This window comes from Polaribacter sp. 2405UD43-2 (genome assembly GCF_058147125.1).
This window is the reverse complement of sequence record NZ_JBYVJX010000003.1, coordinates 173014-230684: the sequence shown is the minus strand read 5'-3', so window position 1 is coordinate 230684 and position 57671 is coordinate 173014. Positions and strand designations below refer to the sequence as shown.

The 57671-nt window shown below is 28.9% G+C and carries 46 protein-coding genes, 4 tRNA genes and 1 pseudogene (2 of these 51 only partly in view); 22 read left to right on the top strand and 29 right to left on the bottom strand.

Annotation, left to right across the window (positions count from 1 at the left end; translation table 11 throughout):
- The 4 genes in view from ACY2RX_RS06250 to ACY2RX_RS06235 are tightly spaced (at most 3 nt apart) and all read left to right on the top strand, a layout consistent with a single transcriptional unit that may run on beyond the window.
- A protein-coding gene (locus tag ACY2RX_RS06250; protein ID WP_490103111.1) for a DUF262 domain-containing protein crosses the window boundary here: on the top strand, positions 1-1228 show its 3' portion. 638 nt of this gene lie to the left of the window's left edge; only the last 1228 of its 1866 coding nucleotides appear in the window; its start codon lies off the left edge, out of view; its stop codon occupies positions 1226-1228.
- A 3-nt stretch (positions 1229-1231) separates the two neighbouring features.
- Positions 1232-3118 carry a site-specific DNA-methyltransferase gene (locus tag ACY2RX_RS06245; RefSeq protein ID WP_490103110.1) on the top strand — a complete coding sequence of 629 codons (1887 nt, stop codon included), beginning with the start codon at positions 1232-1234 and terminating at the stop codon, positions 3116-3118.
- A gap of 3 nt (positions 3119-3121) precedes the next feature.
- Positions 3122-6151, top strand: a complete 3030-nt coding sequence (locus ACY2RX_RS06240) for a restriction endonuclease (RefSeq protein WP_490103109.1) — start codon at positions 3122-3124, stop codon at positions 6149-6151.
- On the top strand, positions 6152-8119 hold the full coding sequence (locus ACY2RX_RS06235) for an AAA family ATPase (protein WP_490103108.1): 1968 nt from the start codon (positions 6152-6154) through the stop codon (positions 8117-8119).
- An 81-nt stretch (positions 8120-8200) separates the two neighbouring features.
- On the opposite strand, the gene ACY2RX_RS06230 is transcribed toward ACY2RX_RS06235, so the two are convergent.
- The 8 genes from ACY2RX_RS06230 to ACY2RX_RS06195 form a co-directional block, all read right to left on the bottom strand.
- Positions 8201-9229 (bottom strand): DUF3871 family protein, encoded by a 1029-nt coding sequence (locus ACY2RX_RS06230; RefSeq protein WP_490103107.1) that lies wholly within the window; start codon positions 9227-9229, stop codon positions 8201-8203.
- Entirely contained in the window at positions 9210-10073 is an 864-nt protein-coding gene (locus ACY2RX_RS06225) for an AAA family ATPase (protein WP_490103106.1), read from the bottom strand. Before ACY2RX_RS06225 ends, ACY2RX_RS06230 begins: the two co-directional genes overlap by 20 nt.
- A 229-nt stretch (positions 10074-10302) precedes the next feature.
- Complete coding sequence (locus ACY2RX_RS06220) at positions 10303-12753, bottom strand: DEAD/DEAH box helicase family protein (protein WP_490103105.1); 2451 nt, start codon at positions 12751-12753, stop codon at positions 10303-10305.
- A 46-nt stretch (positions 12754-12799) separates the two neighbouring features.
- Positions 12800-14014 carry a site-specific integrase gene (locus ACY2RX_RS06215; RefSeq protein WP_490103104.1) on the bottom strand — a complete coding sequence of 405 codons (1215 nt, stop codon included), beginning with the start codon at positions 14012-14014 and terminating at the stop codon, positions 12800-12802.
- A 176-nt stretch (positions 14015-14190) separates the two neighbouring features.
- A tRNA-Arg gene (locus ACY2RX_RS06210) sits at positions 14191-14264 on the bottom strand.
- A 30-nt stretch (positions 14265-14294) separates the two neighbouring features.
- A tRNA-Pro gene (locus ACY2RX_RS06205) sits at positions 14295-14369 on the bottom strand.
- A gap of 16 nt (positions 14370-14385) precedes the next feature.
- Positions 14386-14468: transfer RNA gene (locus tag ACY2RX_RS06200), tRNA-Ser, on the bottom strand.
- Positions 14469-14572: 104 nt separating this feature from the next.
- Complete coding sequence (locus tag ACY2RX_RS06195; protein ID WP_490103103.1) at positions 14573-16636, bottom strand: HD family phosphohydrolase; 2064 nt, start codon at positions 16634-16636, stop codon at positions 14573-14575.
- Positions 16637-16767: 131 nt separating this feature from the next.
- Between ACY2RX_RS06195 and ACY2RX_RS06190 the strand changes: the two genes are divergently transcribed.
- Positions 16768-17946: an acetyl-CoA C-acyltransferase gene (locus ACY2RX_RS06190; RefSeq protein ID WP_490103102.1), complete on the top strand. Its 1179-nt coding sequence runs from the start codon at positions 16768-16770 to the stop codon at positions 17944-17946.
- 36 nt (positions 17947-17982) lie between these two features.
- Positions 17983-18753, top strand: coding sequence for a C40 family peptidase (locus ACY2RX_RS06185; protein WP_490103101.1), 771 nt, complete (start codon positions 17983-17985; stop codon positions 18751-18753).
- A 155-nt stretch (positions 18754-18908) separates the two neighbouring features.
- On the opposite strand, the gene ACY2RX_RS06180 is transcribed toward ACY2RX_RS06185, so the two are convergent.
- Together ACY2RX_RS06180 and gyrA are read right to left on the bottom strand one after the other, a co-directional pair.
- The gene (locus tag ACY2RX_RS06180) at positions 18909-20162 is read right to left on the bottom strand and encodes a tetratricopeptide repeat protein (RefSeq protein ID WP_490103100.1); all 1254 of its coding nucleotides are present in this window, start codon (positions 20160-20162) and stop codon (positions 18909-18911) included.
- Positions 20163-20184: 22 nt separating this feature from the next.
- Complete coding sequence (gyrA, locus tag ACY2RX_RS06175) at positions 20185-22689, bottom strand: DNA gyrase subunit A (RefSeq protein WP_490103099.1); 2505 nt, start codon at positions 22687-22689, stop codon at positions 20185-20187.
- Between the two features lie 274 nt (positions 22690-22963).
- Here gyrA and ACY2RX_RS06170 point away from each other — a divergent pair, with 274 nt between their 5' ends.
- The 9 genes from ACY2RX_RS06170 to ACY2RX_RS06130 all read left to right on the top strand — a co-directional run bounded on the left by ACY2RX_RS06170 (position 22964) and on the right by ACY2RX_RS06130 (position 32257).
- On the top strand, positions 22964-25534 hold the full coding sequence (locus ACY2RX_RS06170) for an ATP-dependent Clp protease ATP-binding subunit (RefSeq protein ID WP_490103098.1): 2571 nt from the start codon (positions 22964-22966) through the stop codon (positions 25532-25534).
- A gap of 295 nt (positions 25535-25829) precedes the next feature.
- Positions 25830-27212: a hypothetical protein gene (locus tag ACY2RX_RS06165; protein ID WP_490103097.1), complete on the top strand. Its 1383-nt coding sequence runs from the start codon at positions 25830-25832 to the stop codon at positions 27210-27212.
- Entirely contained in the window at positions 27212-27667 is a 456-nt protein-coding gene (locus ACY2RX_RS06160) for a hypothetical protein (RefSeq protein ID WP_490103096.1), read from the top strand. Before ACY2RX_RS06165 ends, ACY2RX_RS06160 begins: the two co-directional genes overlap by 1 nt.
- A gap of 200 nt (positions 27668-27867) precedes the next feature.
- Complete coding sequence (locus ACY2RX_RS06155; protein ID WP_490103095.1) at positions 27868-28542, top strand: hypothetical protein; 675 nt, start codon at positions 27868-27870, stop codon at positions 28540-28542.
- 282 nt (positions 28543-28824) lie between these two features.
- Entirely contained in the window at positions 28825-29304 is a 480-nt protein-coding gene (locus ACY2RX_RS06150; protein ID WP_490103094.1) for a hypothetical protein, read from the top strand.
- Positions 29305-29504: 200 nt separating this feature from the next.
- Positions 29505-30173, top strand: a complete 669-nt coding sequence (locus ACY2RX_RS06145; RefSeq protein WP_490103093.1) for a hypothetical protein — start codon at positions 29505-29507, stop codon at positions 30171-30173.
- A 191-nt stretch (positions 30174-30364) separates the two neighbouring features.
- Complete coding sequence (locus tag ACY2RX_RS06140) at positions 30365-30604, top strand: hypothetical protein (protein WP_490103092.1); 240 nt, start codon at positions 30365-30367, stop codon at positions 30602-30604.
- 629 nt (positions 30605-31233) lie between these two features.
- Complete coding sequence (locus ACY2RX_RS06135) at positions 31234-31383, top strand: hypothetical protein (RefSeq protein ID WP_490103091.1); 150 nt, start codon at positions 31234-31236, stop codon at positions 31381-31383.
- 199 nt (positions 31384-31582) lie between these two features.
- Complete coding sequence (locus ACY2RX_RS06130) at positions 31583-32257, top strand: hypothetical protein (protein ID WP_490103090.1); 675 nt, start codon at positions 31583-31585, stop codon at positions 32255-32257.
- 626 nt (positions 32258-32883) lie between these two features.
- Here the strand turns inward: ACY2RX_RS06130 and hutH are convergent.
- Positions 32884-34392 carry a histidine ammonia-lyase gene (hutH, locus tag ACY2RX_RS06125; RefSeq protein ID WP_490103089.1) on the bottom strand — a complete coding sequence of 503 codons (1509 nt, stop codon included), beginning with the start codon at positions 34390-34392 and terminating at the stop codon, positions 32884-32886.
- A 115-nt stretch (positions 34393-34507) separates the two neighbouring features.
- Here hutH and ACY2RX_RS06120 point away from each other — a divergent pair, with 115 nt between their 5' ends.
- Positions 34508-35533 carry a TlpA family protein disulfide reductase gene (locus tag ACY2RX_RS06120; RefSeq protein ID WP_490103088.1) on the top strand — a complete coding sequence of 342 codons (1026 nt, stop codon included), beginning with the start codon at positions 34508-34510 and terminating at the stop codon, positions 35531-35533.
- 73 nt (positions 35534-35606) lie between these two features.
- On the opposite strand, the gene ACY2RX_RS06115 is transcribed toward ACY2RX_RS06120, so the two are convergent.
- The 10 genes and pseudogenes from ACY2RX_RS06115 to ACY2RX_RS06070 all read right to left on the bottom strand — a co-directional run bounded on the left by ACY2RX_RS06115 (position 35607) and on the right by ACY2RX_RS06070 (position 48342).
- On the bottom strand, positions 35607-36560 hold the full coding sequence (locus ACY2RX_RS06115) for an acetyl-CoA carboxylase carboxyltransferase subunit alpha (RefSeq protein ID WP_490103087.1): 954 nt from the start codon (positions 36558-36560) through the stop codon (positions 35607-35609).
- A 75-nt stretch (positions 36561-36635) separates the two neighbouring features.
- The gene (locus tag ACY2RX_RS06110) at positions 36636-37550 is read right to left on the bottom strand and encodes a DMT family transporter (RefSeq protein ID WP_490103086.1); all 915 of its coding nucleotides are present in this window, start codon (positions 37548-37550) and stop codon (positions 36636-36638) included.
- Positions 37537-38628: an LptF/LptG family permease gene (locus ACY2RX_RS06105; protein WP_490103085.1), complete on the bottom strand. Its 1092-nt coding sequence runs from the start codon at positions 38626-38628 to the stop codon at positions 37537-37539. The genes ACY2RX_RS06110 and ACY2RX_RS06105 overlap by 14 nt, the downstream gene beginning before the upstream one ends.
- Before the next feature lie 62 nt (positions 38629-38690).
- The gene (tgt, locus tag ACY2RX_RS06100) at positions 38691-39821 is read right to left on the bottom strand and encodes a tRNA guanosine(34) transglycosylase Tgt (protein WP_490103084.1); all 1131 of its coding nucleotides are present in this window, start codon (positions 39819-39821) and stop codon (positions 38691-38693) included.
- Positions 39822-39881: 60 nt separating this feature from the next.
- Entirely contained in the window at positions 39882-40772 is an 891-nt protein-coding gene (rluF, locus tag ACY2RX_RS06095; RefSeq protein WP_490103083.1) for a 23S rRNA pseudouridine(2604) synthase RluF, read from the bottom strand.
- A 33-nt stretch (positions 40773-40805) separates the two neighbouring features.
- Positions 40806-40935: pseudogene (locus ACY2RX_RS06090) on the bottom strand (alpha-ketoglutarate-dependent dioxygenase AlkB); the annotation flags it as partial.
- A gap of 87 nt (positions 40936-41022) precedes the next feature.
- Positions 41023-43572, bottom strand: coding sequence for an adenosylcobalamin-dependent ribonucleoside-diphosphate reductase (locus ACY2RX_RS06085; protein ID WP_490103082.1), 2550 nt, complete (start codon positions 43570-43572; stop codon positions 41023-41025).
- Between the two features lie 176 nt (positions 43573-43748).
- Entirely contained in the window at positions 43749-44903 is a 1155-nt protein-coding gene (locus tag ACY2RX_RS06080) for an FAD synthase family protein (protein WP_490103081.1), read from the bottom strand.
- 8 nt (positions 44904-44911) lie between these two features.
- A complete protein-coding gene (locus ACY2RX_RS06075) occupies positions 44912-46090 on the bottom strand; it encodes an AIR synthase related protein (RefSeq protein ID WP_490103080.1) in 1179 nt (392 codons plus the stop codon).
- A gap of 68 nt (positions 46091-46158) precedes the next feature.
- Entirely contained in the window at positions 46159-48342 is a 2184-nt protein-coding gene (locus ACY2RX_RS06070) for a glutamine synthetase III family protein (protein ID WP_490103079.1), read from the bottom strand.
- Positions 48343-48510: 168 nt separating this feature from the next.
- Here ACY2RX_RS06070 and ACY2RX_RS06065 point away from each other — a divergent pair, with 168 nt between their 5' ends.
- A complete protein-coding gene (locus tag ACY2RX_RS06065; RefSeq protein WP_490103078.1) occupies positions 48511-49527 on the top strand; it encodes a glutamine synthetase beta-grasp domain-containing protein in 1017 nt (338 codons plus the stop codon).
- A 211-nt stretch (positions 49528-49738) separates the two neighbouring features.
- Here the strand turns inward: ACY2RX_RS06065 and ACY2RX_RS06060 are convergent, their stop codons facing one another.
- Positions 49739-50671 carry a calcium/sodium antiporter gene (locus ACY2RX_RS06060; RefSeq protein ID WP_490103077.1) on the bottom strand — a complete coding sequence of 311 codons (933 nt, stop codon included), beginning with the start codon at positions 50669-50671 and terminating at the stop codon, positions 49739-49741.
- 540 nt (positions 50672-51211) lie between these two features.
- Here ACY2RX_RS06060 and ACY2RX_RS06055 point away from each other — a divergent pair.
- The 3 genes from ACY2RX_RS06055 (at position 51212) to ACY2RX_RS06045 (ending at position 51739) form a co-directional block, all read left to right on the top strand.
- Positions 51212-51364 carry an SsrA-binding protein gene (locus tag ACY2RX_RS06055; RefSeq protein WP_490103076.1) on the top strand — a complete coding sequence of 51 codons (153 nt, stop codon included), beginning with the start codon at positions 51212-51214 and terminating at the stop codon, positions 51362-51364.
- 12 nt (positions 51365-51376) lie between these two features.
- Positions 51377-51607 carry a putative signal transducing protein gene (locus ACY2RX_RS06050; protein ID WP_490103075.1) on the top strand — a complete coding sequence of 77 codons (231 nt, stop codon included), beginning with the start codon at positions 51377-51379 and terminating at the stop codon, positions 51605-51607.
- 58 nt (positions 51608-51665) lie between these two features.
- Positions 51666-51739: transfer RNA gene (locus tag ACY2RX_RS06045), tRNA-Arg, on the top strand.
- 122 nt (positions 51740-51861) lie between these two features.
- Here the strand turns inward: ACY2RX_RS06045 and ACY2RX_RS06040 are convergent.
- From ACY2RX_RS06040 to ACY2RX_RS06015, 6 genes are all read right to left on the bottom strand, one after another.
- Positions 51862-52014, bottom strand: a complete 153-nt coding sequence (locus ACY2RX_RS06040) for a PID-CTERM protein-sorting domain-containing protein (RefSeq protein ID WP_490103074.1) — start codon at positions 52012-52014, stop codon at positions 51862-51864.
- 139 nt (positions 52015-52153) lie between these two features.
- Entirely contained in the window at positions 52154-52426 is a 273-nt protein-coding gene (locus ACY2RX_RS06035) for a hypothetical protein (RefSeq protein WP_490103073.1), read from the bottom strand.
- Positions 52427-52429: 3 nt separating this feature from the next.
- A complete protein-coding gene (locus ACY2RX_RS06030; RefSeq protein ID WP_490103072.1) occupies positions 52430-52705 on the bottom strand; it encodes an ATP-dependent Clp protease adaptor ClpS in 276 nt (91 codons plus the stop codon).
- A gap of 23 nt (positions 52706-52728) precedes the next feature.
- Positions 52729-53565: a 50S ribosomal protein L11 methyltransferase gene (gene prmA, locus ACY2RX_RS06025; protein WP_490103071.1), complete on the bottom strand. Its 837-nt coding sequence runs from the start codon at positions 53563-53565 to the stop codon at positions 52729-52731.
- A 78-nt stretch (positions 53566-53643) separates the two neighbouring features.
- Positions 53644-54402 (bottom strand): triose-phosphate isomerase, encoded by a 759-nt coding sequence (tpiA, locus tag ACY2RX_RS06020; RefSeq protein ID WP_490103070.1) that lies wholly within the window; start codon positions 54400-54402, stop codon positions 53644-53646.
- 115 nt (positions 54403-54517) lie between these two features.
- Entirely contained in the window at positions 54518-55015 is a 498-nt protein-coding gene (locus tag ACY2RX_RS06015) for a TlpA family protein disulfide reductase (protein ID WP_490103069.1), read from the bottom strand.
- 99 nt (positions 55016-55114) lie between these two features.
- Here ACY2RX_RS06015 and pyrF point away from each other — a divergent pair, with 99 nt between their 5' ends.
- On the top strand, positions 55115-55930 hold the full coding sequence (gene pyrF / locus ACY2RX_RS06010) for an orotidine-5'-phosphate decarboxylase (protein ID WP_490103068.1): 816 nt from the start codon (positions 55115-55117) through the stop codon (positions 55928-55930).
- 1 nt (position 55931) lies between these two features.
- On the top strand, positions 55932-56717 hold the full coding sequence (locus ACY2RX_RS06005; protein WP_490103067.1) for an ABC transporter substrate-binding protein: 786 nt from the start codon (positions 55932-55934) through the stop codon (positions 56715-56717).
- 9 nt (positions 56718-56726) lie between these two features.
- On the opposite strand, the gene ACY2RX_RS06000 is transcribed toward ACY2RX_RS06005, so the two are convergent.
- Positions 56727-57671 carry the 3' portion of a family 16 glycosylhydrolase gene (locus ACY2RX_RS06000; protein WP_490103066.1) on the bottom strand. The gene runs 669 nt beyond the window's last position, so 945 of the gene's 1614 nt are visible here — the last part of the coding sequence; its start codon lies off the right edge, out of view; the stop codon is at positions 56727-56729.

Genomic DNA, 57671 nt, shown 5'->3' with positions numbered 1-57671 from the left:
TTTTGAGACTATGAATGATAGAGGTTTAAGTCTATCTGCAACAGAAATGCTTAAAGGTTTTATATTGTCTAAAATAACAGATATTAAAGATAGAACAAAAGTAAATGACCTTTGGAAAATTCAAATCCAAAAGCTAAATAATGAGATTGGTAAAGATGAAGATTTAAGATTTTTTCAATCTTGGTTGAGAGGTAAATATGCAGAAACCATTAGACAAGGTAAAGTTGGTTCAACCAATGAGGATTTTGAAAAAATTGGTACAAGATTCCATACTTGGGTAAAAGATTCACAAAGAAAAATAAGAATAAGCACATCAAAAGAGTTTTATAATTTTGTAAATATAGATTTTAAGTTCTACTCAGACCTATATCATAAAATTTACAATGCAAAATGGCACTTTAAAGCAGAGTTACCATATCTATTTTATGTGCATAGATACCCAATTGCAAACTCATTATTAGACCCTTTATTATTTGCTCCTATACAAAAAGAAGACACTCCAGAAGTCATCAATCAAAAATTAAATATGGTTGCCAGATATATAGAAACTTTTGTGGTAAGTAGATTAATTAATTTCAAAAGTGTTTCTCAAAGTGGTATCAGGTATACTATGTATGTTTTGGTAAAAGAAATAAGAAACAAAACAGTTTCTGAGCTTGGAGAAATACTAAAATCTAAAATTGAAGCTTTTGATTATACTTTAGAAAGTGGTATTACTAATTTTAGGTTACATGGTATGAATTACAAATTTGTAAAATACTTATTGTGCAGAATCACAGGATATATTGAGCAACAAGTAGGTTTAGATTCTTCTTTCAGAAAATTCTTTCACCCAACTGGTAAAAGATATGAGGTTGAGCATATTTGGGCAGATAAATTTGAACAACACCAAGATGAATTTACACAATTACATGAGTTTAACGAAATAAGAAATAGATTAGGAGATTTAGTATTACTGCCAAATGGCACAAATCAATCTTATAATGATATGCCTTATGAACAAAAATACCAGCATTACATTAAAGAAAATGCTTTAGTACAATCTTTACACCCAAAGTTCTATGAAAACAATCCTAATTTCTTAAATAATGAGATTTTAAAACAAATGGATTTTAAATCTTATACAAATTTCAAAAAAGCTGATATTGCAGAAAGACAAAATTTGTATCTTAAAATTTGTCAAGAAATTTGGAGTACAGATTATTTTACAAATACACAAGAATTATAAGCTATGCCACAAGAATTTAAACCACAATACAACTTTACAGATGATAGACTTAATGAACTCAAACAACTCTTTCCTGAAGCTTGGGAAGATGGAGTTTTTAATGTAGATACTCTCAAAACACTTATTGGGGATTTTAGCACAGACAACACTGTTAAAGAACATTTTGGCTTGAACTGGGTTGGTAAAAAAGATGCCAGAAAAATTGCTGCAAAACCACCTACAGGCACTTTAAAGCCTTGTTTGGGTGAAGGTATAAATGAAGATAACACAGAAAACATTTTTATTGAGGGAGAAAACTTAGAAGTATTAAAAATTTTAAGAAAATCTTATATGGGTAAAATAAAGATGATTTATATTGACCCACCATACAACACAGGTAAAGATTTTATTTATAAAGATAATTTTGCAGATAGTACAGAAGATTATTTAAGAAAAACAGGAGAAAAAAGTGATGAAGGACTTTTAGTTTCTAACCCAAAATCTTCAGGTAAATACCATGCTAATTGGCTCTCTTTTATGTACCCAAGATTGAGGTTAGCAAAAGATTTACTTAAAGATGATGGTGTGATTTTTATATCTATTGATGATAATGAAATTGAAAATTTAAAATCTCTTTGTAATGAAGTATTAGGAGAAGAAAATCATATAATAGATTTAATTTGGAATTTAAAATCAGGAACTCAAGCCGGACATTTTACTAGGTCTCATGAATATGTATTAGCTTATTCTAAAGATAAAAGTAAAATATCTTATTTTAAAGATAGAACTGGAGGTTCAATTATTCATGGTGCATTGAAAAAAATTGGAGTAAAAAACCCATCATCTGAAATAACATTTCCAATAGGATTTGAATGTGAGGGAGATGATAGAATAATAGAAGGTGAAGTTGGTGGCAGTGAAAAACAATTTTTAAAAGATAAAATGATTATTGAAAAGAATGCTTTAAAAGAAGAAGTTACTATTGAAGCAGGTTGGGCAATGAAAAATCAAGTTTTATCTTATATTCAAGGAAAACCTACTTTTGATTCTAAAGGACAGAAAATTATACGATTTTATTTTAATAGTTCTGGTATATTATTTTATGAAAAAGAGAGGGGAACATATCATCCTAAATCTATAACCTCTGAACTTATTGGAAACACTAAAACTGGAGGAACCGAAATAATTGACTTATTTGGAAGTAAAGTATTTGATTATCCTAAACCAACTTCTCTTCTACAATTCATTTCAGATTTAATTATTGAGGAAAATGATATTGTAATGGATTTCTTTGCAGGTAGTGGGTCAATGGGGCAATCTTTAATGGGATTGGAAAGAAGTAGTAAATTTATTTTAGTTCAATTACCTGAAGATATTTTTCCTACTAATGAAATTAATCAAAATGCAATTTCATATTTAGATAAAATTAATAAACCATTAAAAATATCAGAACTTTCTAAAGAAAGATTAAGATTGACAATTAAAAAATATTTTCCAAAAAACGGATTTAAAATATATAAACAAGATAATTCAACTATCTACAAATGGCAGGATTTTAAGTCAGAACAAGATGGAGCTTTACCAGATTTGTTTAGTAAAATGGAGTTGGCATATAAGAATCCTTTACAAGATGGAGTTACCACACAAGATTTTATAACAGAAGTAATATTGCAAGAAGGCTTTCCTTTAACTGCAAAACAAGAAGAAGTAGCAAGTGGTGTTTTTAAAATAACTCATGAATGGTTGCCATATACTTTATATGCTACAATGCTATACAATTTTAGTAATACAGATTTTAGCAAACTTAAATTAAATGACACAGACCATTTTGTATGCTTAGATAAAGCTTTTGAAGGTAATGATGCCTTAAAACAAACTTTAGACAATCAATGTAAACTTTTTACCATTTAAACTATGAAGTTAAAGTTTAATCCAAATCAAGAGTTTCAACTCAATGCCATTAAAAATGTAGTAGATTTATTTGATGGTTTAGGAGAATACCACGTAAAATGGGATTTTAGTAGTGAAATAGCTCCAAACTTACCTGAAGATGAAGATTTAGATGATGATTTCTTGTTAGAAAATTTACAGTTTGTACAAGAAGAGTTTGACATGCAAATGGATACCAGAGATACACCAACAATGAAAATTGGTTCAAGTCCTTCTTTAGGAAAAGAAAGAGGTTTAATGTTAGATGGTGTAAGTAATGATTTTCATGAATACCCAAGTTTTTCAGTAGAAATGGAAACAGGTACAGGTAAAACCTATGTATATCTAAGAACCATTTATGAACTCAACAAAAAGTATGGATTCAGTAAATTTATAATTATTGTGCCTTCTGTAGCAATTTATCAAGGAGTTAAAAAGAGTTGGGAAATAACTAAAAATCACTTTAAAACCATCTATGGAAATAATTTTTTTGCACTAAGACCTTATGATAGTAGTAGAATTCAAGAAGTAAAAACCTTTGCTACTGCAAAAAATGTAGAAATAATGTTAATGACTTTAGCTTCATTTAATTCTGTGGGTAACAACTTGTATAAACCTACAGACAAATTGCCTGGAGAGTTTTTACCTTATGAGTATATTCAAAAAACAAGACCTATTGTTATTATGGATGAACCACAGAACATGAATTCTGCAAAATCTAAGGATGCTATAAGAACTCTTAAACCATTATTCTCATTAAGATATTCTGCTACACATAAAGAAACACCTAACTTAGTTTATAGATTAACACCTGTAGAAGCTTTTAGAAGAAATTTAGTAAAAAGAATACAAGTAGTAGGTGTAGAACAGAGAGAATTAGGTGGTAAAGTACCACTATCATTAAAAAAAGTAAGTGGTAAAGGAAAAACAGCAAAAGCCACTTTAGCAACCTACACAGAAAAAAATGGGGTTCAAAAAATAGAAGAAGTCATTTTAAAAACTGGTCAAAATTTATTCACTAAAACCAACTTAGAAGAACATCAAGGATTAATTGTAGAAAATATTGGTTCTGCCAAAGAAGAAGAGTTTGTCACTTTTCTAGATGGTACAACTTTAACTATGTCTGGTGGTGATGGCATTTCAAGACCTGAAATTTTTAGATACCAAATAAAAGAAACCATTGCTCAACACATTGCACACCAAAAAAGAGTACAAAAGCAAGGTGTTAAAGTAGTATCACTTTTCTTTATAGATAAAGTAGTTAATTTTGTTGGAGATGGAGAAAAAGAAGGCATCATTAAAAAAATATTTAATGAGGAGTTTAGAATCAATAGAGATAAATTAGATTTATTTAAAGATAAAGCACCAGAAGAAGTTCAAGCTTCCTATTTTGCAAGCTATAAGAAAAAAGGAGTAACACAATTTGTAGATGTTGATGAAGCTACAAATAATGACCAAAGAAAAGCACAAAAAGAACAGTTTGAACTGATAATGAAAAAGAAAGAAGAGCTACTTTCTTTTGACAATGATGTTTGCTTCATTTTTGCACATTCTGCCTTAAAAGAAGGTTGGGATAATCCAAATGTCTTTCAAATATGTACACTAAATCAAACAGTTTCTGTTACTAAAAAAAGACAAGAAATTGGTAGAGGTTTAAGATTAGCAGTAAACCAAAAAGGAGAGAGAATACATGATGACCAGGTAAATATCTTAACAGTTGTTGCCAATGAAAGTTATGAATCTTTTGCAAATACTTTACAACAAGAATATATAGAGAATGAAGGTGATGCACCTCCAAAACCTAAACCTAAAAGAACACCTGCTAAAAGGCAAGATAAATATTATACAAGTACAGAATTTAAAGACTTTTGGACTAAACTTACTATGAAGTCTGAATACACTATAAATGTAGACAGTAAAAAGCTTTTAGAAGAAATAAAAGAAAAATTTAGAGATAAAAAAAACAATACTTTTCCAGAACCAAAAGTAGTTATTAGTAAAGGTAATTTTGTTATAACAACTTTTACCTTTAAGATAAAATCTTTCATAGAAGACAATAAAGCTCTTATTAGTATAGTAAAAGAAGATACAAGGGGTAATAAAAATAATTTAGGTGGTAATCTGTTTGATGGAAGTTTAGAAGTTTCTGAAGGAGATGATTTAGAAAGAATACTTAAAGAACCAAAATTAAGAGGTTTTAAAGTAAACTCTATTGAGCCTAACAAATCTAACCCAGATATAGAGTTTAAAAATGGATTTAAAGTATCAAAGTTTAGAACAGAGACTCATACTGTTAGTGATAACAGAGATGTAAAACACAAAGATTCACAAACTGGCTTACAAACCTTTCCTGTATTCAATATTATTGATAAATTAGAAAAAGCAACTTCCTTAACAAAAGACACTTGTTTTAAAATCTTAAAGGCAGTGCCACATAATGAGCAAGGTAAACTGTTTAGAAACCCTGAAGGTTTTACAAATAAACTTATAGAGATAACTAAAAATGCACTTGCAATACATGTAGCAGAAAACATTGAATTTGAAACATCAAAAGAAAATATGCAGCTTGATGTTGAAGAATTGTTTCCTAAAAAAATAAACTATGTACAAACAGAAATTGTAGATTCAGAGAAACATGGTTTGTATAATAAATCTCAAAAAGATTCAGAAATAGAAGACCATTTTGTGACTGCTAAATTAGAGGGAGATAATAATGTTAATTTCTTTTTTAAGTTCCCTTCAAAATATAAAATTGACTTCCCTAAAATTATAGGTAATTATAATCCAGATTGGGGAGTTATAAGAGATAATAAAGAAGGTTTAAAAATACAATTAGTAAGAGAAACCAAAGGTACAGCAGATGTTGAGAAACTTAGATTTGTTCATGAAATAAACAAGGTAAAGGTAGCTCACAAACACTTTACTGCTCTTGGCATTGATTATGATGTAATTAAAGGAGATGAGCCTACTTGGTATCTTAAAAAAAGCACTAAACCTGTAGATAAAATATTATAAATGAGAAAGGATGAGAATTTTAAACTTGACATTGATAATATTGATTTTAATAATGCAGTAGAATTTGTTCAACAAACAGATAAGTTAATATATTTAACTGGTAAAGCTGGTACAGGTAAGACTACTTTTTTAAAATATATTAAGACCATAACAGACAAAAACACAGTTATTTTAGCACCAACAGGAGTAGCTGCAATTAATGCTGGTGGTGTTACTATTAATTCTTTTTTTCAAATTCCTTTTGGTCCTTTTTTGCCAAATGATTTACGTTTAAGGAGAAGTTCCTACAATACAGAGAATAAGGAAACTATTTATACTACATTTAAATATCAAGATGAAAAGAAAAAAATAATTGATGGTTTAGAACTATTAATCATTGATGAAATTTCAATGGTAAGATGTGATGTTTTAGACATTATAGATCAAATTCTAAGGGTATTTCGAAAAAAAGCACACTTACCTTTTGGAGGGGTTCAAGTAATGTTAATTGGAGATACATTTCAATTACCACCAATTACCAAAAGTAATGAATGGAATATACTTGCACAGTTTTACAAAACACCATTTTTTTTTAGCTCTAAAGTAATTGAACAAAACAAACCTTTATTCATTGAGTTAAAAAAGATTTATAGACAAAATGAACAAGAGTTTATTGGATTATTAAACAGAGTAAGAGTAAACAAAGTCAATCAAAATGATTTTGAAATTTTAAATAAAAAATATAATCCTGAATTTTCTTCAAATGATGAAGATTATATAATTTTAGCAACTCATAATGAAAAAGTAAAACAAACCAACCTAACTAAACTAAATGAACTAAATACAGAGATTTATACATTTCAAGCTAATGTTAATAAAGTTTTCCCCGAAAATATAATGCCAACTGATGAATTATTGAAATTAAAGGTTGGTTCACAAATAATGTTTATAAAAAATGATTCAGGAGAAACTAAAAGGTTTTTTAATGGTAAAATTGGTAAAATTAAATTTTTAGAAGATGATAAGATTATAGTAGCATTTGATGATGGACAAGAAGTTATAGTTGAAAGAGCTGAGTGGGAAAATATAAAATACACATATAACAAGAAAGAAAAAAGAATAGAAGAAGAAGTCATTGGAACTTTTGAGCAATACCCCATAAAATTAGCATGGGCAATAACAGTTCATAAAAGTCAAGGATTAACTTTTGAAAAAGTAATTGCAGATTTGAGTAGCGCATTTGCTTCAGGTCAAGTTTATGTTGCATTGAGTAGATGTACTTCTTTAAATGGCTTGGTATTAAATACTAAAATACATCAGGGAGCAATCAAAACAGATTTAAGAGTATTAGAATTTGCTAAAAATGAAACACCAAGCACTTTAATAGCTGAAGAATTAAGCACTGGTAAAGCAGATTTTAATTATAAAAAAGCAAGAGAATATTTTTATAATGGAAAAATTTCTAGTGCTTTTATTCATTTTAAAAAAGCAATAAAGTTTAGAAATGATATAGAAACAGATATTTTTGAAAAATTTATTGTGAATAATGGAAGAAAAATGTTCCACTACAAAAAAGAGTTTATTAAATTAAATGATAAATTAATAACTCAGACCAAAGAACTAAAAAAAAGAGATGATTTAATAAATAGTCAAGTTGATATAATCGAAAAAAATAATAAATCAGTTAGAAATTTAGAACAAAAAATTGATAGTTCTAACCTTGAATTATTAGACCTTAAAAAATCAATAATTGAAAAAGAAAATATAAATAAAGAAATTGTAAAAGGTTTTGAAAATAAAATTAAATTAAAAAAATCAGAAATTAGACAAATAAGTAGTAGAAATAAAGAGTTAAAAAATCTTTTAACTAAAGAAAAAGAATTTAATAAGAATGCAATTGATTCCATATCTAAAGACAATAATAAGTTGAGAGCTGAAATTGTTAGACTCAGTAAATTAAAATGGTATGAAAGAATTTTCAGTAAATAATTTTCTCATATAATCAAATTTAATAAGAGAACAACTAAGATTTTAAAAACCTAACCTCTACTAAAAGAGGTTAGGCAACACTCAACTCAAAAACCAATGGTAGTTAGAATCTCCATTGATGGCATTTGACAAACCTTTTGTAAAATCAAAAGCATTCACATTTCTTGATAGAAAAGAGTCTATATAAGAACTCTTATTAGCACCTGTAAAAAGATTGTAAACATTCCATAAGTTAATATCTCCATTATCGTTTCTACAAAAGCTATCATCTAAATAATAGTCTTTAGCAACTGTAGAAATTTGTCCATCATTAAATAATAATTCTGGAATTAGAGATTTCTCTTGCTTAGGTAAATAATTATATAATTTGGTTCTTCCAATAAGTTGAGCAAATTGTTTTTCAGATAAGTTTTGCTCAGATAAACTTTTCATTTCTTGTAAATGATTTTGAGCATTATAACCTTGAATCAACTCTAATATTTTAGACTGTAATTCTTGGTAATTACCAACTCTCATTTCATCTTGATAGCCATCTGTAGAAACACATAAATTACAACAAACCATATTTTGAAAACCTATAAAAAACTTAAATTTCTCAAAGGATTTTCTATTATAAAGATTTTCTTGATTATAGGCTCTTACACCTCCAACTGTTAAAGCAACTTGATTTCCATTAATATTTTCTGTAATAGAAGGTATTCTAATAATGAAAGCCATTCTCTCAAAATATTGAGTTTTTTCATGGTCTAAGAGTTCTTTAACTGGCTTATAAATTGCTCCAGAAGTTCTGCCTTTAATTTGATGTGAAACCCTAACCTCTGGTAAATCTATAGTATGGTGGGAAAAGACTTTATTTACACAATTCTGTGCTATTTCTATAAACTCTTGATGCGCTAAAGTCTTTTCATTGTCTTTTGAAAATACTGGAATAATACAATCATTCTTTAAAGTAGAAAGGCTAACATTTTTAGTGTTAGCCTCTATAAAAGGATTCTGTTTATATCCTTTATCTTCTAATTGTACCTGTAGGTTTAAATCTACATCACTATTATTTAGAGATTTAATTACTCTAGGTATCTTGTTCTGTGTATTAACTTCTACTAACTCCATTGCTACTATAATTTTGAGGTTTAACTAAATTTTCTAATTGTTCTTTTTTACTTCTAAATTGTGGCTCTAAAGGTTTTTGAAAACTTGGGTTTTCGTTATACAACTTTGTCAATTCTGATATAGATAATGAGCTATTTATCTTATCTAAAATTTCTTTGACAGTTATAGGTTCTGTAGTACACCATTTTAATAATCTTTCACCAGTTTTAGATGTAATAATAAATTCAGGTTTATTCATAAACAAACCAGTTCTATCTTTTGAAGCTTTGGCTAAATGTTGGTCATTTACTAACTCAAAATTTACCGTCAACTCATATTCATAACCATCCCTAGTAATTTCTTTAGTACCATGTTTAACAACTTGGGTTCTATTACCAACTAAATCTAAAGAGTAATCTACTTTTCTTCTTGTAGTTGTTATTATATGACAGGAAGATTGAAGAATTTTATCAATAAATTTTTGATGAAGAGGTGTCACTTTAGCCCAGTCTTGAAACCTACCACCTAATTTAGCTTGAATATCTAAACAACCTCCAGTTCCACTCCATTCATGGGTTATACTGTCAATTACTAAAACTTCAATATTCGCTTTTTCACAAACTTCTATAGCTTGAATATATCTATCTGGACTATAAGGAGCTTTTAGGTCTAAGACATTAAAATTCCCAAGATTACTGTATAATGATGCGCTACTGTTTTCTGTATCTATCACAGCTATTTTAGACCAATCTTGTGTCATTCCAAAGGCTAATAATAAAGCTGAATGAGTTTTACCAAATCCTGATGCTCCAGAGATTCCAAGTCTTAATTTTACATTTTGTCTTTTACTTTTTTTTAATTGCATAATTTAAATGTTTAAAGGTTAATATTTAAGTGAATTGTTTAATTTTAGAAATGAAAAAGGGTTAACCTCTAATTGAGATTAACCTTTTATAATGGTTGTGTTAGTTGTTAAAAAACAACTAATTTTTTAGCTGTTTTTATTAATTTTATCCAAATTCTACTGCTGAGTCATATATAGTTTGCGAGTAAATTTGAGATATTTATGCTTTTTTAGAAATAATACTTATAGATTAATATTCAACAAAACCATCTTGAGATTCAATAAAACCATCTCCAGATTGATTACGCCAAGAATCTTGAATGTCATAGATTAGGTTAACAAACATACTTGGTTCTGGCAGAACTACCACATCTGTAACCAAAAGATATTTACTCTTCTCATTATCTATAGTTTTGGTTGTTTGTTTAATTTTAAAAAATAATGTTCTCAATAGTTTAAATATAGTTTTATTACTTTTCATGTTTCTCATATTAAACGCTTTTAAGACATAATCATTAGCATTAAGGCTAATAAAAACTGCTAATAGATCAATAAGGTGGTTATTAGAAAAATAAAATTTAGAATCAATTTTAAATAATCGATTCCCTTTACCATCATCTATTGAGTATTCGTTTAGTAGAATATTTTTAAAACTAAAAATTTTGCTGTAAGAACTTATAATTTCCCTTTCTTTCTCTGTCAAGAACTTAATATCTTCATTAATATTTAGAGAATGAGCAATAGATATTCTAAAATAAGTATCTTTCTTTATACTAGAATCTAAAGGCTTTTTTGTTTTTATTTTACTATTATCATCTTTGTAAAAAAAATCGCCCTCAGGTGGGTAGATTAATTTTCTAAACTCAAAATTGAAATCTATTTTCTTCCTTTGAATATAAGTTATAAGTTGTTGCTCAAAATTATAGTTCCTGTAAGAACCTATTAATTTAAATTCTCCTTCACTTTCCTTCTTGTAATATAAATTGTTAGAAAACAAAGTATTTCTAATTTGATTATAACAAGTTTTATCTGAGTTTAGAGTATAGAATTCATCATTGTAAAAAGATTTAGCAAAATAAGTATCTAACTCATACTGTATATTTCCTTCGGTAAAATAGTAAGAAGAAACTTTTATAATACTTTCTAACTTACAATTTACAAACTGATTATTCCAAGCTGCCCAGTAAATATAGTTTGACAAATTTTTACCATAACTATCTTGATATGAATATAAATATCTTTCGCCTTCTGAAATTTTAAAAGACTCAAATTTTGGATATTCTGCTTTTATGTTTTCTTCAAGATGATTCATATCTTCAATTTCTTCAGATATGGGATTTTTATTTTTATTATAATGATTTTTTAAAATTCTATCCTGCTCATTTAAAGGTAAATATTGAGATTGATTTTGTTCTTCATCAAACTTCAAATAGCCTAATGATAAATCATTAATATATGATTTATTTGCTCCAGGTGTTAATATTATATTGTCTGGAGATGGAACTATAACATATATTCTTGAGTTATTTCTTGGTCTAGCAAGTGCTTGAACTAAAGAATTAATTCTATCAGTAAAAATACCAGATTGAGAATTATTAGAATCGGAATAAGCAAATTTTAATGGAAGTATAACAAAATAAGCACTATTACTTTTTTCTATACTAATTCCTGTTTTAAATCTAGTTCCGATATTACAACTTTCAGGGTCAAAATATTCATTTCTGCCTCCAATACATAAGTTAACGGAACCAAATTGTGCTAATAAAACATCCTTAATATTTGATTCATAGATAGATTTAGATATAGTTTTTGAAAAGCAAAGTATGTTGACAATTGAAGCTGTTTTAGATTCATCTTTGATTAAATCATATAAATATTGATCATCTTTTTTGTATTGATAGTTGTTGTAAAAACATAAATGCAATTCACTCAATCTTTCTGGATATTGTATCCGCTTACTTTCAATTATTCTTAGATTTTTATCTGTTAAAGAAGCTAAATATTTTATTGCCACTTTAGATGCTTCATTAAAAGTTGCGCTTGATACAATTATCTTCTGGGTAACAAATTTCCATTTGAATAAATTAGGCAATAGTTTCGGTGTAAAGCATTTTAAAGATTCATGTATTTCATCAAAAATTAAAATTACCTTTTCATTATTTATTGCACAATTTTGTATCAAAAATTCATAATATTCCCTTTTAATATCACTTTGACTAAAAGCCTTAGTTCCACCATCACCCATAATACTCATAATCGAGATTAACTGAATAGGTTTTGTGTAAAAATCATTGTAATACTTTCTGGATACTCCCTCTTCTTCCAATTCTTGATAATCAAAACAAATATCATCAAGACCACTTTCTTTCTCAATTTTTGATATATATTCCTTGTTTAAAGTTTTAAATGGAGTAACTATTATTACTTTGTGTTTATTCCCTTTTGCATTTTCTTGATAATACCATTTTATAAAATCAATTATAGCAGTAGTTTTTCCTTGCCCAACACTTGCATTTATTACTGTTGTATCTTTTTCTGTTAAGTCAATTATTTCGTTTAATTCCGCAGATATGTAGCCATTTTCATCAGGAGTAATAATCGTTTTATTTTCATTAATAAAATTATATCCTTCAAAATCACTATGATTTAGTTCTTTAAATTGTATTGGATAATCATATGGTGTTACAAGTTTTTTTTCCATAATATATAACTGTGCTATAAATGTATTACAACACAGCTATTAATTATCATTTTTTCTTTAATTTTTTACTCAATAAATTCATTTGATTACTCACTTTATGCTGAACTACTTTTGCATAACTATCTTGTGTTACACTCATTTTAGAATGCCCTAACAACTCAGAAACTATTTCCATTGGGATATCATTATATAATAAAATAGTAGTTGCAAAAGTTCTTCTGGCAAGATGATGAGACATTTTTTTATGAATGCCAACCAACACACCAATCTCCTTTATATAGGAGTTAAATCTTTGGTTTGAAATAGTAGGTAACACTTTATCAGATTCAATTTCGGAGAATTTACTAATTATTATTTTGGCTTGAGGTAATAATGGAATTGCTATAGGTCTTTCTGTTTTTTGCCTAACCATATTAATCCATAAGTTCCCATCAAAACCTTCACTAATGTGATGCGTTCTCAAACTTATCATTTCTGTGAAAGCTAAACCCGTGTAACAACAGAAAACAAACATGTCTCTAACCTGCTCTAATCTCTTCTGAGAAAATTTATATTCCATTAGATTATTCAACTCTAACTCTGTTAAATATACTATAGTGCCTTTGTACTTCTTGTTCTTATACAAGTTAAATGGATTAGTTTGTAAATAATTCTCATCTATGGCAAACTGAATTATTTTTTTGAACCTCTGCATACTTCTATAAATAGTTGCCTGTTTTAGTTTTATTTCAGTTTTCCAATAAAACTCTAAGTCTTTTATAAACTTTAAATCTAACTGCTTTAACTTCATATCAGACCTGTTGTACTTAACCTTTATAAATTCTGCAACCTTCCTTCTACTTTCTACATATCTGCTCCAAGAAAGCTCATTGAAATCAACTCCAATAAGTTTTTTAGTTTTGTCATTATGTAAATCATAAGCACCAAGAATAGAGATTTCTGTTTTTATGTCTTCCCCCCTATATTTTCTATAAATATCATCTAAATCAAAGCTATTAGGTAAAACTTGAAGCATTAAAAAAGCCTCATTAATTTTTTGATTAATAAGGCTTAATTGTGTATTTAGAATGTCTGAATTTGTCTCTAATTTATTTATGGTTTTATTTTTACCATTCCAATTATCTGGCTTAATATATATTCCAGTTGAGAAGATTTTTCTTTTCCCTAAATAAGTAATTCTACATTTTATAGGACATTTTCCAGCTTTATTTATTTTCACCCTATTGAGTAAAAACAAAATTCTTATTTTATGTAAATTCATGATTTTTTAATTGTTTTAAGGGGTGTGCCTTTTCCTAAAAAGGGTGTGCCTAATTTTATGCATATATTGAAGATTCAGGTACAATAAAATTAAGCTTGTAAATTTGCAATAGTGTTGAAAACACTTACAAACCCTATAAAAAACAAAAAAGCCTCACATTTCTGTGAAGCTTTAAGTGAGCCCTAAAGGATTCGAACCTTTGACCGCCTCCTTAGAAGGGAGGTGCTCTATCCAGCTGAGCTAAGAGCCCGTAGTTTTTATGTTGCTACCGACAACTTTGTCGGGGTGGCAGGATTCGAACCTGCGACCTCCTCGTCCCAAACGAGGCGCGATAACCGGGCTACGCTACACCCCGAATGCAATTTTCTTTGCGGAGAGACAGGGACTCGAACCCTGGCGACCAAAAAGGTCGACAGATTAGCAATCTGCTGCATTACCACTCTGCCACCTCTCCTTTCGACTTCAAACCGAAGCTTGAAACAAAAATTGCGAGTGCAAATGTAAGATTAGAAAAACAATTTCGCAAGATGTTTTTTAACTTTTTTACACTTATTTTTTCTATTCTGGATATTCTACTCTTAAGTGATATATATTCATCAATTTTTTTTTGATCACTTTTTTAATTACTTCTATTTCTCTAAAAGTTATATCTGAATTTAAAAACTGATTGTCTAACATTTGTTTATCAACAATTTTATCAATTAAATTATTTATAGATTGTGCTGTGGGAGTTTTTAAACTTTTTGATGCTGCTTCTGAGGCATCACTCATCATTAAAATAGCTGTTTCTTTAGAAAACGGAATGGGTCCTGGATAGGTAAATTTTTTAATATCAACCTCTGCATCAGGATTTAATTCTTGCTCTTTTTTATAAAAATAATAGGTAGAGCTTGTTCCATGATGCGTTCTAATAAAATCGATAATTCTATCTGGCAACTTGTTCTTTTTGGCCAACTCTACTCCTTTTATTACGTGATCTATAATAATTTTTGAACTATCTCTTGGTGATAAATCGTTGTGAGGATTTACCCCTGTTGATTGATTTTCAATAAAGTATTGTGGATTTATCATTTTACCAATATCATGATACAAAGCACCTGTTCTGACCAACATAGAATTTGCTCCTATTTCGTTTGCTGCAGCTTCTGCTAAATTTGCTACTTGCATCGAATGTTGAAATGTTCCTGGGGCTTTTTCATTTAATTCTCTTAGTAGTTTTGTGTTTGTGTTTGATAATTCTAGCAGTGTAACATCAGAAACTAATCCAAATATTTTTTCGTACATATAAATTAGAATTAATGATAAAAATGATAACAATCCGTTTGCTGCAAAAAGCATAAAATATGTCCAATTTATTTGCGATGCATTTCCTTCTTTTATAATAGAAAAGGCAAAGTATGTTAACATATAAATTAGTGTAATCTGTGCAACAGAAATAAACAAATTTGCTCTTTTATAAAGCTCTGAAACTGTTAGTATGGTTACAATTCCGGCAATTATATGCAGGTAGATAAACTCGAAACTATCTGGAACAATATATCCTAAAAGTAATACTGTTAATACGTGAGTAAATAAGCCTAAACGTGCATCAAAAAAGGCTTTTAGTATGATTGGAAGGACACTCAAAGGAACAACATATAAGTAATCAGAATTGTATTTTATAACCAATGTCTGAATAAATATCATTGAAAAAACATTAAAGAAAATAAAGGTTACTTTGTTGTTATTATCAAAAATTTCTACTCTATATTTTTTAAGAAACAAGAGTAACATCAACAAAGCTAAAGAGACTAAAATTGTATATCCGAAAATAATCCAATTGTAGTTAGAGTCTGTCCAAACTTTAGATTCTGACTCACTTTTTAGTGAATTTAAAATGGCTAATTTTTTACCTTCAACAATTTCTCCTTTTAATATAATTAGCTCGTCTTTAGATATTTTACCTTTTGTGTATGAAATGTTTTTAATTTCGTTTTCAATTACTTTTTCTGTAAATGCTTCATCATAAGAAACATTGGGTTTCATAATTTCGGTTAATATATTTAACAATATTTTTTTGCTATAAGAATAAGGTTCTTTTCCTAAACTTTTTTTTATTAAACTTAAAACCTCTTTAGAATAAAAAAGTTCTTTATATAAAACATCTTCTACCTCATTTCCTTTTTTTATGACAACAATTTCATTTTGATTGGTTACTCTACCTTGGCTAATCACTTCTAAAAAACCAACATCGTAAACCTTATTTATTACATTGTTTCCAATAGTTTTTAATGAATTAATTTCATCAATAGTTAAAGAATCTGACACCGATAAAGTAGCTATTCTTCTTTTAAAGTTAGATTTTACATCAGAAACAACCTGAGCATTGTATATAAAATACTGTTTTGCATTTACTTCAATTTTCTTTTTTTCGATATTTATTTCTTCTTCTGTTTTTTGAATTGCAAAATCAAAAGGAGCATTTAGATTATCATATTTCCAAAGTTGCCCATTATTAAAATCGTATTTAAACTGCCCGCCTTTAGGAAACAAATAAACAATTGCAACTGTTGTAATTAAAAACAAGATGCCCTTGTATATAATTGTATTGTTCTGATATAACTTATTCACTAAATTGCTCATATTTTTTTCTTGTTTTACAAACTTACCATAAAAAAGTTAAGGTCAAAAATTCATCAACCATAATAAATCTTCAATTGATTAAATTTGGTTATTTTAGCAATACAAATCATATTAAAAAAATATTATAAATTATGAAAGAAGTAGTAATTGTTTCTGTTGCAAGAACTCCAATTGGGAGTTTTTTAGGAAGTCTATCTTCTGTACCTGCTACAAAATTAGGGGCTATTGCCATTAAAGGAGCTTTAGAAAAAATTAACGTATCGCCAGAAATGGTACAAGAAGTTTTTATGGGCAATGTTGTTTCTGCAGGTTTAGGTCAAGCTCCTGCAAGACAAGCTGCTATTTATGCTGGCATTCCTAACACAGTTCCTTGTACTACAATTAATAAAGTTTGTGCTTCTGGAATGAAATCTATTATGCTTGCTGCTCAAACAATTGCTTTAGGTGATGCTGATGTTGTAGTTGCTGGTGGTATGGAAAACATGAGTTCTATTCCACATTATCAACACGCAAGAAAAGGCTCAAAATTTGGACCAATAACGATGGAAGATGGTATGCAAAAAGATGGTTTAGTGGATGCTTATGACAAAGTTGCTATGGGAGTTTGCGCAGATGCTTGCGCTACAGAATATAATTTTTCTAGAGAAGATCAAGATAATTTTGCGATACAATCTTACAAACGTTCTGCAAAAGCTTGGAGCGAAGGTAAATATGATGCCGAAATTGTTCCTGTAGAAATTCCTCAAAGACGTGGAGAACCCATCCTTTTTGCTGAAGATGAAGAATATAAGAATGTAAAAATGGAGAAAATTCCTGCGCTAAGAGCAGCTTTTACAAAAGAAGGAACTGTTACTGCAGCAAATGCATCTACAATTAACGATGGTGGTGCAGCTTTGGTTTTAATGTCTGCTGATAAAGCAAAAGAATTAAATCTAACTCCTTTAGCAAAAATTAAGAGTTATGCAGATGCCGCTCATGAACCAGAATGGTTTACAACTGCACCAGCTAAAGCTTTACCAAAAGCTTTAGCTAAAGCAAATATTTCTATAAATGATGTAGATTTTTTTGAATTGAATGAAGCTTTTTCTATTGTTGGTTTGGCTAATATGAAGATTTTAGAAATTTCAGATGATAAGGTAAATGTAAATGGTGGTGCTGTTTCTTTAGGACATCCTTTGGGAGTTTCTGGTGCAAGAATTGTAATTGCTTTAACTTCTATTCTTAAACAAAATAATGCAAAAATTGGAGCTGCTGCAATCTGCAATGGTGGTGGTGGTGCTAGTGCAATAATTATAGAAAATATTTCGTAACTTTTTATATAAAACTTACAACTCAAAACTGATAACTTGGCATACGGAATTTGTAATTTAAGTAGTGTTCCTTTAAGAGCTGAACCAAAAAACTCATCAGAAATGGTGAATCAAGTTCTATTTGGAGAAACTTTTAAAATTATAGAAGAAGATAAAGAATGGAGTAAAATTAAATTGACTTTTGATGATTACGAAGGCTTTATTGATAATAAACAATTCGAAAAAATAACAGAAGACTACTTTAGAAAACTATCAGAAAACACCCCCAAATATTCCGCTGAAATAATAAATTTTATTACTGATGATAAAAATGAGTTAACTACAATTCCTTTTGGAGTTAATCTACCACTCTTTAACAACAATAAACTTCAAATAAATAAGCATTCCTTTTTTTATGAAGGGAATATTTTTTCAGAAAAAAAATCTAAAAGTGAAATTTTAAAAATTGCTTATACTTACTTAAACGCTCCATATTTATGGGGAGGAAAAACTCCTTTTGGAATAGATTGCTCTGGTTTTACGCAAATGGTTTATAAACTTTGTGGTTATCAACTATTTAGAGATGCTAATCAGCAAGCAACACAAGGAGAAGTTTTAAGTTTTATAGAAGAAAGTGAAGCTGGTGATTTAGCTTTTTTTGATGATGATGAAGGCAATATTATTCACGTAGGGATTATCTTAAACGATTATCATATTATTCACGCTTACGGAAAAGTAAGAATTGACACTCTTGATCATAGTGGTATTTTTAATGCCGATTTACAAAAACATACACATAAGCTAAGAATCATTAAAAAAATAATATAAAAAAAAGCTGTCTAAAAAGTATTAAAACTTGTCATTTCGATTGCAATGAGAAATCTTATTTTATTTAAAATCAATATTTTAGATTTTTCGACTCCGCTCAAAATAACATCTAAACTTACTTTTTAGAAAGCCTCTTTTTATGAAAAGAATAAACACTATTGTTTACTTCTCATTTCTTTATAAATAGGTCTTAGTTCATCAGCTTTATCTGTCATTTCTAAAGTATCATAGATATTAAGAAGTGTTCTAACTGTGTCTATATTTCTTTTAAGAGTGTCTGCTTTTTCTAAATAAGGTAAGGCTTCTTTGTATAAGTTTTTTTGTTTTTTCTCTAACTCATTGTATTTTTTTTCGTTAGATAAATTTTCATTCATTTCATCTACAATAGCTTTTTCTCCACTTAAAATAGCAATAGCCATATTTAAATAAGCATCAGCATAATTAGGATCTAACTCAACTGCTTTTTTATAATACCCAATAGCTTCTTTAGTTTTCTTTTGATTTTGATTGATAACTCCTAAATTAAAAAACAAAGAAGGGTTTGTAGGATCTATCTTTACAGCTTCTTGCATTAATTCTCCAAACTTATCCATTTTTTTTAACTTAATGTATAATTGAGCCTCATTCAATAACAAGTTTATATCTTTTGGGCTTGCTTTTCTTGCCTCTTTAATAGCAACAATAGCTTCCTCTGTTTTACCTTGATTGATTAAAACATAGCTAATATTTTTTACAATATCTGCTTGCTTAGACTCTGTTGTTTTTTGGGTAGGATTATTATACTGACCAAACTTAACCATAGTATCTCTATTAGATTTAGAACCTAAATTTTCTACTTCTCCTGTTTTTTTATTTACAGCAAAATACTGAGTAGAAATACCTGTATAGTTAATTTCTTTTAATTTTTTATAATATTTTAAAGAAGTGTCATAATCTTTAACTAAAGAAGCACTAACTGCAGCATTATATAAAAAAGAAGTATCTTTTGGGCTTAACTTATAAGTTAAATAAAAGTTCTTTGCAGCTTCTTTATAATTCTTATCTTTATTATAAAGACTAATTGCTAATTCAGAAACTTTTTTAACCAAATCATTTAGCATTGGCTGAGCATCTTTAGAATATCTTTGTTTGTCTATTTCTTTTTCGAAAGCAAAAAGATTATTAAAAGCATCTGCTGCACCTTCGTAATTATTTTTACCAGCTAAAGCTTGTCCTTTTAAAAAATAATATTTTGATTTGTATTTTGCATCCATATTACTTAACATATCCTCTACAGAATTTATAGAAGTAAGTGCTGCTGCAAATTGTCCTTTTTTTATAGCTTTCTCTGCAGTTCTTAACTCTTTTTTTTGTGCAAAAGTTGCCACTGTAAAAAAGCCAATAGCTAACGCTAATATTTGTTTTTTCATTTTAGTTAATATTAATTTATTGTTATTCTTGATTTTCATTTGTATTGTTTTCAATTTCCGTGCCATTCTCTGATTCATTCTCAGATTCTTCTTCATGAACCACTTTAGCAACTGCAGCAATACTATCAGAATCTTTAATATTTATTAAGCGAACGCCTTGTGTTGCACGCCCCATAACACGTAAATCTTCTACAGCCATTCTAATAGTTAATCCAGATTTATTAATAATCATTAAATCGTTAGAATCATCAACATTTTTAATAGCTACTAAATTACCTGTTTTTTCAGAGATATTCAAAGTTTTAACACCTTTACCTCCTCTATTCGTAATTCTGTAATCTTCTAAATTAGAGCGTTTTCCATATCCTTTTTCAGAAACTACCAAAATATTACTCTCCATATCATTTACAGCTACCATACCAATAACCTCATCATTTTCATGCTGTAAAGTTATACCTCTAACACCTGAAGCTGTTCTACCCATTGGTCTAGTTTTTGCTTCTTCGAAACGAATGGTTTTACCTGATGCTAAAGCTAACATTACTTGGCTATCTCCTGTTGTTAATTTGGCTTCTAACAACTCATCTCCTTCTTTAATCGTAATGGCATTTATTCCATTTGTTCTTGGTCTAGAATACTGTTCTAAAGAAGTCTTTTTAACTTGCCCTTTTTTGGTAGCCATAATTACATAATGGCTATTAATATATTCTTCGTCTTTTAAATCTTGGGTTACTAAGAATGCTTTTACTTTATCATCTTGTTCTATATTGATAAGGTTTTGCATTGCTCTACCTTTGGTGTTTTTACCACCTTCAGGGATTTCATAAACACGCATCCAAAATACTTTTCCTTTTTGGGTAAAGAACATCATATATTGATGATTTGTACCTACAAATAAATGCTCTAAGAAATCTTCATTTCTGGTAGTGGCTCCTTTTTGACCTCTACCTCCTCTATTCTGAACTTTATATTCTTCAAGATTTGTACGTTTTAAATACCCAGCATTAGAGATGGTTACCACGACTTTAGTATCAGGTATCATATCTTCAATACGCATATCTCCACCAGCATATTCTATGGTAGATCTACGTTCATCTCCATATTTATCTTTAATATGTAACAACTCATCTTTAATAATTTGATAACGTCTTGGTTCGTTTGCCAAAATATCTTTTAAGTCAGCAATGGTTAACATAATCTCATCATATTCAGCACGTAATTTATCTTGTTCTAAACCAGTTAACTGACGCAAACGCATTTCTACAATTGCTTTTGCTTGAATTTCGGTTAGCTCAAAACGTTCAATTAATTTCTCGCGAGCTTCATCGGCATTTTTAGAACCACGTATTAAAGCAATTACTTCATCAATATTATCAGATGCAATAATTAATCCTTCTAAAATATGCGCTCTTGCTTCAGCTTTCTTTAGTTCGTATTCAGTTCTTCTAACAATTACTTCGTGTCTGTGCTCAACAAAATAATGAATTAACTGTTTTAAATTTAATTGCTCTGGTCTTCCGTTAACTAAAGCAATATTATTAACACTAAAAGAAGTTTGTAACTGAGTATATTTAAATAATTTATTTAAAATGATATTAGGAATTGCATCTCGTTTTAAGATATATACAATACGCATTCCGTTTCTATCAGATTCATCTCGAATGTTTGAAATACCTTCAATTTTTTTATCATTTACCAATTCAGCAGTTTTTTTAATCATTTCTGCTTTATTTACCTGATAAGGAATTTCTGTAACAATGATACACTCACGACCCTTAACTTCTTCAATATTGGCTTTAGCACGCATTACAATACGTCCACGACCCGTATGAAAAGCATCTCTAACGCCATCATAACCATAAATAATTCCTCCTGTAGGAAAATCTGGCGCAGAAATATGTTGCATTAATTCATCAATCTCTATTTCTCTATTATCAATATATGCAACTGTACCATTAATAACTTCTGTTAAGTTATGAGGCGCCATATTTGTAGCCATACCTACAGCAATACCAGAAGCTCCATTTACTAATAAATTAGGAATCCGAGTTGGAAGCACTGTTGGCTCTTGTAAAGTATCATCAAAATTTAAACGATGATCTACAGTATCTTTTTCAATATCAGCTAACATTTCTTCTGATATTTTCTGCATTCTTACCTCAGTATAACGCATTGCTGCTGGGCTGTCTCCATCTACAGAACCAAAGTTTCCTTGCCCATCTACCATCATATAACGCACACTCCAATCTTGTGCCATACGCACCATAGAATCGTATACAGAAGTATCTCCATGCGGATGATACTTACCTAAAACCTCTCCAACAATTCTTGCAGATTTTTTATACGAACCTGTTGCTTTAATTCCTAACTCGTGCATACCATACAAAACTCTTCTATGTACAGGTTTTAAACCATCTCTTACATCTGGTAATGCTCTTGAAACAATTACTGACATCGAGTAATCGATGTATGCAGATTTCATCTGCTCTTCAATGTTAATCGGAATCAACTTTTCTCCGTCTGCCATATATATATTTTGATTAAAATTTATTCATTTTTTTAAAACAAGGCAAGATACTATTTCTACTTGTTTTTACAAAGATTTTAAGAACTAGAATCACCTAGAGTTATCAACATTTTTTAATAATTTTTGTCACTCAATTATTTGTCTGATTTACAAGTGTTTTCTACCTTAGTCTTATGGTCTGAATAGCCATTTTTTGCGAATGGCATCTTTTTTGTAATTATCTTCAAAAAAAAGGACTAAATTTACATCATATCAATTATAGACAGAAAGAAATATGGACGATAATTTTTCACCAGGAGTTAGAGATGTAATCACTTTTAGTAAAGAAGAAGCGCTACGTTTAGGGCACGAATTTATTGGAACTGAACATCTATTATTAGGTTTGATAAGAAAAGGAGATGGAAAAGCTGTAGAAATATTAACCGCATTTGATATTGACTTAGATTTGTTACGCAAAAAATTAGAGCAGTTAAATCCTGCAAATCCTACTTTTACTGTAAGTACAGAAAAGCCCAATTTACGTTTAACAAGGCAAGCAGAAAAAGCTTTAAAAACTACTTTTTTAGAAGCTAAATTATATCAAAGTGATGCTATAGATACCGCACATTTATTACTTTGTATTTTAAGAAATGAAAACGACCCAACTACAAAGTTAATACATAAATATCATATAAATTATGATGAAGCAAAAGCACTCTACAAACAATTACACGTAGATGATTTAGATGCTGATTTACCAATTAATCCAATAGCAGAAACACCTTCTGATGATGAATTTGCTTCAGAAAAAGCGAATCCTTTTGATCAACCTCAAAAAGGAAAAACAGCAAAAAAATCGAAAACTCCAGTGTTAGATAATTTTGGTCGCGATTTAACTGATTTAGCAGAAAAAGGCAAATTAGATCCTGTAGTGGGTAGGCAAAAAGAAATTGAGCGAGTTTCTCAAATTTTAAGCCGTAGAAAGAAAAACAACCCAATGTTAATTGGAGAACCAGGAGTTGGTAAATCTGCCATTGCAGAAGGTTTGGCTTTAAGAATTGTTGACAGAAAAGTGTCAAGAATTTTATTTGATAAAAGAATTGTTTCTCTAGATTTAGCAAGTTTGGTTGCTGGCACAAAATATCGTGGTCAGTTTGAAGAACGTATGAAAGCCTTAATGAATGAATTAGAAAAAAATGATGACATCATTTTATTTATAGATGAAATTCATACCATTGTTGGCGCAGGTGGCGCAACTGGTTCTTTAGACGCTTCTAATATGTTAAAACCTGCTTTGGCAAGAGGAGAAATACAATGTATTGGCGCAACTACGTTGGATGAATTTAGAACCAACATCGAAAAAGATGGTGCTTTAGAACGCCGTTTTCAAAAGGTAATTGTAGATCCAACAACTGTTGAAGAAACCATACAAATTTTACACAATATTAAAGAAAAATACGAAGAACATCACAATGTAGATTTTACAGATGATGCCATAGAAGCCTGTGTAAAATTAACCAATAGATATATGACTGACAGGTATTTACCAGACAAAGCTATTGATGCTTTAGACGAAGCTGGTTCTAGAATTCATATTACAAACATTGTGGTTCCTAAACAGGTTTTAGAACTAGAATCGCAATTAGAAATTATTCGCGAACGTAAAACAAAAGCTGTTAACGGACAGAAATACGAAGAAGCTGCAAAATTACGTGATGACGAAAAAAATATGGAAGCAGCTCTAAATTCTGCTCAAAATCAATGGGAAGAAGACTCTAAATTAAACAGAGAAATTGTTACCGAAGATAACGTTGCAGAAGTAGTTTCTATGATGACAGGAATTCCTGTAAATAGAGTTGCAGAAGCAGAAAGTCATCGTTTGCACGAATTACCTCAACTAATTAAAGGAAAAGTAATTGGGCAAAATGAAGCCGTTACTAAAGTGGTAAAAGCAATTCAAAGAAATAGAGTTGGTTTAAAAGACCCTAACAAACCTATTGGTTCTTTTATTTTCTTAGGACAAACTGGTGTTGGTAAAACGCAATTAGCTAAAGTTTTAGCACGCGAATTGTTTGACTCAGAAGATTCTTTAATTAGAATTGATATGAGCGAGTATATGGAAAAGTTTGCCATTTCTCGTTTAATTGGTGCACCTCCAGGTTATGTGGGTTATGAAGAAGGAGGACAATTAACCGAAAAAGTAAGAAGAAAACCTTATTCTGTTGTACTTTTAGATGAAATTGAAAAAGCGCATCCAGATGTGTTTAATATGTTGTTACAAATTTTAGATGATGGTTTTATAACTGATAGTTTAGGGCGTAAAATAGATTTTAGAAACACTATAATTATTATGACTTCTAATATTGGTGCGCGCCAATTAAAAGACTTTGGTGGCGGTGTTGGTTTTGGTACAGCATCTAAAAAAGAACAAGCAGATGCACACGCAAAATCAGTTATAGAAGGCGCTTTAAAGAAATCTTTTGCCCCAGAATTTTTAAATAGAATAGATGATGTAATTGTATTTAATGCACTAGAAAGAGAAGATATTCATTCTATTATAGATATTGAGTTAGACAAGTTGCTAAACAGAATCTCAGATTTAGGCTACACTTTAAATTTAAGCGAAAAAGCCAAAGATTATATAGCTGACAAAGGTTTTGATAAAAAATACGGAGCAAGACCATTAAAAAGAGCCATACAAAAATATATTGAAGATGCTTTAGCTGAAGAAATTGTAAATTCTAAACTTACTGAAGGTGATACCATTACTATGGATTTGGATGAAAAAACAAACCAACTTACCATTAAAATAAAAAAAGGCGAAAAGAAAATAGAATCTCGAACAGAAACCGAGAGCAATGATTAAATACAAATCCCAAACTTTCGTTTGGGATTTTTTTATGTTTAAAAAACAAGTGTTTTTCCTATTGATTTTTTAACTGAAAAAAGCTAACTTAGCTAACTACGTTTATAAAACATTAAAACGTTACTTAAATGTGTTTGCATTGTGGTTTATATTTCAATTACTTATGAGTTGAATTGAGAACCAAAAACTAAAGCTTTATGTACAAAAATTGAATATTAATCTTAAATTTAAACTTTATGAAAAAGAAAAAAACAAATTATTTAACTTTCTAAAGGCTGGAATTCTATTCTTTGGAATGTCAGTATTATTCTGGAATTGCGAAAAAGATGAACTAATAATTGAACAAAAAAGCCAAAAGGAAACTTCTAAAATTATTAATTCTGTTAAAAAATGGTTCGAAGAAAACCCAAAACTAAATGATTTTAAAATACTCAACTATGCAAAACCTTTAGATTGGGATAAAGCATTTGTTACTTTTAATCAAGGCAACTATGCTGTTGAATTACCTATTTCTTTACAAGGTAGTTTTAGTGTTGCTTTTAAAACAAAAAAAAGAAAAGACACAAAAACACACTCAAAAAATAGGAATGATTTCAGTAGACTACTATTTTTTCCTTCAAATAATGAAAAGGGAACATTTAAAAGCTATTTAGCAAACTTTCATATGAATAATAAAACTTTTAATTCAGAGAATATTTCCTCTAAAATTAATTATTTTAAAGTAGATGATAGTTTTAAAGGATATATAAACATTCTGAATGTTAAAAATGAAATTGTAGAATTTAAAAAACTTCCAAATCATAATAAAAACAATACAATTTTAGCTAAAAATACTGGTTATGAAATCGTTTGTGTATATTTTGGCTGGTGGTATGAAAATGGCCATTTTGAAGCATTGTATTTAGTTGGTTGTGAAATTAAAGGACCTAATGAAGGAAATAATCCTGTTAATTATGGTGGCGGAGGTAGTGGAAATGGAGGAGGTGGAGGAGGAAACAACTCTACAACTCCCGTAAAAATTATAAATGAGCTTAAAGAAAAAGCTGATTGTGTGTATAAAAAACTGGAAAAATTAAGCACTGGTTTTAAAAATGCTATTAAAAAGTTTGATGGGGATTTTCCAATAAGTCATTTAATTCTTATAATGGAAGATTTAGGAAGTAAAAGAGGGGAAACTAGAGCTCCCGATGGAGCAGGTAGTTCTCCAGATTATGTAATTACAATAGCTATAAATAATAATAAAACTTCAAGTGGTGTAAATTATAGACCAAATTTACTTATTGCGAAAACTATTGCTCATGAAGTAATTCATGCTGAAATGTTTAGAAAATTATTATCTGTACTTGACAATGGAGGAAATATAGCAGGTGTTACTAGACAAAACGTTTTAGATGCTTTGGAAGGGGACTTTCCTGGAATGTACGATTATTATAGACGTCACAAAAATTGGCAACATCAACAAATGGCAACACATTATAGAGAAACTATTGCCGATATTTTGCAAGTATTTGACAACAACCAACACTCTCGCCAATTTTATATGGATATTGCTTGGGAAGGATTAGATAAAAAAAGTATTATTGGATGGCAAGATGGTGTTTCTGATGATGAGAAAATCAGAATAAGAAAAGTAATTTCTGATTATATAGAAGCTAATAAAAATCAAAATTGTAACTAATGAAAAACATTATTTCTTTCTTTATTTATTTTATTTTTTTAAATTTTTATAGTCAAGAAAAAAAAGAAGAAATCTATTTATTTTTTAATAATAGTAATAACAAAAAATGTAAAATAGAAGTTGAATACTCTCATGATAATGATAGTAAATTGGATGGTTATACTATGGTTAAAAAATATCGAAAAGAACATAAAAAGGATAAGATTATTTTTTACATTTGCGACGAAAAACTTTTCTTCAACCCTAAAGAACAAAAAAGAGACACCTGTAGTATAAACTCTTTAAAAAAGTTAAATATTAAAAGTATAGACTATGTAAAAGAGAAATACCAAAAAGGTAATGATTTAAAATATCATTTATTTAAACAAATTAATATTGTAGAAAAAATTTCAGAAGATAAAATTGTAAAATATTTTGATGTATATTGGTGCTGTGAATGGGTTTCAGAGGATTAAAAATACAAACCACAACCACGTATATAAAAAATAGCAGTTAAGAGCTAAATTAAAGTTTAGTTCTTTTCTGCTATTTTTGTTTCTAAATTAAAAGTTATAGTATTTTAAAACGCTACTAACCATACAGTACAACGTTTCCAAAGCAAGCGATAGACAAGCAATAGCAGATATAATATTAAATGAACAAAATGGAAATAACGATGCTCAAGGAACAAAATGTAATTAAGCTTTTATCAACAGTAATCTTTTTCTATTTATCCACTAATCTTTATTGCCAAACAGAAATTATTGGAAGATATAGTAGTTTAATGCCCTACCAAGAGCATTACAACTACTTTGATTTTAATAAAAATGGAATATTTGAATATCATTCAGGTGCAAGCTTAGGAGATGATGAGTATGGCAAAGGTCTGTACACAATTATTAATGACAGTTTAATTTTAAATTATAATTTGACAGAATTAAAAGAAAATAATTTTCATAGATATAAAGTCTATCATAATAATTCAGATTCCATAAAAATAAAAATGAAAATATTTAACTTAAGTAAAAAACCTCTTTCTAATGTTTCTGTATTTAGTATGAAAGGACAGAAAGGAATAATTTCAGATAAAGACGGAGTAGCTGTTTTAAAATTCAAAAAAAGAAAAGGAAGTAGAAAAATAGAAGTATCCAAATTATCCTATTTTAATTATTTATTTTTAATTAATACAGAACAAAATTATGAAATTCAAATATTTTTACAAGATGGGAATTTTTTACCAAAAGCGATAAAAAATCAAATTATAAAATACAAAATAATTGAATATAAAAATGATTATATAAAACTTAAAAGCAACAGTAGAATTATAAAATTAGTTAAACAATCTGAATAAAATACAAACTAAAGGCTATATTAAAAAGCTAGATAAAGGTAAAGACACAATTAAAATAAATAATATGGCATTTCAATAAACGAAAATCTAATCAATACAGGAGTTTGATAACAATAGACTTCCTCGTTCAACTTATGAAGCTGTTGCTTGGGTAGGATTAGGTATACTTGAAGACAATCAAACTACTGTAGCTTGGGACAATTTAACTTCTAATGAGAAACAAGTTATTGAAGCATTAATAAATCAAAACTTCTTAAATGGACCTTCAAATTGTAATTAATTATGAGAAATTTATTTTTAACTTTATTAATGGCATTTAGTATCTTATCTCACTCTCAAGAAAAAGAAAGTGATTATTTTGTTATTGATCATAATAAGTTTTTGAAACCAATTAAATATCTTTTATTTAATTCAAAAAAAAATCAAAAAAAAGTTAACAAAACACATACATTCTTTTATATACAAGGACAAAGATTTCAATTTATTAAAAAAAAACATAGAATAGATACTTGTAGTTATAAGTATTTTAAAAAAATAAAGTTCTCTCAAGCGAATGAATTAACTCAAAAAGAGTTTGAATTTTATAAAAAAACTATTCGAGAAATTAAAGATTGGAAAAAAAAAGCAATAAAGGCTATGCCTGTGAATAAGCTACATACTTATTTTAAAACTTTTGTAATTGAAAAGTATGAGAAAAATAAAATCCTAAAGTATGAGGTCGATTGGGATTATTCTGGAACAAGAGGATTAAGGGTGGAATAAAAAATACAAACCACAACATTCTTTATAGTTAATAGCTACAAAGAGCTAGCTTTAAGGTTAGCTCTTTTTTATAAAGTTTATTACTTACTGAAAGTTATAGCATTTTAAAACGCTACTAACCATACAGTACAACGTTTCCAACGCAAGTCATAGACAAGCAATAGCAGATATAATATTAAATAAACAAAATGGAAATAACGATGGAAAAGGAACAAAATGTAATTAGGTTTTTATTATTAGTTTTTTTGATGTGCTTCTTTAATGTATGTGCTCAAAAAAAAATTATTGGAAAGTATTCTTTTGTTGATGGTACAGGATATTTTTTTGAGAACTACTCTTTTGATAAATCAGGATTATTTAATCACAATAAAGGTGGTGATTTAGGGATTTCATCTTTTGGAAAAGGACATTATCTAATAAGAAAAAATGTCTTGATTTTAAATTATGATTTAACAAAATTAAAGACGAATGATTATCATAAGTTTAAGCACTATTTAAATAACAAAGATTCAGTTAAAGTAAAAATAAATATCTATGACTTAGATAAAAAACCACTTTATGATACTACTGTATCTATTTTTTCAAAAAAAATATTAAAAAGGTCTAATAAAGACGGGATAGTTGAATTTTATTTAAAGAAAGAAAAACAACAACTAGAATTTAATATCAGTAATATTGGTTTTGGTTATGATTTTTCTATTTGGAAAAATAAAAATTATGAGATTGATGTATATCTAAATTTAGATAATTATGGTACAGCTATAAAAAATCAAATTATAAAATATAAAATAGTTGAACAAACCGATGATTATATAAAGCTTAAGAACGATAGAGGAGAGGTTATAAAATTAGTTAAACAATCTGAATAAAATACAAACTAAAGACTATATTAAAAAGCTAGATAAAGGTAAAGACACAATTAAAATAAATAATATGGCATTTCAATAAACGAAAATCTAATGAATACATTATCTTCTATTGAAATGCTATATTAGTTCATAAAATTACTCATGCCTTTTTAGGGAAGCATTATAATGATTTTAATTCAAGTTTCACTGAAATGTATAAAAAATACATTAATGATACGGGTATAGGAAATTATAGCCACGATATAATGAGAGACCAATTTATTAATAGAATGGCTACTGCTCTAAGAAATTATGATGGTTCAATATTTTCAAGTTTAAATGACTATAAAATTTTAGCTTCACAAGGAGTTTTTGAATTAACGAAAGACCAAAAAGATGATTTGCTTGCAGTTAAATTAATATCTAGAAATAATGATACAAATTGTGATTAAAAAATATAAATATTTAATAGGAATATTTATAATTATTTTTATTACCGTAATAGCAATATGGCAATATTATAAAAAAGAAAATATTTATCTTTTGTATAATAGTGAAGTTTCTGACTGCAAATATGTCGCAGAACATAGGAAAAACAAATACACTTTATGTTATAGTGGAATGTATCTATTCGAGAAAAACGACAAAAAACCGATTGTTTTGATAGATAATTTAAAAAATATAAAATTGACCTCTAAAAAAAAGTTTATTAAATGTTTTAATAACAAGAACATAAATATTTTTTTAGTTATTAAAAAAGGAAAAAAATATAAAATTTTACCTGTTAAAGCATTTCAAATTTTGAGTTAATAAAATACAAACCTATCAGGCTTAACTAAAAACTTTTGTAAATAATGAAAAATATATTTTTAATCATATTATTTCTTCCATTCATTTGTTTTTCACAAAAGGCAAAAGATACTTTATTTATAAAGTTAGATGGTAAATATTAAAAAAAAGGATTTGACTACCAAGAGAAAGAACATATTTTTGTTTTTAAAAACAATGATAAAAAAGAAAACTTCACTTCTCTATCTATTACAGACACTTTATATAATTTAAAGCAACAAAAACATATTGTATGAATACAATAATAAAAAAATCTGGAGCCTATTATGGAAATGGAAAAGTTAGAGATTATGATTTGGCTGTATATTTAAATAAGTATATTTTATTTATAATTGAAAAAAAATATTTTATTAAAACAGTTGCAATTACCGAAATAGAATGATATACAAACCACAACAAAGTATGTAAAAAAATAACAGTTAAGAGCTAAATTAAGCTTAGTTCTTAACTGCTATTTTTGTTTCTAAATTAAAAGTTATAGCATTTTAAAACGCTACTAACCATACAGTACAACGTTTCCAAAGCAAGCAATAGACAAGCAATAGCAGATATAATATTAAATGAACAAAATGGAAATAACGATGCTCAAGGAACAAAATGTAATTAAGCTTTTATCAACAGTAATCTTTTTCTATTTATCCACTAATCTTTATTGCCAAACAGAAATTATTGGAAGATATAGTAGTTTAATGCTCTACCAAGAGCATTACAACTACTTTGATTTTAATAAAAATGGAATATTTGAATATCATTCAGGTGCAAGCTTAGGAGATGATGAGTATGGCAAAGGTCTGTACACAATTATTAATGACAGTTTAATTTTAAATTATAATTTGACAGAATTAAAAGAAAATAATTTTCATAGATATAAAGTCTATCATAATAATTCAGATTCCATAAAAATAAAAATGAAAATATTTAACTTAAGTAAAAAACCTCTTTCTAATGTTTCTGTATTTAGTATGAAAGGACAGAAAGGAATAATTTCAGATAAATACGGAGTAGCTGTTTTAAAATTCAAAAAAAGAAAAGGAAGTAGAAAAATAGAAGTATCCAAATTATCCTATTTTAATTATTTATTTTTAATTAATACAGAACAAAATTATGAAATTCAAATATTTTTACAAGATGGGAATTTTTTACCAAAAGCGATAAAAAATCAAATTATAAAATACAAAATAATTGAATATAAAAATGATTATATAAAACTTAAAAGCAACAGTAGAATTATAAAATTAGTTAAACAATCTGAATAAAACACAAACTAAAGACTATATTAAAAAAGAACAGTAAAGGATAAGAAAAGTGATATCCAATTTTAATAAAATCAAAAAGATGAATGCTGTAAATAAAATTATAATGATTTTGATAATATTTAATTCTCTTTTTTGTTTTTCTCAAAAGATAGATAAATATTTCTTACTTAATCAAGAAAGTACAGATTATAAATATACAATAAAAGATAAGTTGATTTCATTTAACAGCATAAATAAAGAAAAAACAAAAAAGCTAGATTGTATTACATTTAAAATTCTAGATAGAAACAAAATCAATAAATGCAAATTTAAAAACTTGAATTTTGTAAACTATGATTAGATTTTAAAGAATAAAAAATTTAATTATGAAGAAATTGGTGTGAAAGTTATTGAATTAAACAACTTTGAAAATTTAAAATTTATTTTGAAAGAAATAGATGAATATTATGAGTACAAAGTTATTAGGAAAGTTTATGCTCGATAATAATACAAACCACAACATTCTGTATATTTAATGGCTACAAAGAGCTAGCTTTAAGGTTAGCTCTTTTTTAAAGTTTATTGCTTAACTGAAAGTTATTGCATTTTAAAACGCAAAGAAATCATTCACAAAAAACCTTAGCTAACTACTCAAACAACTCCTCAGAATCAATATCTAAAGAAGCAATAAATTCTGCGCTTTTTACAATGTCATTATGTAAAACTCTGTCTTCTTCTACAATTGTAACATCTTGTCTCAACAAACCAACAATACTTTCTAAAAACGGAGAACTTTTTCCGTTTCCAAAACTTAAAGCTTGTGAGGCTGTAAATAATTCTATGGCTAAAATATTTTGTAAATTATCTACTACTTTTTTACATTTTGTAGCGGCATTTGCGCCCATAGAAACGTGGTCTTCTTGTCCGTTACTAGACTCTATCGAATCTACACTTGCAGGCGTTGCATATTGTTTATTCTGACTTACAATACTCGCGGCTGTATATTGCGGAATCATAAAACCTGAATTTAAACCTGGGTTTGCCACTAAAAAAGGAGGTAAATGTCTATGACCAGAAACTAATTGATAGATTCTACGCTCAGAAATATTTCCTAATTCTGATAACGCAATTGCTAAAAAATCTAGTCCTAATGCTAATGGTTGGCCATGAAAATTTCCTCCAGAAATAATTTCATCTTCATCAACAAAAATATTAGGATTGTCTGTTACCGAATTTATTTCTGTTAAAAATGTCTTAGTTACAAACCTAATGGTGTCTTTACTTGCTCCATGTACTTGCGGCATACACCTAAAAGAATATGGATCTTGAACGTGTTGTTTTTCTTGCGAAATTAACTCACTTTCTTGTAAAAAATCTTTTATTCTTTGTGCTGTTTTTATTTGCCCAGTATGAGGTCTAGCAAAATGAATCAACTCGTTAAAAGGTTCTATTCTGCCGTCAAAACCTTCTAAAGAAATGGTGCCAATTAAATCTGCTAAATAAGATAATTTGTGAGATTTTAATAAACAATGAATTCCGTAGGCAGCCATAAATTGCGTTCCGTTTAACAAAGCTAAACCTTCTTTAGATTGTAAATTTATTTTATTCCAAGAAAACGTTTTTAATAATTTTTCTGATGATATTTTCTCTCCATTATAATACACTTCTCCCAAGCCAATTAAAGGTAAAGATAGATGCGCTAATGGTGATAAATCTCCTGAGGCGCCTAATGAACCTTGGGTGTACACCACAGGAATAATATCATTATTGTAAAAATCGATCAATCTTTTTACGGTGGCTAATTGTACTCCAGAATGTCCGTAACTTAAAGCTTTAATTTTGAATAAAATCATCAATTTTACAATTTCGGAAGGAACTTCATCACCAGTACCACAAGCGTGACTCATAACCAAATTCTCTTGCAATTTTTGTAAATTTTGATCGTTAATTTTTACGTTATATAAGGCTCCAAAACCTGTATTAATACCATAAATTGGTTTCGAAATCGATTTCGTTTTTGCATCTAAATAAGCTCTACATTTTTCTATTCTCTGAATAGAAGTTTCAGATAAAGCTAACTTTTTATCCGAAGAAATTATCTCTTGAATTTGAGATAAATCTAACGGAAGTGCATCTATGTAATGTATGGTATTCATCTTTTTATTTTTGGTTTTCAAAAGTGCAAATTCGTAGTTGCATATCCAAATCATTTTTAACAAATTTTAAATAGTATATAAACTATATTTGCAAAAAATATTTTAAACATATAAAATGAAGAAATTAAGTTTAGCGCTTTTATTATTATTAATTGTGGTTTCTTGTACAAAAAAACCTAAAGATTATGTTACGCTTTCTGGTAAATTAGAAAACAATAAAGATTCTATAATTAGTATTGTTGGTAGAACTGGTGTTTTAAAAACGATAACAATAAATACTGATGGTTCTTTTAAAGATACTTTAAAAGTAGCAGGTGGTAATATTTACACGTTTCAAACAAGTAATACAAAAAGAGCTCCTGTCTATTTAAAAAATGGATTTAATATTTCTATTACAGGAAATGCAGAAGAATTTATGACGAGTTTTAATTATGATGGTAATGGCGCCTCTAATACTAAATTTATTATTGCTCATTTAGAAAAAAATAAAAATTTAGGAAACCCAGCTATAATCCTAGATTTAGAAGAAGAAGCTTTTAAGAAAAAAATAACTTCCATAAAAAAAGGTTTTGATAGTATTTTAAATTCTTATAACGATTTAGATAGTTCTTTGATAAATATGGCTTCTCAGCAAAACCAAAGAATTGTAGATTATTTTCATCAGATGTATGACAAAAATAAATCTATGGGAAAAGGAAAAGTTTCTCCTAAATTCGAAAATTATGTAAATTATAAAGGCGGAAAAAAATCGTTAGATTCTTTTAAAGGAAAATATGTTTATATAGATGTTTGGGCAACTTGGTGTGGCCCTTGTATTCAGCAAATTCCTTATTTGCAGGCTTTAGAAAAAGAATATCATCATAAAAATATAGAATTTGTAAGTATTTCTACAGATGAAGCTAGAAGAAATGGTGGCTCTTGGGAAGCTGCAGAAAAAAAATGGAGAGATTTTGTAAAAGCAAAACAAATGACAGGCGTACAATTATGGTCTGGAGAAGATTATAGTTTTCAGCAAGCATATCAAATTAATGGTATTCCTAGGTTTATTTTAATTGATCCTGAAGGAAAAATTGTAAATGCAAATGCGCCTAGACCTTCTGAACCTAGATTAAAAGAGTTGTTTAATTCTTTGGGTATTTAATTAGAAAAAAGAGTAAAATAAAAGGGAAATCCAAATTTAAGATTTCCCTTTTTTAGTTCTATTCTGAAAAAAATTACTCTTTATAAACGCCCATATCTGCATATTTATCCATTCTGTTGGCAACTAAATCTACATCATTAAAATCTTTTAATTCTTCAAAAGCAGCAACTATTTGCTCTTGTACTGCTTTAAAAGCTCCTTCTCTATCGCAATGAGCGCCACCAACTGGTTCTTTAATAATACCATCTATTAACTTTAATTTCTTCATATCATTACCCGTTAATTTTAATGCTGATGCAGCTTGTTCTTTAAACTCCCAACTTCTCCATAAAATAGAAGAACAAGATTCTGGAGAAATAACGGTGTACCAAGTATTTTCCATCATATAAACTCTATCACCTACACCAATTCCTAAGGCTCCACCAGAAGCTCCTTCACCAATAACTACAGTTATAATAGGCGTTTTTAAACGAGTCATTTCTATAATATTTCTTGCAATGGCTTCTCCTTGTCCACGTTCTTCTGCTTCTAAACCAGGATAAGCACCAGGCGTATCTAATAATGTAACCACAGGAATTCTAAATTTTTCTGCCATTTTCATTAAACGCAATGCTTTTCTGTAACCTTCAGGATTTGCCATACCAAAGTTTCTGTATTGGCGAGTTTTGGTATTGTATCCTTTTTGTTGACCAATAAACATATAAGACTGATTGCCAATTTTACCTAAACCACCAATCATAGCTTTGTCGTCTTTTACATTTCTGTCTCCATGCAATTCCATAAAAGTGTCGCCACAAATTGCTTGAATATAATCTAATGTGTAAGGTCTGTTAGGATGTCTTGAGAGTTGTACTCTTTGCCAAGGTGTTAAGTTTTTGTAGATATCTTTTCTGGCTTTCTCTAGTTTTTTTTCTATTTTTTTACACGTTGCGCTTACATCAACATTACTTTCTTTACCAATAATTTGACATTTATCTAATTGATCTAGAAGCTCTTTAATTGGCATTTCAAAATCTAAATATTCCATTTTGTAACTATTTTGATTTTAGTTGTTTGTAATAACAAACATACTATAAAATTTGACTTTTTTAACAAAAAACACTTACTTTTTTCTAACAGTTTTATTTAATATTTTCTTTTTTATGGTATCTCTATTTTTTATAATTCCGTTTAATAAAACCACAAACAAAACAATAAAAGCACCAAAATAAAAAGTTGGATTCATTTTTTCTTTATCACCAAAAATAAATAAAGCTAAAATAATTGCATAAATAGGCTCTAAATTAACCGTTAACATAACTGTGTATGGAGATAAGTATTTCATCACTTTTATAGATACAATAAATGCATACGCTGTACAAACACTGCTTAAAAGTATTAAATATAACCAATCTGAATTTGATAATACAAATAATGAGGCAGAGAAACCATTTACTAACAATAAATAAAAAGTAATAAAAAGTGCGCCAAATAATAATTGGTATAATGAGATTGTACTGGCATCATATTTCTTAACAAACAAGCCATTTAACACTGCAAAAAGAGATCCTAAAAACGATGCAATTAATGCATAAATAATTCCGAATTTGTATTGAGTTTCGAATTTGAAAATAATATATAAGCCCACAACAACTAGTAATCCTAATATAATTTCTATCGATTTTATGCTTCTTTTAAAAAAAATGGGTTCTATTAATGATGTAAAAAATGCGCCTGTACTCATTGTTACTAAAGCAACTGAAACGTTTGAAACTTTGATTGCCTTGAAGAAAAAAATCCAATGTAAAGCAATTATAATTCCGGTAAATAAAAACTTTAGCAATCCTTTAGCATCTACTTTAAGTGATTTTTTTTTCACCATAAAAAACAATAAGATAAAAACTACTGCCAAAGACATTCTATACCAAACTAAAGGAGTTGCATCTAAAGAAATTAACGCTCCTAAAATAGCAGTAAACCCCCAAATAAAAACAATAAGATGGAGTAATAAATAATTTTTAAACTTATTTTCTAGCATTAAAATATAAGTAAACAGCAATAATACCAAAAACTATATTTGGCATCCAAACGTACAGAAATGAATTAACTCCTGCAACTGCGCCTAAAACTTCAGAAATTTTCATTAAAAAAACATACATAAACATAATACCAACACCAATTGCAAGATTTATTCCTGTACCTCCCCTTCTTTTCTTAAATGCTAAAGCAACTGCTATAATTGTTAATATATAAGATGCAATTGGCAAACTTGTTCTTTTATGAAATTCTACCAAGTATGCATTTAAGTTTTTTACTCCTCTTTTTTTAGATATACTTATAAATTTAAGCAATTCTCCTGATGGCATTTCTTGAGCAAAAGTCGATTTATAGATTAAGTCTTTAGGAGTAAAATTAAAAACAGTATCTATTTTATTTCCAGAAAAAATATGATCTCTTTTTTTATAAAGGAGTCTTTTTTTCCAATTTAGTAATGTAAAAGTAGAATCCTTTTCATTATAAGTAATTCTATTAGAAACTAATTTTGATTTTAATTTAATTCCATCATAAATTTCTGAAGTAAAATCATACCCTGATTTAGTTTCTGTATTAAAATTTTTAATAAAAATATAAGTACTATCTGTTAATTGTAAACTAAAATCATAAACATATTTTAATTCGTGTTTCTGTCTATTATTTTTAATAAATTCTTTTTCAAAGTTTTCGCGAATTTTACTACTACTAGGCACCACAAAATGATTCATCGCCAAAGAAATAATAGTAACTAAAGTGGCTCCTATAAAATAAGGATACAAAAAGCGAGTAAAAGAAACTTTTGCATTGGTTATGGCAATAATTTCTGTGTTGTTAGAAAGTTTGGAAGTAAACAAAATTACAGCAATAAATAACGCCAAAGGCATAAAAGTATTGGTGTAATAAATAATAAAATTTACATAATATTCATTTACAACTTGATAAAAACCAAGGTTAGGATGCTCTAAAAAATTATCAATTTTTTCAGAAACATCTATAGCTATTGCAATAGGAATTAAAATTAATAAGGTAAACACAAAAGTTACCAAATATCGTTTTAATATGTACCAATCTATTATTTTCAAAATTATTTTTCTTGGGTTTGATTTTTGGTTTGTGGCTGTAACTAAAAATTAACAACTAATAACTATAATCGTTTGTCCATTTGTTTTACCATTTTGTCTTTCCATTCTCTAAAATCTCCTGCTAAAATATGTTTTCTAGCTTCACGAGTTAACCAAACATAAAACCCTAAATTATGAATAGAAGCTATTTGCTTGCCCAACATTTCTTTTGCTGCAAATAGATGACGCAAATAAGCTTTAGAATACACTGTATCTACATAAGTAATTCCCATTTCATCAATAGGAGAAAAATCATTTTCCCACTTTTTATTTTTAATGTTGATGGTTCCATGAGCAGTAAATAACATACCGTTTCTGGCATTTCTAGTTGGCATTACACAATCAAACATATCTATACCTAAAGCAATATTTTCTAAAATATTAATTGGCGTTCCTACACCCATTAAATATCTTGGTTTGTCTTCTGGTAAAATTTCTGTAACAACCTCTGTCATTGCATACATTTCTTCTGCTGGCTCACCTACAGAAAGACCACCAATTGCGTTTCCTTGCGCACCTGCATTGGCTATATATTCTGCAGATTGCTTACGCAAATCTTTATAAGTACTTCCTTGAACAATAGGAAAAAATGTTTGTTCATATCCATATTTAAAAGGCAGTTTTTCTAGATGATTTATACATCTGTTTAACCACCTGTGAGTCATATGCATAGAACGTTTTGCGTAGTTATAATCGCAAGGATAAGGTGTACACTCATCAAAAGCCATAATAATATCTGCGCCAATTGTACGTTGAATTTCCATTACATTTTCTGGAGTAAAAAAATGCATAGAACCATCTATATGACTCTTAAACTTTACACCTTCTTCTTTAATTTTTCTGCGTCCAGAAAGAGAATATACTTGATAACCGCCAGAATCTGTTAAGATATTTCTATCCCAATTCATAAACTTATGCAAACCACCTGCTTGTTCTAAAATATCTGTTTGAGGTCTTAAATATAAGTGATAAGTATTTCCTAAAATAATATCAGGATTTACCTCGTTTTTTAACTCTGTTTGATGCACCCCTTTTACAGTACCAACTGTGCCAACAGGCATAAAAATTGGTGTTTCTATTTCTCCATGATCAGTTGTAATAACGCCTGCTCTTGCTTTACTTTTAGGGTCGGTTGTTTTTAAATCGAATTTCATTGCTGGCAAAGATACTACTATTTAAGATTTGAAAAATTAAAAGATTCTTAAAGATTTTGGTTAAAATCTTCGTTTCTTTTTTGATGAAAAACTAGAATTTCTCTTTTTATTTTTTGGTGATGATTTTCGAAAAGAGGCACTTTTTTTATTAAAATTATTTTTTGTTTTTTTAAAACGTTCAGTTGAGCACTTACCTCCTTTAGAGGGATTAAGGGAGGCTTCCTCTGTTTTAGAAGATGAAGAAATCATTTTATTAATTTCTTTCATTTCATCTAAAGTTAACTCTCGCCAATCTCCTTGTTTTAGATTACCAAGTTCAACATTCATAATTCTAGTGCGTTTTAATTTAGTTACATCATAGCCTAAATATTCGCACATTCTACGAATTTGTCTGTTTAATCCTTGTACCAAAATAATTTTAAAAACTTTTTCTGATACTTTTTCTACTTTACATTTTTTGGTAACGGTTCCTAAAATCGGAATTCCATTGCTCATTTTTTTGATAAAAATTTCATCAATTGTCTTATCAACAGAAACCATATATTCTTTTTCGTGATTGTTTCCTGCTCGTAAAATTTTGTTTACTATATCTCCATCATTAGTAAGAAAAATGAGTCCTTCTGATGGTTTGTCTAATCGCCCAATTGGAAATAATCTTTGCGGATGATTTACTTGTTTTACAATGTTATTTGGTTCTCTTGAATCTGTGGTAGAAACAATTCCAACAGGTTTATTTAGAGCTATGTAAAGTGTTTTTGGCTTTTGTTTTAATTGTCTTCCATCCACTTTTACAACATCATTTTTAAAAACTCTGTTGCCCAGTTGTGTCGGTTTTCCGTTTATTGTTACACGTCCTTCAACAATCAATTTTTCTGCTTCTCTACGAGAACAAATTCCTGTAGAACTAATGAATTTATTAAGATTTGTAGATTGTTGATTCTTGTTGTCCAATGAAAAGTATTTACTGCAAAAATAAGTATAAGATTACAATTCTATGGTTCTAAAAGTTAAATTAATTCTGGGCGAATTTACTTTTTTTGGTTGGTGGCAATCTATGCAACCAATTTGTTTGAGTACCTTGTTTCATTACCAATAAACTGCCATTTTTTAGCACTTCCAATTTACACAAAATACTGGACAGTGTCAATTTAAAAAGGTTTTGATTTATAATCAAAACCTTTTTATTTTCCATAAGTAATAACTACCCACACTTAGAAGAACCACAATCTTTACAAGTTAAACATCCTTCTTGATAAATTAATTCTTTCGAATTACAATTATCGCAAGTTTGCCCTTTTGCTTCTGTACCATCTTCTACATAGCGTTTTAAAGCTCTTTGAACACCACTTTTCCATGTATTAATAGATGCTGAATCTAACTGTAAACTGTGTATTAATTCTACAATTTTATCAATAGGCATTCCATGGCGTAAGGTTCCAGAAATTAGTTTTGCATAATTCCAGAATTCTGGATTAAATTTGTGTGATAAACCTTCTATAGTTGTCTTATAACCTCGCTTATTTTTATATTGAAAATCGTAACGCGATGTTCCGTCTTCATTTCTATTTTTAATAATTAACCCTTTTTCTACCCAACGCGGAATTAAAATTCCGTCTTCATCATCTACTAAACCTGTAAAAATTTCATACGGTTTGTCATCAACCAAACCAACAAAAGCAATCCATTTTTCTTTTTTATTTTGAAAACGAACTACATCTGCTTCTAATGTTTGCGGACGCTTTGTAGGAAAATTAGAATCCGTTGTTTTGTCTTCTTTCTTTTCATCCGAAGAAATTAAAACTCCAGAACGAGAACCATCTCTATAAACAGTTACTCCTTTACAACCAACTTCCCAAGCTTTTAAATACAATTCGCCCACCAAATCTTCTGTAACTTCATTGGGTAAATTAACGGTAACACTAATAGAATGATCTACCCATTTTTGAATAGCTCCTTGCATTGTAACTTTACTCACCCAATTAATATCATTAGAAGTTGCTTTGTAATAAGGTGATTTTTTTACAAGCGCATTCAATTCTTCTTGTGTAAAATTCTTACTAGAATCTATATTATTTACTTCCATCCATTGTTTAAATCTGTGATGAAAAACAACATATTCTTCCCAAGAATCTCCTAACTCATCTACAAAATCTACTCTAACGTCTTTATCATTAGGATTTACTTTTTTTCTACGTTTATAGACAGGCATAAAAACAGGCTCTATACCAGAAGAAGTTTGGGTCATTAAACTTGTGGTTCCTGTTGGAGCAATGGTTAACAATGCAATATTTCTACGACCATATTCTAACATTTCGTAATATAGTTTACTATCTGCTTCTTTTAATCGTAAAATAAACGGATTTTCTTTTTCTCTTTCTGAATCGAAAATTGAAAATGCACCTCTTTCTTTTGCTAAATTTACAGAGGCTCTATAGGTTTCTATTCCTAAAGTTTTATGAACTTTTGTAGAAAAACTATTTCCTTGTTCACTTCCATAACGAATTCCTAAAGCAGCTAACATATCTCCTTCTGCAGTTATTCCTATTCCTGTTCTTCTACCTTCATAGGCTTTTTGTCTGATGTTTAACCACAGATTTTTTTCTGTTGCTTTTACAGTATCTAATTCTGGATCTGCATCAATTTTTGCTAAAATACCATCAATCTTTTCTAGTTCTAAATCAATGATATCGTCCATCATCCTTTGAGCAATAACAATATGTTTTTTAAACAATTTAAAATTGAATTTTGCTTTTTCGGTAAATGGATTTTCTACATAAGAAAACAAGTTTATTGCCAATAATCTACAAGAATCATAAGGACATAAAGGGATTTCTCCGCAAGGATTTGTAGAAACTGTTTTATAACCTAAATCTGCATAACAATCTGGCACAGATTCATTAATTATGGTATCCCAAAATAAGATTCCTGGTTCTGCAGATTTCCACGCATTGTGTACAATTTTTTTCCAAATCTTTGTAGCTTCAATTTCTTTTGTATATAAAGGATTTTTACTAAAAGTAGGATATTGCTGTTTGTATTTACCATTAGCTTTTACAGCTTTCATAAACGCATCGTCAATTCTTACGGAAACATTGGCACCTGTAACTTTACCTTGTTCTAGTTTTGCATCAATAAAATCTTCGGCATCTGGATGATTTATAGAAACCGACAACATTAAAGCACCTCTTCTACCATCTTGTGCAACTTCTCTTGTTGAGTTTGAGTAACGCTCCATAAAAGGTACAATTCCTGTGGATGTTAAGGCTGAATTTTTTACAGGAGAACCTTTTGGACGAATGTGTGATAAATCATGACCAACACCTCCTCTACGCTTCATTAACTGCACTTGCTCTTGGTCTATTTTCATTATTCCTCCGTAAGAATCTGATTCACCATCATTACCTATTACAAAACAATTAGATAAAGAAGCTATTTGAAAAGGATTCCCTATTCCTGCCATTGGACTTCCTTGTGGAACAATATATTTGAAGTTTTTAATGACTTCAAAAATTTCTGATTCTGTTAATGGATTTGAATATTTTTGCTCAATTCTTGCAATTTCTGATGCAATTCTTTGATGCATATCATTGGGGGTTTTCTCATAGATATTATCTTCAGAATCTTTTAAAGCATATTTATTTAGCCATACACTTGCAGCTAATTCATCGCCTTTAAAATAGTTAAGAGCAGCTTTTAAAGCCTCATCTCTAGAATATGTTTTTTTAGAAGATAGTACAGTTTTAGATTTCATTGTGTTTTAGGTAGTTTTAATTTGTTTTTGAGGAAATAAAAATCCTTAAAAAGCAACACCTAAAAGATGATAAATATCATAAAGTTTTCAGTAAAAAAACATAAAAAACTAATTACCAGAAACTTACAAACTTATCAACATAAAAAAGTTAACAAAAAAATTATACCTCCTAAAAATTAAAGTTGAGTTTCTTTTCTTCTAATTTTAATTTTCATAGTACCTTCAATAGGTTTATCTGTTACAAGTATTAGATAACCTGCACCACCTGCTCCTGCCAATTTCCAAGCCAAAGCTCTATTTTTATATTTTTCTATTTCTTTTTCAATTTTTTTGTTTAACATTTTAGGAAACATCGTTGTTTGAGCATTAAAAGATTTCAAAAATCCTTTAGAAAAACTATCTAAATCCTTATTTTTAATTGCTTCCCAAACTTGTTCAGATGCGTTTGTTAATTTTTTAACGTTTTCTTTATTAATATACGTTTCATTTAATAAGTCTAAATCTTTTTCTCTTGGCCATAACATAACCATACAAATATGGTTTTCTAACCAAGTAAGTATATTTTCTGAGTGGATAGATTCAAATTTTTTTGGCCAGTAAGCATTATCATAATAATGTCTTACAAGACCTGGCATACAAATACCTATAGCATCTTGGGCTCCAGATATAATTGTAGATCCTGGCGTGTTTTCAAACCTAAATAAAATTTCTGCTAATTTTTCTGGCTTATCAATTGGTAAATAATATGGCCATATTTTTTTTGCTGCATTTCTAGTAGAAGTAGACATACCACAACGTTCATTGTATTCGAAAATTGGCTCTAGAGATAATGTAATTGCCCATCCAGGATTAAATTTAGACACATAAGGTTGATCTATCCAAGTTCCTGCCAAATCTATTCTGTAAGGCAATGAGCAATTGTCTGCAGATCGAATTTTAGTTGTTGATCTTACAGGTAAATCTAAATCTGGCTCTCTACTTAAAACATACAATTCTATATTTAAATCTTTACATAGTTTTTCTTTTTCGGGAGAGTAGCCATCTTCATTTACTACAAAATAATCGGGCTTTAATTCTATTAAATCTTCTTTAAAATCTAAAATTCCAGAACCAGAATTTACAAAAGTTTTTTTAACATATTTTATAGCATCAATCATATAAATTCTTTCTCTTTCAGAATTTATTGTTTTTCTACCTTTTAAATCATCAATTGTATTATCGGAACCTATACCTACATACAAATCTCCAAATTTGGCGGCCTGCTTAAAAAAGGCAATATGTCCACTATGCAACATATCAAAACACCCTGAAACAAATACTTTTTTCTTCATATTTTTTATTAATACTCAAAAACTCCAAACTCACTTTTTATTGTAAGTTTTTTAGTTTCTGACGTTTTTACGCTACCAATAATTTTAGCTTCAACATTAAAAGATTTTGAGATCTTAATAATTTCTTCTGCAATTTCTGGAGAAACATACAGTTCCATTCTATGGCCACAGTTAAATACTTGATACATTTCTTTCCAATCTGTTTTAGATTGTTCTTGTATCAATTTAAATAAAGGCGGAACAGGAAATAGATTCTCTTTTACAATATGCAAATTATCTACAAAATGAAGAATTTTTGTTTGCGCGCCACCAGAACAATGAATCATTCCGTGTACTTCTTCCGAAGAAAATTTAGATAGAATTTCTTTTATAATTGGCGCATAGGTTCTTGTTGGAGACAATACCAACTTTCCAGCATCAATTGGAGAATTTTCCACCTCATCTGTCAATTTTGTATTTCCTGAATACACTAAATCTGTAGGAACAGCTGCATCAAAACTTTCTGGGTATTTTTCTGCTAAATATTTATGAAACACATCGTGTCTTGCAGACGTTAATCCGTTAGAACCCATTCCGCCGTTATATTCAGTTTCGTAAGTTGCTTGTCCAAAAGATTCTAAACCTACAATTACATCGCCAGCTTTTATATTTGCATTGTCAATTACATCAGTACGTTTCATACGTGCAGTTACCGTAGAATCTACAATAATTGTTCTTACTAAATCGCCAACATCGGCAGTTTCGCCACCAGTGGAATGAATGGTAACTCCAAACTTTTTAAGATCTTCAATCAGTTCTTCAGTTCCGTTTATTATTGCTGATAAAACTTCACCAGGAATTTTACTTTTATTTCTTCCAATTGTTGAAGAAAGCATAATATTATCAGTTGCACCTACACATAACAAATCGTCAATATTCATTATTAATGCGTCTTGTGCAATTCCTTTCCAAACGGAAACATCTCCAGTTTCTTTCCAATACATATAAGCTAAAGAAGATTTTGTTCCTGCGCCATCTGCATGCATAATTAAACAATAATCTTCATCATTTGTTAAATAATCTGGAACAATTTTGCAAAATGCTTTCGGAAATAATCCTTTATCTATATTCTTAATTGCATTGTGTACATCTTCTTTTGATGCAGAAACACCTCTTTGCGCGTATCTTTTAGAAACTTCTTTACTCATATTGTTGTGTTGTGAGGTGCAAATTTAGTCTTTTAGAAAAAAAAATCCCACGCTTGTGGGATTTAATTTTATCTGGTAAAAAGTAATTCTCTATATTTTGTTAATGGCCATAAATTATCATCAACCATTGTTTCTAATTTATCACAATGATAACGGATTTTCTCAAAAAACGGTTTCACTTTTTTACAATAATGTTCTGCCGATTTAAAACCAATTAGCTTTTTTGCTTTTTTTCGTTCATCTATCATTTTTAATGTTAGTGCATTAATTTCTGTAATATGATTAGAAATAATCATAATTAACTCAATTTGTTCTTTAGCAATATTTTTATAATCAGCTCCAAAAATTTCTTTTAAATTCTTGGTATTCTCTAACAAGGTATTTTGATATTTAATAGCCGTAGGAACAATATGATTTCTTGATACATCACCCAAAACTCTACTTTCTATCTGTAATCTTTTTGTATATTCTTCTAATTCAATTTCATAACGAGCTTCAACTTCAATTTTACTCATTACATCCATTTCATCATATAAATCGATTACATTTTTTGATACTTTAATTTTTAGTGCTTCTGGTGTAGTTTTATTATTACTTAAACCTCTTTTCTTTGCTTCTTTTTCCCAAGCTTGATTATAACCATCACCATCAAATCTAATTTTTTTTGATGCTTTAATATACTCTCTCAATACATTAAAAATAGCTTCGTCTTTCTTAAGATTTTTAGCATCTATTAATTCATCAACATCAATCTTAAACTCTTTTAATTGCTTGGCTACTATTGTATTTAAAACTGTCATTGGTGCTGCACAATTTGCCCAAGAACCAACTGCTCTAAATTCAAATTTATTACCCGTAAATGCAAATGGAGAGGTTCTGTTTCTGTCTGTATTGTCTAATAAAATTTCAGGAATTTTACCGATAATATTTAACTTTAAATCTGTTTTTTCTTGCGGTGACAGTCTGCCCTTGGTTACATTTTCTAATTCGTCTAAAACTGACGACAATTGAGAACCAACAAAAACAGAAATTATTGCAGGAGGCGCTTCATTAGCACCCAATCTATGCTCATTACTTGCAGAGGCAATAGATGCCCTGAGTAATTCTTCGTTTTCATATACAGCCTTAATTGTATTTACAAAAAAGGTTAAAAACTGTAAGTTTTTCATTGGTGTTTTTCCTGGGCTCAACAAATTGGTTCCGCTATCTGATGATAAAGACCAATTGTTATGCTTACCAGAACCATTAATTCCTGAAAAAGGTTTTTCATGAAATAATACTTTAAACTTATGTCTACGAGAAATTTTTTGCATTACATCCATCAATAAAGAATTATGATCTACCGCTAAATTAGCTTCTTCAAAAATAGGTGCTACTTCAAATTGATTTGGCGCTACTTCATTATGTCTTGTTTTTACAGGAATCCCCAGTAACATACATTCTTGCTCTAAATCTTGCATAAAACTCATAGCTCTAGATGGAATTGTTCCGAAATAATGATCATCTAATTGCTGTCCTTTTGCAGGCGTATGCCCCAATAAAGTTCTTCCTGTTAATTGAATATCTGGTCTTGAGTTTGCCAAAGCATCATCAATTAAAAAAAACTCTTGCTCCCAACCTAAAGTAGCAGAAACCTTCTTTGCATTTTTATCAAAATACTTACACACAGCTGTTGCGTGTGTATCTACCGCTTGCAAAGCTCTTAATAACGGCGTTTTATTATCTAAAGCCTCACCAGTATAAGCCACAAAAATTGTTGGAATACACAAAGTTGTTTCATAAATAAATGCTGGTGATGTTGGATCCCAAGCTGTGTAACCTCTTGCCTCAAAAGTATTTCTGATGCCTCCATTTGGAAAACTAGAAGCATCTGGTTCTTGCTGCACCAATTGCTCTCCATCAAACTTTTCCATAGCTAAACTACCATTGATAGATTCAAAAAAAGCATCGTGTTTTTCTGCAGTTGCACCTGTAAGTGGCTGAAACCAATGTGTATAATGGGTTGCACCTTTAGCCATTGCCCAATCTTTCATACTTACTGCAACTTGGTCTGCAATTTTTCTATCAATTTTAGTTCCATGTTCAATCGCATTCATTACACTTTCATACGCAGAACGTGTAAGATATTGTTGCATAGCATATTTATTAAATACATTTTTACCAAAAAGTGATGATCTTTTTTCTGTCTGAACAACTTTTAACGGCTCTCTCTTAAGAATTTCCTTTAAAGCATTGAATCTAATTCTTGACATATTACCAAAATTTTCTATTTATTTTTTATTTTATACAAATATACCCTTTCAAAATTAGGGATAAAATTATTTTTAATTGTTTTTTTACATTTACCCCCTTATTTTTTTGATATGTAATGAAATTATTTCATTTTTGCACCGTTAACATCACACATACAATTATTTATTATGGCAAAAATTAAATTAGAGTACATTTGGCTAGATGGTCATTTTCCTACTCAAAATATGAGAAGTAAAACGAAAGTTGAAGAACACGAAAATTTTCATGCAACTGTTGATGAGTTAGATAACTGGTCTTTTGACGGTAGTTCTACTGAACAAGCATCTGGAGGAGCATCTGATTGTTTACTAAAGCCCGTAGCAATTTACCCAGATCCTACAAGAACAAATGGTTACTTAGTAATGTCTGAAGTTTTAAGCGCAGATGGAACACCTCATCCTACTAATGCAAGAGCAAAAATTGACGATGATGATAATGATTTCTGGTTTGGTTTTGAGCAAGAATACTTTTTAATGGATGCTAAAACTGACCTTCCATTAGGTTTCCCACGTGGAGGTTTCCCAGGACCACAAGGTAAATACTACTGTTCTGTAGGCGGTAGATATACTTGGGGTAGAGATTTTGTTGAAGAACATGCTGACCTTTGTATTGAAGCTGGTTTAAACTTTGAAGGAATTAACCAAGAAGTTGCACCAGGACAATGGGAATTCCAATTGTTTGCTAAAGGAGCTAAAAAAGCTGGAGATGAAATTTGGGTAGCTCGTTATTTATTAGACAGATTAACTGAAAAATATGGTTACTATATTGAGTATCATCCAAAACCTGTAAAAGGAGATTGGAATGGCTCTGGAATGCACGCTAACTTCTCTAACACAACCTTAAGAACTTGTGGTTCTAAAGAAACTTATGAGAAAATTTGTGAAGCATTTAGACCTGTTACAGACGAACATATGGATGTTTATGGAGAGTTTAATGATGAGCGTTTAACTGGTTTACATGAAACTGCTCACGTTTCTGATTTCTCTTATGGAGTTTCTGATAGAGGTGCATCAATTAGAATACCAATTATTACTGTAGAAAAAGGATGGAAAGGTTGGTTAGAAGACAGAAGACCTGCTTCTAACGGAGATCCTTACAAAATTGCTGGTAGAATTATTAAGACTGTAAAGTCTGCTAAAATCTAATCAGAAATTAGAAATAAAAAAAGGTTCGCAAATGCGAACCTTTTTTTTTACAAAACTTTATTTGAATAAAAAAATTCTTGAAACGAACTATCCCAGAAGTAGAGCCATAGGGGTATTTCGCTCGTTTAATTTTATATTTAGATTCCCGTTTTCACGGGAATGACAATTTCAATGGAAACCCCAACACAAAGCGTCGAGGAATTCTTTTCAATTAAATAGTTTGATAAATAAACACAACATAAGCCACCAATAAAATAACTCCATCTTTCCAATTTAAGCGATATCCTTTTGGAAAAAATACCAAAGGAAGTACAATAAAAGAAATTCCTAACATCCAAAAAATATCACTTGTTAACAAACCCTCATCCGCAACAGCAACAGGTGTTATCATAGAAGTTATTCCTAAAACAGCCAAAATATTAAACACATTAGAACCAATTAAATTTCCTAATGATATTGCTTTTTCTTTTTTTAAAACCGCAATAACTGATGCCGCCAACTCAGGAATACTTGTACCTATAGAAACCACAGTAACACCAATAACTCTTTCACTTACCCCAAATTCTGTTGCTAAAGAAGTAGCTCCTTTTATCAATAATTCTGAACCACCCCACAACCCTACTCCACCAATTACTAAGAATAAGGCAATTTTATACAAAGGTAAAGGTTCGTCATCTTCAGGCAATTCATCTACAACTGCAGTAGTCTGAAAACGCAACAAATAGATTAAAAAAATAATTAAAAAAGAAAACAAAACTACACCTTCTGTTTGCGTAATTACTTTATCACCACTTAAAAAAAAGAATAGTAATACAGATGCAATCATCATTACAGGCCAATCGGTTTTGTAAAAACTTTTTTGCACTTGCATTGTAGCTAATAGTAAAGTTATACCTAAAACCAAACCTAAATTTGCAATATTAGAACCTATTACATTACCCAAAGCTAAATCTGAAGAACCACTTAAAGCTGCATTTACACTAACAATAAGCTCGGGAGCAGATGTAGCAAAAGAAACCACTGTCATACCAATTACAATTTTTGGAATCTCTAATTTAAGTGATAATGCTACCGCTGATTTTAATAACCAATTACCTCCAAAAATCAACAAGATTAAACCAGCAATTATTAACAAAAAGTTCATCAATTTTAATTTTTGACGAAGATACATTTTTATCACTCTAAGCTAAAGAGAAAAAATCAAAAGGCACAAAAATTAATTCTCAAGAACTAACTTCCTTTTACATTTTAAAAATCACACTTCATCTTCCTTTGTTTAATTACATTTTTAAATAATTACATAAAAACAAATTACAATTTAAAACACTTTAAAAGAAAAATAAGTTTCATTTTAAAACTAATACTGTTTTTATAGTTTCAAATTATAAATCAAATTGATAAATAGTTTAAAAAATATTTGTGGACAATATTCCAATCATCATATATTGATAAAACAATTTCGAAATTGACCTTAATTACTAACTCAAAAAACACATTTATTATGATTATTATCTTACTAAAACTAATTGAAACTGTCTCTGAAATTATATTTCAAATTTTGTTTTAATTCGTAAAAAATAAAACATTAGAAAAGGAAAAAGAAAGTAGTTTACCAAAAAACAACTCAACTATTAAAAGATTGAGTTGTTTATTTTCAGTAAATTTGGTTAATAATTTACAAACAATGAAAAAACAAGTCTACAAGACGCTTGCTAAAATTAACAAATCGATACTACCTTCTTACACCAAGAAAGGATTGGATATTTCTAAAGCATCCAAAATTCAATTAGCAATAATTGGATGGAGAGCTTTTGTAACTTTAAATTCACTTGATTAAAAAAATTAAATTATGACAACAGAACACATTAAAATATTTTCAGGATCTTCTATTATAATTAAAGGTTTACAAAACTTGTTAGATGACCATAAAATTCACTATATAATTAAAAATCAATTTGAATCTGCAAGGTTGGCTGGTTTTGCTGAACAAATGAATTCTGTAGAATTATACATTTTAAGCTCAGACAAAGAAAAAGCACAGCCTATTGTAGATGTTTACAAAGCTAAAATAAATTCATAAAAAAACACATTGAGCTTTCAATTTTAAAAAAAATACTATTATATTTGGAGCCGCTTAAGGCCATGTGGCGCAACTGAATAGCGCATCTGATTACGGCTCAGAAGGTTGCAGGTTTGAATCCTGCCATGGTCACAAAACTCATCTTTTATAGGTGAGTTTTTTTTATTTAAAAGAGCATCTTTTTTTATAAAAAATAAAAAAGACCCTGAATAAAAATCCAAGGCCTTTTTGTCTAACCAAACTTAGTATAAAAACTAACTACTACTATCTTTAAGAATCTTTTTAGATCCGTATATTATCCCAACTAAAAACAGTACCCAAGTAATACCATCTATTGGCAATCCTGGAGGCGGAGGTGGTGGCACTGGTGGTGGCACAGCCTGCGAATATCCTATTAACGGAAACATAATTATTACCCCAATTATTATGATTCTTTTTAACACCTTTTTACTGTTTCTCATTTATATGACTCATATTTTCTATAAAAGTCACTACAAATAAAAATAAAATATAAGGTTTTTTTAAATCTTTTCGGCGAATGGTAGTTTAATGAAGATATTGCTTAATCATTAGTCGATGTTCGGAAATACTTTTATCGTAGTTTTCTACCAATAATTCTAATATTTCTGGCGAGTTTACGCCAATATCTTTTTTATGATGATATCTAGAAACATATAAGCTATAGGATGAAGATTTTTTTTCAAAAATTAAAAAATGAGTTGCATTTAATTCTGAAAAAGAGATTTCATTCCCTGAAAAAGTATTTGATTTATCTAAGAAGAAATCGGAAAATTCGTAATATTTAAAAACATTTTCCATTTATTATACGAGTTCAGCAGATAAACCCAGTTGCAATAACTTAGAACATCTTGGTTCTAAATCTTTATATTCACCAGATTTTACCGTACACTTACCTTTGTAGTGTACTAAAATTGTGCATTGTTCTGCTTGTTCTAAAGTATGATCACAAACATTCATTAAGGATTCTATTACAAAATCAAAAGTATTTACTTCATCATTATGTAAAACAATTTCATATTGATGTGCTTCTTGCTCTAAAACATCAACTTTTTCTTGAATTTTTTCCTTTGTACTCATATGACAAAAATAACGAATATTTTTTATTCTTTATTATACTTTAACGCAACCCAATTATTACGTTCTATATAAGTTTCTAACTTTAAACTGTATTTTAAAACTTCTGCATCAATTATTGGAATGTCTTCTTGATAAAAACCACTCAGTAACAAAACTCCGTTTTCACTTAAACAATTGGTGTAGGTTTTCATATCCATCAATAAAATATTTCTGTTGATGTTGGCAATAATAACATCATACTTTTTATTGATTAAGAGTGATGAATCTCCTTCAAAAACTGAAATATGTTTACAGTTATTTCTCTCAACATTTTCTAAAGAATTCTCATAACACCAATTATCAATATCAATGGCGTCTATAGGATTTGCGCCTTTCATTTCAGCAAAAATTGCTAAAATTCCTGTTCCACAACCCATATCCAAAGTTTTCTTATTTTTTAAATCTAATTGCAATAAATGTTGCACCATCATATGTGTTGTTTCATGATGCCCTGTGCCAAAACTCATTTTTGGTTCGATTACAATATCGTATTTTAAATTTGGATTTTGATGAAATGGTGCTCTTATACTTACTAAATCATCAACTTGAATTGGTGCAAAATTCTTTTCCCACTCTGCATTCCAGTTGGTTTGTGCAACTTCTTTTTGATTGTATTCAATAGAAAACTCATCAGAATTTAAAACAAAAATAGCATCTAAAATATTGTTATTCCACTCCCCTTTTTGAATGTATGCTGTAACTCCATTATCATTTTCAACAAAACTCTCAAAACCCACAGCACCTAATTCAGCAATTAAAATTTCTGTGGCTGGTTCTTTTGGTTTTACTGTAAAATTGTATTCTATATAAATGTTATCCATAAAATTATCATCAAAAAAAATGCATCAAGATTTTAAAATCTCGATGCAAATTTATTGTAAATATCTTTAAAAAGACGTTTAAATAGCTTTAATAATTCCTGTAAAATCATCAACATTTAAAGCTGCTCCACCAATTAAACCACCATCTACATCTGGTTTAGAAAAAATTTCTTCAGCATTTGCTGGTTTTACACTTCCTCCGTATAAAATAGAAACTTCATCAGCAACTTCTTTGTTGTATTGTTTTTCTATAATACTTCTAATAAAAGCGTGCATTTCTTGCGCTTGTTCTGCACTTGCGGTTTCACCTGTACCAATTGCCCAAACTGGCTCGTAAGCCAAAATAATGCTTTTCCAAGCTGCTGATTCTAAATGAAATAACGCATTTTTTAATTGACTTTCTACTACTGCAAAATGGTTTTCTGATTTTCTATCTTCTAACAATTCTCCAAAGCAAAAGATTGTTTCTAATTTATTTGCGATAATTGCATCTACTTTTGCAGCTAAAGATTCATCTGTTTCATTAAAGTAAGTTCTTCTTTCTGAATGCCCTAAAATAACGGTTTTAATTCCGATTGCTTTTAACATATCTGCAGAAATTTCTCCTGTAAAAGCGCCGTTTTTAGCTTGATGCATATTCTGAGCAACAACTTCTATTTTAGATTTTTTTGCCACTTTTATAGAAGATGATAAGTTTACAAAAGTAGGAGCAACAATTACACGCGTATTTTTAAGTTTTTGTTTTTTAATTGCTTTTTTTAAATTTTTGATAAGTTTTCTACTTTCTTTCTTATCATTATTCATTTTCCAGTTTCCTGCTACTATTTTTGTTCTCATAATTCTAATTTTATTACCTAAAATATTGGTATTTATCTATTTTTAAATTCGGTTGTAAATTTAAGAAATGATCTACCAAAAAACCGACAGAAAAGCAAATAGTTACTAAAACGTTTTATATTGATTTTTTTAAAGCTTCTATTATTTTTTTATCAGCAGCATTTGTTGCTTTAAATAGTGCAATTTTTCCGTTTTCATCAACAATAATATATCTAGGAATCCAGCGTAGTTTTAAGAAATTTGCCAAATCACCCTTTTTCATACCTTTTGGCAAACTATAGTGTTCTCCTTTTATATGATAGCGTTTTACAGCTCTTTTCCAAATTGCAACCCTTTCATCAACAGATAAAAACACAAACGCTACTTCTGGAAATTCTTTTTGAAGTTTTTTAACTTTTGGCAAACCTTCTAAACAATCTCTACACCAAGCTGCCCATACATCAATAACTATTTTTTTTCCTTTATGATTTTCTATAACTTGCTTAAAAGTAGTAATTTTTTCATTTAAATCATACATTTTTTCATTTAAAGCTTTTTCCGAAAACTCTACTGGAGTTTCAAAATTACAACTCGTAAATACGAATAGAACAATTAGTGCTATTTTTTTGAACATAAATTAATTTTTATTTTTTGTCTTACATTTTCTACTTTACTTACAATTCTTGGTATAAGAGCAAAAATACCTACTTTTGTATCACTTTTTAGAAAACGAATGACAACACAAGAACTTATTACCCAGATTAGAAAGAAAAAATCATTTTTATGTATAGGGTTAGATGTAGATTTAAATAAAATTCCACCTCATCTTTTAGAAAAGGAAGATCCTATTTTCGAGTTTAACAAAGCCATTATTGATGCTACACAACATTTATGTGTTGCCTACAAACCTAACACTGCTTTTTATGAAGCTTATGGTTTAAAAGGATGGAAATCTTTAGAAAGAACAATTAATTATTTAAACAAAAAGTATCCAGAAATTTTTACAATTGCAGATGCAAAACGTGGTGATATTGGCAACACATCTACAATGTATGCCAAAGCTTTTTTTGAAGATTTAGCTTTTGATTCTGTGACAGTTGCTCCTTATATGGGCAAGGATTCTGTAGAGCCTTTTTTAGCTTTTAATAATAAGCACACTATTATGTTGGCTTTAACTTCTAACGAAGGTGCTTTCGATTTTCAAACTAAAAAAGTGGATGCTAAAGAATTGTATAAACAAGTTTTAGAAACTTCTAAAAACTGGAAAAATTCTGAAAACTTAATGTATGTTGTGGGAGCCACAAAGGCAATGTATTTTAAAAAAATTAGAAAAATTGTTCCAGATAGTTTTTTATTAGTTCCTGGTGTTGGTGCGCAAGGTGGAAATTTACAAGATGTTTGCAAATATGGATTGTCTGAAAATATTGGGTTACTAATTAATTCTTCTAGAGGAATTATTTATGCTTCTAAAAACACTGATTTTGCAGACAAAGCTGCTTTGAAAGCAGCGGAATTACAAAGGCAAATGGAAGAAATATTAAATAAATAGTTTGAAAAATTTCCAAGATCAAATTGGAAGATTTATAGAATTAAAAAAAATTCCTAAACGAATCGTTTCTCTTGTTCCAAGTCAAACAGAATTATTGGTTGATTTAGGCTTAGAAGATAGTATTGTTGGCGTTACTAAATTCTGTGTTCATCCAAATTATATAAGAAAAAATAAAACTATTGTTGGTGGCACAAAAAATATTAAGGTTACTGTTTTAAGAGAACTTCAACCAGATATTATTCTTTGTAACAAAGAAGAAAACTCTAAAGAAGTAGTAGCTATTTGTGAGCAAATTGCTCCCACTCACATATCTAACATTTACACAATTAATGATGCTTTAGCGCTTATTAATGTATATGGAGATATTTTTGATGTAGCAAAAAATGCTTCTGCTATTATTAAAAAAATAAGGTTTCTCTTAAAAGATTTTGAGCAATTTATCAATCAAAAAGAAATAAAAAAAGTTGCTTATTTTATTTGGAAAAACCCTTGGATGGTTGCCGCAAATAACACTTTTATAAATTGCCTATTACAATTAAATAAATTTGAAAATGCTTTTGAGAAAAAAGAACGTTATCCAGAAATTACTATTGATAAAATAAATAAAGTTGATGTAATTTTATTGTCTTCAGAGCCTTATCCTTTCCAAGAAAAACACATCAAAGAGTTAAAACAAATAGCACCAAACAGTAATATTTTATTGGTTGATGGAGAAATGTTTTCTTGGTACGGAAGCAGATTACTAAAAGTTTTCGATTACTTTAAAACATTAAGAAACAATCTCTAAAAGGAACTATTAAATTTTAATAACCTTATAATTAAACACTTTTTTTGATTTAGAAATTTTTAAAAAATAAATTCCTTTTTGTAAGTGAGTAACGTTTTTTGATATCCTCGTTTTTTCTAATAAAAAAATAGCCATTTCTTTTCCTAAAGACGAATAGAGAATTGCTTTGCTACCAATAAAATTATTCGGAATTTTTATTCTTAAATCATTTTTTATTGGATTAGGATAGACTTTAATTTTATCCTCTAAAAGAGGTTTGTTAACATTTAAACTATTATCTGCCTGATAAACTCTAATATAATCTATTAACATAGAACTACTTGTAAAAGTACTTTCTATACTTGGTTGAATTGCAATGTTTAATAAAAAATACTGGTCTTTATTAAAAGGCCAAGTGCTGGCATTTTTTACAGTAGGATTGTAAGTATAATGTACAACATCATCTACACTAAAAACCATTTTTTCTGGCGTCCAAACTAATTTATAAATGTGAAATTCTGTTGATGCTGTGGCTATAGTTTGACCTCCGTGATTTACTGTTCCGCCAAAACTAGAAGGTGTGTGCATAGCACTTTGTACAAAATTTTGATTGTGCCCCCAATGTTCCATAATATCTATTTCGCCACAAGCTGGCCAAGCTGTTGTTCCGTAAGTATTTGCCCAATAACCACCAGGTTCTGTAATGTTTTTTCCTAACATCCAAATGGCGGGCCAAGTGCCAACGCCAGAAGGCAGTTTCGCTCTAACTTCTACTTTACCATAAGTAAAAGCAAACTTAGAATTTAATCTTGCTGATGTATATTGTTTTGTATGTCCTTGATCTGAAAAACTTTCCTTTTTTGCTACAATATTCAATTTACCATTGGCAACATAAGAATTATCTATTCTGTTTGTATAATGCTGAATTTCTCCATTAAACCAACTTCCTCCACTTGGTAATTTTGTTTGATGAAA

Excerpts from the sequence above, each read along its gene's own strand:
- ACY2RX_RS06130 (WP_490103090.1), top strand. The coding sequence starts at position 31,583 with ATGCTCAAGGAACAAAATGTAATTAAGCTTTTATCAACAGTAATCTTT.
- ACY2RX_RS06165 (WP_490103097.1), top strand. The coding sequence starts at position 25,830 with ATGTCAGTATTATTCTGGAATTGCGAAAAAGATGAACTAATAATTGAA.
- tpiA (WP_490103070.1), bottom strand. The coding sequence starts at position 54,402 with ATGAGAACAAAAATAGTAGCAGGAAACTGGAAAATGAATAATGATAAG.
- ACY2RX_RS06195 (WP_490103103.1), bottom strand. The coding sequence starts at position 16,636 with ATGAGCAATTTAGTGAATAAGTTATATCAGAACAATACAATTATATAC.
- ACY2RX_RS06070 (WP_490103079.1), bottom strand. The coding sequence starts at position 48,342 with ATGTCAAGAATTAGATTCAATGCTTTAAAGGAAATTCTTAAGAGAGAG.
- ACY2RX_RS06060 (WP_490103077.1), bottom strand. The coding sequence starts at position 50,671 with ATGAACTTTTTGTTAATAATTGCTGGTTTAATCTTGTTGATTTTTGGA.
- ACY2RX_RS06230 (WP_490103107.1), bottom strand. The coding sequence starts at position 9,229 with ATGGAGTTAGTAGAAGTTAATACACAGAACAAGATACCTAGAGTAATT.
- ACY2RX_RS06150 (WP_490103094.1), top strand. The coding sequence starts at position 28,825 with ATGAGAAATTTATTTTTAACTTTATTAATGGCATTTAGTATCTTATCT.
- hutH (WP_490103089.1), bottom strand. The coding sequence starts at position 34,392 with ATGAATACCATACATTACATAGATGCACTTCCGTTAGATTTATCTCAA.
- ACY2RX_RS06140 (WP_490103092.1), top strand. The coding sequence starts at position 30,365 with ATGTATAAAAAATACATTAATGATACGGGTATAGGAAATTATAGCCAC.
- ACY2RX_RS06225 (WP_490103106.1), bottom strand. The coding sequence starts at position 10,073 with ATGCAATTAAAAAAAAGTAAAAGACAAAATGTAAAATTAAGACTTGGA.
- gyrA (WP_490103099.1), bottom strand. The coding sequence starts at position 22,689 with ATGGCAGACGGAGAAAAGTTGATTCCGATTAACATTGAAGAGCAGATG.
- ACY2RX_RS06085 (WP_490103082.1), bottom strand. The coding sequence starts at position 43,572 with ATGAAATCTAAAACTGTACTATCTTCTAAAAAAACATATTCTAGAGAT.
- ACY2RX_RS06155 (WP_490103095.1), top strand. The coding sequence starts at position 27,868 with ATGCTCAAGGAACAAAATGTAATTAAGCTTTTATCAACAGTAATCTTT.
- ACY2RX_RS06055 (WP_490103076.1), top strand. The coding sequence starts at position 51,212 with ATGAAAAAACAAGTCTACAAGACGCTTGCTAAAATTAACAAATCGATA.
- ACY2RX_RS06030 (WP_490103072.1), bottom strand. The coding sequence starts at position 52,705 with ATGAGTACAAAGGAAAAAATTCAAGAAAAAGTTGATGTTTTAGAGCAA.
- ACY2RX_RS06145 (WP_490103093.1), top strand. The coding sequence starts at position 29,505 with ATGGAAAAGGAACAAAATGTAATTAGGTTTTTATTATTAGTTTTTTTG.
- tgt (WP_490103084.1), bottom strand. The coding sequence starts at position 39,821 with ATGAAATTCGATTTAAAAACAACCGACCCTAAAAGTAAAGCAAGAGCA.
- ACY2RX_RS06160 (WP_490103096.1), top strand. The coding sequence starts at position 27,212 with ATGAAAAACATTATTTCTTTCTTTATTTATTTTATTTTTTTAAATTTT.
- ACY2RX_RS06190 (WP_490103102.1), top strand. The coding sequence starts at position 16,768 with ATGAAAGAAGTAGTAATTGTTTCTGTTGCAAGAACTCCAATTGGGAGT.
- ACY2RX_RS06075 (WP_490103080.1), bottom strand. The coding sequence starts at position 46,090 with ATGAGTAAAGAAGTTTCTAAAAGATACGCGCAAAGAGGTGTTTCTGCA.
- ACY2RX_RS06115 (WP_490103087.1), bottom strand. The coding sequence starts at position 36,560 with ATGGAATATTTAGATTTTGAAATGCCAATTAAAGAGCTTCTAGATCAA.
- ACY2RX_RS06110 (WP_490103086.1), bottom strand. The coding sequence starts at position 37,550 with ATGCTAGAAAATAAGTTTAAAAATTATTTATTACTCCATCTTATTGTT.
- prmA (WP_490103071.1), bottom strand. The coding sequence starts at position 53,565 with ATGGATAACATTTATATAGAATACAATTTTACAGTAAAACCAAAAGAA.
- ACY2RX_RS06170 (WP_490103098.1), top strand. The coding sequence starts at position 22,964 with ATGGACGATAATTTTTCACCAGGAGTTAGAGATGTAATCACTTTTAGT.
- ACY2RX_RS06135 (WP_490103091.1), top strand. The coding sequence starts at position 31,234 with ATGAATACAATAATAAAAAAATCTGGAGCCTATTATGGAAATGGAAAA.
- pyrF (WP_490103068.1), top strand. The coding sequence starts at position 55,115 with ATGACAACACAAGAACTTATTACCCAGATTAGAAAGAAAAAATCATTT.
- ACY2RX_RS06215 (WP_490103104.1), bottom strand. The coding sequence starts at position 14,014 with ATGAATTTACATAAAATAAGAATTTTGTTTTTACTCAATAGGGTGAAA.
- ACY2RX_RS06220 (WP_490103105.1), bottom strand. The coding sequence starts at position 12,753 with ATGGAAAAAAAACTTGTAACACCATATGATTATCCAATACAATTTAAA.
- ACY2RX_RS06015 (WP_490103069.1), bottom strand. The coding sequence starts at position 55,015 with ATGTTCAAAAAAATAGCACTAATTGTTCTATTCGTATTTACGAGTTGT.
- ACY2RX_RS06245 (WP_490103110.1), top strand. The coding sequence starts at position 1,232 with ATGCCACAAGAATTTAAACCACAATACAACTTTACAGATGATAGACTT.
- ACY2RX_RS06180 (WP_490103100.1), bottom strand. The coding sequence starts at position 20,162 with ATGAAAAAACAAATATTAGCGTTAGCTATTGGCTTTTTTACAGTGGCA.
- ACY2RX_RS06040 (WP_490103074.1), bottom strand. The coding sequence starts at position 52,014 with ATGTTTCCGTTAATAGGATATTCGCAGGCTGTGCCACCACCAGTGCCA.
- ACY2RX_RS06235 (WP_490103108.1), top strand. The coding sequence starts at position 6,152 with ATGAGAAAGGATGAGAATTTTAAACTTGACATTGATAATATTGATTTT.
- ACY2RX_RS06080 (WP_490103081.1), bottom strand. The coding sequence starts at position 44,903 with ATGAAGAAAAAAGTATTTGTTTCAGGGTGTTTTGATATGTTGCATAGT.
- ACY2RX_RS06120 (WP_490103088.1), top strand. The coding sequence starts at position 34,508 with ATGAAGAAATTAAGTTTAGCGCTTTTATTATTATTAATTGTGGTTTCT.
- ACY2RX_RS06035 (WP_490103073.1), bottom strand. The coding sequence starts at position 52,426 with ATGGAAAATGTTTTTAAATATTACGAATTTTCCGATTTCTTCTTAGAT.
- ACY2RX_RS06240 (WP_490103109.1), top strand. The coding sequence starts at position 3,122 with ATGAAGTTAAAGTTTAATCCAAATCAAGAGTTTCAACTCAATGCCATT.
- ACY2RX_RS06050 (WP_490103075.1), top strand. The coding sequence starts at position 51,377 with ATGACAACAGAACACATTAAAATATTTTCAGGATCTTCTATTATAATT.
- ACY2RX_RS06065 (WP_490103078.1), top strand. The coding sequence starts at position 48,511 with ATGGCAAAAATTAAATTAGAGTACATTTGGCTAGATGGTCATTTTCCT.